Raw genomic sequence first — 54,748 nt, 5'->3', positions numbered from 1 at the left:
ACTGGTCCACCCCGACCACCTTGTCGACCAGGTCGAGCCCGGAGATGCGGGTGTGCCGGCCGGGCACCAGCCGCGCGCCGTTGACCGTGTTGGCCAGCACCGCGTGCAGGATGTCGTTGACCAGCGTCGACTTGCCCGACCCGGAGACCCCGGTGACCGCCACCAGCTGCCCGAGCGGGAACGGCACGGTCAGGTTGTGCAGGTTGTGCTCGCGGGCGCCGACCACGACCAGCTCGCGGCCGGGCGTGCGGGGCCGGCGGATCTCCGGCGTCGGGATGCTCCGGCGGCCGGACAGATACGCCCCGGTGACCGACTCCTCGGTCGTGATCAGCGCGTCGTACGGCCCGCTGTGCACCACCCGTCCGCCGTGCTCGCCGGCGCCGGGGCCGATGTCGACGATCCAGTCGGCCGTGCGGATGGTGTCCTCGTCGTGCTCGACCACGATCAGCGTGTTGCCGAGGCTCTTGAGCCGCACGAGCGTCTCGATGAGCCGGTGGTTGTCGCGCTGGTGCAGGCCGATGCTCGGCTCGTCCAGCACGTAGAGCACCCCGACCAGGCCGGAGCCGATCTGGGTGGCCAGCCGGATGCGCTGCGCCTCGCCGCCGGACAGCGTGCCGGCCGCCCGGTCCAGGGACAGGTAGTCCAGGCCGACGTCAACCAGGAAGCGCAGCCGGGCGTTGATCTCCTTGAGCACCCGCTCGGCGATGAGCTTCTGCCGGTCGGTGAGCGTCATCGCGCCGAGCAGCTCGGCGCACTCCCCCACCGACAGGTTGCACACGTCGGCGATGCTCTTGCCGGCGATGGTGACCGCCAGGATCTCGGGCTTGAGCCGGGTGCCGCCGCAGGTGCCGCAGGGCACGTCGCGCATGTACCCCTCGTACTTGTCCCGCGACCAGTCGCTCTCGGTGTCGGAGTGGCGGCGCTCGATCCACTGCACCACGCCCTCGAAGCCGGTGTAGTAGGAGCGCTCGCGGCCGTACTTGTTGCGGTACCGCACGTGCACCTGGTCCTCGGACCCGTGCAGGATCGCCTTCTGCCCGCGGGAGGAGATCGCCCGCCACGGGGTGTCGAGGTCGAACCCTTCCTCGTCGCCGAGCGCGTCGAGCAGGCGCAGGAAGTATTCCAGCGTGTGCCCGGTCGCCCACGGCGCGACCGCCCCCTCGCGCAGCGTGCGCTCCGGGTCGGGGACGATGAGCTCGGGGTCGACCTCCTTCTTGGTGCCGATGCCGGTGCAGTCCGGGCAGGCGCCATAGGGCGCGTTGAACGAGAACGAGCGCGGCTCGAGGTCCTCGACGGACAGCGGGTGCTCGTTGGGGCAGGCGAGGTGCTCGGAGAAGAGCCGCTCGCGGTGCTCGTCGTCCTCGGGCAGGTCGACGAACTCGAGGATCACGATGCCGGCAGCGAGCTTCAGCGCGGTCTCGACCGAGTCGGTGAGCCGCTGCTTGGCCGAGGTCTTCACCGCGAGCCGGTCGACGACCACCTCGATGGTGTGCTTCTCCTGCTTCTTGAGCTTCGGCGGCTCGGTCAGCGGGTGGACGACGCCGTCGACCCGGGCCCGCGCGTAGCCCTTGGACTGCAGCTCGGCGAACAGGTCGACGTACTCCCCCTTGCGCCCCCGCACCACCGGCGCGAGCACCTGGAAGCGGGTGCCCTCGTCCATGGCCAGCACCCGGTCGACGATCTGCTGGGGCGTCTGCTTGGTGATCGCCTCGCCGCAGACCGGGCAGTGCGGCTCGCCGATGCGCGCGTACAGCAGCCGCAGGTAGTCGTAGACCTCGGTGATCGTGCCGACCGTCGAGCGCGGGTTGCGCGAGGTCGACTTCTGGTCGATCGACACGGCCGGGGACAGGCCCTCGATGAAGTCGACGTCGGGCTTGTCCATCTGGCCGAGGAACTGGCGCGCGTAGGAGGAGAGCGACTCGACATATCGCCGCTGTCCCTCGGCGAAGATCGTGTCGAACGCCAGGCTCGACTTGCCCGAGCCGGACAGCCCGGTGAACACGATCATCGCGTCGCGCGGCAGGTCGAGACTGACGTCGCGAAGGTTGTGCTCGCGCGCGCCACGGATGATCAACCGGTCCGACATGCTTCCCCTCGGCAATGAGAACTGAACACCAGTACGGATGCCAGGGGCAACTCTAGCCAGGGGGTATGACATTTTTTGCTCCCCACCGGCCCGAGGGCTCCTCGAACGGGGGACACCCACCAGCTAGGGCCGCGCCGGCCGTCTGCGTTCGCGGCTCTCCCGGCGCACCCGCCGTACCGATGCAAGCATCTGCTCTTTCTGCAGTTTCTGCCAGCTCGCATAGCGCCGTGGGCTCAGCTCGCCGTCCTCGACCGCCGCCCGGACCGCGCAGTCCGGCTCGTCGGCGTGCCGGCAGTCCTGGAACCGGCAGTCCTGCGCGAGCAGCGTCACATCCTCGAAGGCCCGGTCCAGGCCGGCCACGGTGTCGAACATGCCGACCAGGCGGACGCCGGGGGTGTCCAGCACGGCGCCGCCGCCCGGCATCGGGATCAATGCCCGGTACGTGGTGGTATGCCGGCCCCGCCCGTCGGCCCGCAGCGCGCGGGTGTGCATCACCGTGGCCCCCGCGAGCGCGTTGACCAGGCTGGACTTGCCCGCCCCGGACTGCCCGAGCAGCCCGAGCGTGCGGCCGTGCGCGACCAGCGGGCGCAGGGCGTCCAGGCCCAGCCCGGTGCGGGTGCTGACGGCGTGCACGCTCACGCCGGAGGCGCGCCCCGGCATCTGCGCCGCCAGCGCCTCGGGGTCGGCGGCAAGATCGGCTTTCGTCAGTACGAGATAGGGTTTGGCCCCCGACTCCCAGGCCAGCGCCAGCAGGCGCTCGATGCGCCCGAGGTCGGGCGAGGGGTCGACCGGCTCGACCACCGCGACGGCGTCGATGTTGGCCGCCAGCACCTGGCCGAAGGACTCCTCACCGGCCACCGCTCGGACGATCGCCGTGCGCCGGGGCAGCACCGCCTCGGCCGTCAGCCGGCCGTCCGGCCAGGTGCGCACGACCAGCCAGTCCCCCGCGCAGGGCAGGGCGCCGGGGTCGCGCGCGGCCAGGGCCAGCAGCCCGCCGGCCAGGCTCGCCCGGATCGGCCCGTCCGCCGTGAGCGCGGTACAGACACCCCGGTCGACGCGGCTCACCCGCGCCGGCCGCTGCCCCGGCAGGGCGAACCCGCGCCCGAACTCCGCGGCGAAGGCGTCGTCCCACCCGAGGGCGGACAGATCGATGTTCATGTGATCCTTCCGTACCCGTGTTCGACAAAACCACGGTAGGCAGCGCGTCCTGGCCGCGAAACCGAATATCGGGGCTATGGTCAGGGACGTGCTCCCCTCGCATGTGCTGGCCGGCGCCGTCGGGCTCCGCCTCGAGCGGGCCGACGTGCAGTGGCACGTCTCCGCCGGGCAGGACGACTCGCTGATGCGCTTCTGGCTGACGTTCAGCGGCATGTCGTACGGCTTCCACGTCGGCGCCGAGGACGAGACCCTCGACGTGATCGTCGAGGAGCGCGGCATCGACGCCGACATGGGCGTCTACGGCCGCCTCGAGGTAAGAACCGCCGCCGGCCGTGACCCCGCGGCCTTCGCGGTCGGCCAGCGCCTCGTCGTGGTCCATGACCTGTTCGCGGGGTACCTCGGAAAGCCCATCGGCGCCCGGCTGACCTTCGAAAGCGTGGACATCAGCGTCGCCGACTGGGAGGACGAGCTGCACTGGGCCGTCGGCGACCTGCCACCCGCGGTGGGTGTCCGCCAGCGCTAAGGTTGTCCGGTGACGGCCGACCCGCTGGTGCTGCACCCCGAACTGCGACGCGCCACCGCACGACTGCTCGACACGGTCGACGGCCTCGACGACGCGGCGCTGGCCGCCCCGTCGATGTGCCCCGGCTGGACCCGCGGCCACGTGGTGACCCACCTGGCCCGCAACGCCGACGCGTACGTCAACCTGCTCGCCTGGGCCCGCACCGGCGTGCGCACCCCCGCCTACGCCAGCCCCGCGGCCCGCGACGCCGACATCGAGGCCGGCTCCGGCAGGCCCGCCGCCGAGCAGCGCGCCGACCTCGCCGCCGCCGCGGACCGCCTGGCCGCCGCAATCGACGCCACCCCGGCGGAGGCCTGGTCGGCCACGGTCGCGCTCCCGTCGGGCACCGAGATCCCGGCCGCCCGCCTGGTGTGGTCGCGCATCTGCGAGGTCGAGCTGCACCACGTCGACCTGGCCACCGCCTACGCCCCGGCCGACTGGCCCGAGGCCTTCTCGCTGCGCCTGCTGCACGACCCGGCGACCCCGCGCGCCGCCACCCTGCACGCCCCGGACGGCGCCGTCCTGCTCGACGTCCCCTCCGCCCCGACCGTCACCGGCCCGCCGCACCTGCTCGCCGCCTGGCTCACGGGCCGCGCGGACGGCACCGGCCTGACCGGCGACCTGCCCGACCTGGAGGCCTGGAAATGACCACCGGACTCGAGATCACCAAGCTCTCCGTCGGACCGATGGACAACAACGCGTACCTCCTGCGGTGCCGCACCACCGGTTCGGGCGTCCTCATCGACGCCGCCAACGAGGCCCACCGCCTGCTCGACCTGGTCTCCCCCGGCGGCATCCAGACGGTCGTCACCACCCACCGGCACGCCGACCACTGGATGGCGCTGGAAGAGGTGGTCGCCGCGACGGGCGCCTCGTCCCTGGCCCACCCGGCCGACGCCCCCGAGATCCCGGTCGTCACCGGCACCTTGGACGAGGGCGACACCCTGCGGGTCGGCGACTGCGCCCTCGCGGTCATCCACCTGGTCGGCCACACGCCGGGCTCGATCGCCCTGTACTACGCCGAGGAGGGCGGCCACCTCTTCACCGGCGACTCCCTCTTCCCCGGGGGCGTGGGCAACACCCACGGCAACAAGGCCGACTTCGACTCCCTGTTCCACGACGTGACCACGAAGCTCTTCGACCGCCTGCCGGACGACGTCACCTTCTATCCCGGCCACGGCAAGAACTCCACGCTCGGTGCCGAGCGCCCGTCGTTGCGGCAGTGGCGCGAACGCGGCTGGTAGCTCGCCGGCCTCGACCGGACCGGACGATAGATTGCGGGCCATGCCCGTCTACCTCCTGGACTTCCTGCCCGAGGACTGGCGCGACGCGGTCAGCCCATACGTCGACCCCGACGTCGTCGCGCGGCTGTCCTCGTTCGTCGTCGAGCAGTACCGGTCGGCCACGGTGTATCCGCGCAAGCAGGACATCTATGCCGCCTACCGGTTGTGCCCGCTCGCGGCCACCCGGGTCCTCATCCTCGGCCAGGACCCGTACATCCGGCCGGGACAGGCCCACGGGCTGAGCTTCAGCGTGCCGCCGGGCGTCCCGGTCCCGCCGTCCCTGCGCAACGTGTACCAGGAGATGCGCGACGATCTGGCGGTGGAACCGCCCCCGTCCGGCGACCTGACCGCGTGGTGCCGGCAGGGAGTGATGCTGCTGAACTCCGTGCTGACCGTCCGCGCCGGCACCCCGAACTCGCACAAGGGCCACGGCTGGGAGAACATCACCGACGCCACGATCCGGGCGCTGAACGAGAAGGCGGACCGGGTCGTGTTCGTACTCTGGGGCGCGGCGGCGAAGGCCAAGGCGCCTCTGGTGACGAACGACCGGCATGTCGTACTGCGGGCCGGGCACCCCAGCCCGATGAACCCGGCCGGGTTTCTCGGCAGCCGCCCGTTCAGCCGGATCAACGCGGCGCTCGTGGCGGCCGGGACGCCACCGGTGCGCTGGTCACCGGCGATGCCGCGGCAGTGACCCGAGCCGCGGGGAAACGACCATGCCCGGGACTGCTTGGAGGAACTGATGACCACCACGAGCCACCGGTACCGGAGCGACTTCGCCCGCAGATACCTCAGCGAGGGTGAGGCCAGTGGCGAGGCCGTTTCCCCCCTTTCGAACGGGGCAGAGTCCACGGCGCAGTGGATGTCGCCTCTTGCCGGGGAGGGCCGGAATGACGGTGCGGCTCAGCCTGCTCAACGCGGGCCAGACGGAACTCACCGACCCGGAACTGGATGAGCTGCGGGCGATGTTCCACGGCCCGCTCATCACCCCCGAGGATCCCGGTTACGACGAAAGTCGTGTCATGCACAACGGCATGTTCGACCGTCGTCCCGGGCTCATCGTCCGCTGTGCCGGCCCGGCGGACGTGATGGGCGCTGTACGCGTCGCCCGGGAACGTGACCTGCTGGTCGCCGTGCGGGGTGGCGGCCATGGGATCGCGGGCCACAGCGTCTGCGACAACGGGCTGATGATCGACCTGTCCGCGATGCGTGGGGTCTGGACGAATCCCGCCGAGCGCATCGTCCGCGTCCAAGGCGGGGCGCTCTGGGCAGATGTCGACCGCGAGGCCCAGACCTTCGGGCTCGCCGTGCCGGGCGGCGTGGTGTCGACGACCGGCGTCGCCGGCCTGACCCTGGGCGGCGGGCTCGGATGGCTCCATCGCAAGTATGGCCTCACCTGCGACAACCTGATCGCGGCCGAGGTCGTCACCGCGGATGGAAGGCTGGTCCGGGCCAGTAGCACCGAGCACGAGGAGCTCTTCTGGGCGCTGCGGGGCGGTGGCGGCAACTTCGGCGTCGTGACCGCGTTCGAGTTCCAGGCCCACCCGGTGGGACCCGCCGTCATGTTCGGTTGCGCGATGTACGCCGCCGAAGACGCGGAGGAAGTCCTGCCGGCCTGGCGCGACTGGACAGCCGGCCTGCCCGACGAGGTCACCAGCCGGATCCTGTTCTGGACGATGCCCGCGACACCGCTGCTGCCGCCGGAGGTACACGACCGGGATGTGCTGATCGTGGCGGCCGTGCACGCGGGTTCGCCGGACGAAGGCGCGCCCGCGCTGCGGCCGATCGGCCGGTTCGGCACGCCACTGGCCGACTTGAGCGGTCCCGCGCCCTTCCGGGAGGTCCAGCGAAATCTGGACTTCATGTTCCCCAAGGGACAACTGCGCAGTTACTGGAAGTCGGTGACCGTGAACGAGCTCGGCGACGATGTGCTCGACGTGCTGTTGCGCCGGGGGCTGAACCGGCCTCATCCCCGCACGCTGGTCCATGCGCCGCAGATGGGCGGCGCCGTGCGGCGGGCGGGTCCGGCCGACACCGCCCACGGCGACCGGAGCGCCGCCTTCATCGTGAGCATCGACGGCAACTGGACCGACGCCGACGACGACGCCGCGACCATGCAGTGGGTACGGGATGGCTTCGATGAGATACAGGCGCTGCCGTCCACGGCCGGCACATATCTCAACTTCAGCGGCGACCGGGACCTCGACAACGCCGCCAAGCAGGCGGCATTCGGCCGGAACCTCGATCGGCTCGCGGGGATCAAGCGGGACTTCGACCCCGAGAACCGCTTCCGCCTCAACAACAACATCCAGCCGGCGATGGCCCGCTGAGGCGCCGAGGTCAGGCGGCGCAGATGTGGGCGGCGATCTCGTCGATGGCGGTGGCCAGGCCGGCCCCGTCCATGCCGAACTCGGTGACCTTGGCGGTGGCGGCGCGGACCGCGGCCGTCAGCGCCGGCAGCGGGTCCTCCCCCGCCAGGCGCAGGGCCAGGAAGACGCCGGCCAGGACCTCGCCCGCGCCCGTCGTGTCGACCGGGTCGGCGGCCGTGGTGGGCACCAGGGTGCCGCAGTAGGAGGCGCCGAGCGGGCCGTGCTTCACGACGGCCGGGGCGGATGGGAGGGGGCCGTCGCCGTACAGGATGTGGCGCTCCTCGTCGTTCATGAAGAGCAGGTCGGCCGCGGCGCAGAGCGAGCGGCACAGCGCCGGGTCGGACGAGGCGAAGTGCTCGAACATGTCCACCGACACCGCGGGGCGGGCGGGCAGGGTGCGCAGGAAGGTCAGCCAGGCCCACTGCTGCTGCGGCGGGGCGGTGGCCAGGTGCACGTGGCGGGCGCGGCGGTAGGGGGCGGGCAGCTCGTCGGGTGCGATGGTGTTGCCGGTGCCCATGTCGGCGGTGAACTCGCGGCTGTTGTCGGCGTGCTGGCGCATGTAGAAGCGCGGCGACCGTCCCTCGTGGACGGTCACGCCCTCGGCGTCGACGCCCATGGACAGCACGGCGTTGCGGTCGAAGTCGGGGCCCACCCGGGCGACCAGGCCGACCCGGCCGGGGCCGAGCAGGCGGGCGCCCTTGGCGACCGCGTAGCCGGCGCCGCCGGGTGAGACGGCGCGGCCGAACGGGGTCACGTCGTCGTTCAGGCCCAGGTGGCCCACGATGACCAGGTCCATGGTGCATCCACGGTAGCGGTTACCGCGGGCGGTGGGCATAGCGGCGGTCGTACTTCGGCCAGGACACGACGGCCTCGGCGAACGCGGCGGCGGCGCCGGCCTGCAGGATCGGGGCCGAGTAGCGGTAACCGGTGGCGGCCGAGGGGTCGCGCCAGAAGAAGCGGCCGAGCGGGTCGACCATGAGGTAGGAGCCGGTCATCTCCTCGTTGTCCTCGGGGACCATGAGCCCGGCCAGGGCCGCGTGGCGGGCGAGGAAGGCGTGGAACTGCTCGGGGGTGATCGTGCCCTGCTCGCCGTACACCGGGAGGGTTTGGAAGATCTTCCAGACGTGCGGGGCGAGCGCCGTGATGGTCGGGGACAGGTCCTCCTGCCAGTTGTCGGCGCTCACCACGGTGTTGACCTTCAGCGTCGGGCCGCCCGCGAGCTTCCTGAAGCTGTCGGCCAGGAAGGCGAGGTCCAGCACCGAGCCGTCGCGGGTCGCGCGGCCGATCCGGCGGTTGGTGTCGGTGAGCGCGGAGTCGACGCTGATGCCCACCATGTCGACGTTGGCGCGGACCCACGCGACGCCGAGCCGGCGCAGCACCAGGCCGTTGCTCACGAACGAGACGCGGGCGCCGAGGGAGCGGCAGAAGGTCATCAGGTCGGGCAGGGAGGGCAGCAGGCCGGGCTCGCCGCCGGCGAAGGTGAAGCGGACGCCCGGGAACTGGCCCGAGACCGCGTCGAAGACCGCCTGGATCACCGCGCGGCCCTGGGTGCGGAACACCTCCGCGTCCGAGGCCGCGCCGTCCCACTTGCCGAAGCAGAAGGTGCACGAGTAGTTGCAACGCTCCGTGACGTGGAGGTTGACCACCAGCTCGCTCATGGCCGGCTCGGGTGCAGGAAGTCGCCGTGGGCGATGTGGTCCATGAAGCTGGTGGCGTCCTCGATGCGGTTCTTGAAGTGCTCGTTGACGACGCCGCGCAGCTCGAAGTGCCGCCCGTCCCCGTCCACGGCCAGCACCGCGCCCGGGTCGGCGATGACCTCGCCGATGCGGAAGAGCGGCGCGCCGGCCGCGGCGGCCAGGCGGGCCAGCTCGTCGGCGCCGTCCTTGGGCACGCTGTAGACAATGTTCCAGTCGCCGCCGGCGAAGAGCAGCTGGGTCAGCGGCACGGGCGTGCGCCGCGCGCACTCGACAGCGAAGGGGTGGTAGGGCATCGCGGCGAGATCCAGGCGTACCCCGGCCCCGCCCGACGCGAGCGACCGCAGCACGTCGAGCAGGCCGTCGCTGGCGTCCATCCCGCAGCGGGCCAGCCGGTGCCGGTTGACCAGGCGGGCGGCGTCCCACTGCGCGACGGGGTGGCTGAGGTAGCGCACCCAGTCGGGGCCGGCATGTTCGTGCTGCAGCAGGAAGAACGCGCCGCCGAAGCCGCCGAAGCGGCCGGCGCAGAAGAGCACGTCGCCCGGCTCGGCGGTGTCGCGGGGCAGGAAGGCGCCGCGCTCGATGATCCCGGCGGCGGTGCCGACCACGTGCGGGTCGCGGGCCTCCTTCGTGTCGCCGCCGGCGAAGACCACGCCGTTGCGGCGGCACTCCTCGGCGGCGCCGGCCACGATATCGGCCGCGTTGGCGGCGAGCTCGTCGCCGGGCAGCATCACGGCGATCATGCACGACACCGGGGTGCCGCCGGAGGCGAGGATGTCGCTGCAGTTCGCGGTGATCGCCATGCGACCCCAGGATCGGTACCCCGACCAGCCGTTCTTGAGCGACACGGGGTACGACGCCCGGTCGATCTTCTGGATGAGGTCGAACGGCGCGCCGTCGAGCTCGATCACCGACGCGTCGTGGCCGAAGCCGCTGACCAGGCGCGGGTCGCGGTACAGGCCGGGCAGCAGGGCGCCGATGAAGCCCTTCTCCCCGAGCGAGAAGAGGGTCGGCTCAGGCGTGCTGTTCATCGGCACCTCGGCTGCGGATGAGCAGCCCGGAACGCTTGAGCTGCTTGAGGGCGTCGTCATCGATCTGGTACTTCGCGCGCAGCTGGACGCCGATCTGGGCCAGCCCCTCGCGGGCGTCGCCGTCGAGCCGCTCGAACAGGCAGACGCAGTGCTCCACGTTCAGCCCGTACGCGCGCAGCGAGCGCACGCAGCGGGTCAGGAACGACGCCACCTCCCGGCGCGTGCACGCGGCACTACGTCGCGTTCGGCGCACGCTGACACTCGGTGACGCGGAACACAGGCGCCTTTCCGTCAGTGCTTGCCGACCAGATGGCGATCGATCTTTGCCCGCAGCTGGCCGGCCGCCGGGCTGGCGAGATCCTCGAAGATGCGCAGCGCCGCCCGCCACGCGGCGTGGGCGGCCGGGCCGTCGCCGGCGTCGGCCAGGACGTCGCCGAGCCGCTCGCCGATGGCCGCCTCGTTCGGGGGGTCGCCCAGGTCGCGGGTGAGGGCGACGGACCGGCGGTAGGAGGCGACCGCCTCGCCGAAGTCGCCCATCCGGTGCTGGGCGTAGCCCAGGGTGTCCAGCGTCGCCGCCTGGCCGTGCCGGTCGTCGAGCTTCTGCTGCAGGGCCAGGGCCTGGCGGCAGTACTCGACGGCCTCGGCCGGGCGGCCGAGCTCGACGGTGTACCAGGCGGCGGCGTTGAGCGCGTAGGCCACGCCCGGCTCGCGGCCCAGCGCGTGGTTGAGCTCCAGCGCCTGCTCGGTGTGCCGCAGCGCCGCCTCGTTGTGGCCCTGGCCCTCGTGCGTCTCGGCGAGGTTGAGGTGGGTGGCGGCCTGCCCGTTGCGGTCCCCGATGGCCTCGAAGATCTCCAGGGCGGCGGTGAACGCGGCGTGCGCGTCGTCGTGGTGGCGCAGCATGACGTGCGCGCGGCCCAGGGTGCGGTGCAGGTGCGCCTCGCCGGCCCGGTCGCCGACCCGGTGCGCGGCGGCCAGCGCGACCCGCTGGGTGGTGACCCAGTCGTGGTTGCGGCCCTGCCGGTTGAAGAAGTTGGTCAGGGTCCAGGCCAGCTGCCAGGCGATGGTCTCGAACCCGTTCGCGGCGGCCGCGTGCACGGCGGCGATGAGCACCGGGTACTCCGCCGCCATCCACGCCCCCGCGGCGGCCTGGTCGGCCAGCGCGGTCGGCGCGACCCCCGGCGACGGGGGCGCCGGGTCGGGCATGCGCACCTGGTAGGGGTGCAGCAGGGTGGTCGCCGCGTCGGCCGTGTGCAGGTAGTACTCCAGCAGCCGGCGCAGCGCCGCGGCCCGCTCGGCCGCCGGGTCCTGCTCGGCGGCGAGCTCGGCGGCGTAGCGGCGCAGCAGGTCGTGCCCGGCGAAGCGGTCCAGCGCCGGCTCGGTCAGCAGGTGGGCCCGGACCAGCTCGACGAGCAGCGCGCGGGCCTGCCGGGGCGCCTCGCCGAGCAGGCTCGCGACCGCGGCGACGCCGAAGTCCGGGCCCGGGTGCAGGCCGATGAGCCGGAAGAGGCGGGCCGCGGCCGGGCTGAGGATGCGGTACGACGAGGAGAACACGGCCCGCACGTCGCCGCGGGTGTCGCCGACGTCGAACAGGTCGAGGCCCTCGCGCAGCTCGGCGGCGAGCTCGGCGAGCGGCTGGTGCGGGCGCAGCGCGGCCCGGGCGGCCACGATGGCCAGCGCCAGGGGCAGCCCGGCGCAGGCGGTGACGATCTCGTCGACCGCGGTCGGCTCGGCGTCCAGGCGCGGGCGGCCGAGCCGGCGGGCCAGCAGCTGGGTCGCTTCCTCACGATGCAGGAGATCCAGCGGTACCGGATGAGCTCCCTCGACCGCCACCAGCCCCGCGAGGTGCGTCCGGCTCGTCACCAGCACCAGGCAGCCGGCGCCGCCCGGCAGCAGGGGGCGGACGTGGTCGGCGTCGCGGGCGTTGTCCAGCACGATGAGCATGCGCCGGCCGGACATGAGGCTGCGGAAGAGCGCGGTCTGCGCGGCCAGGTCGGCCGGCACCCGCCGCGGCGGCACGTCGAGGGCGTCGAGGAAGCCGCGCACCGCCTGGGCCGGGGTGATCACCGCGTCGGCGCCGTCGAAGCCGTGCAGGTCGGTGTAGAGCTGCCCGTCGGGGAACCGATCGGCGACCCGGTGCGCCCAGTGCACGGCGAGGCTGGTCTTGCCGACGCCCGCGGTGCCGACGATGGCGGCGATGACCACCGCCCGCGGCTGCCCCCCGGCGGGGCCGAGGAGGGCGTCGAGCCGGTCGAGCTCGCCCGTGCGGCCGGCGAAGCTGTTGAGGTCGAGCGGCAGCTGCGCGGCGGCCGGGCGGCCTGGAGGCTCCACCGGAACGGGCGGCGGGGACTGCTGCTGCAGCAGCCGCATGTGCAGGTCGCGCAGCTCGGCGCCGGGCTCGGTGCCGAGCTCGTCGAGCAGGCGCCGGCGGATGCGGGCGTAGCGGTCCAGGGCCTCGGCCGGGTGCCCGGCCTCGTGCAGCGCCCGGATGAGCACGGTGGCCAGCGGCTCGGCGAACGGGTGCTCGGCGGCGAGCTCGGACAGCGGGCCGATCAGCGGCTCGGCCGGGCCGAGGCGCAGCGCCGCCTGGGCCCAGGCGACGGCCGCGTCGAGGCGCTGCTGGCGCCAGCCGTCGCGCTGGTGCTCGGCCCACCGGCCGGAGATGTCGGCGAGCGGGACACCCTGCCAGAGGTCCAGCGCCTCGCGCAGCGCGGCGACCCGCTGCCCGTCGTCGATGTGCGGGTCGCGCGAGCGCTCCACGAGGTCGCGGAAGCGGTGCAGGTCGACCGTGCGCGGGTCGACGTCGAGCACGTACCCGCCGGAGCGGCGCACCAGCGGCGAGGCCTCCTCGCCGTCGCGCAGGACGGCCCGCAGCCGGGCGACGTAGACGTAGAGGGCGTGCTTGACCCGGTCCGGCGGCTCGTCGGCCCAGACCCGGTCGACGAGGGTCTCCATCGGCACCAGCCGGCCGGCGTCGACGGCGAGCGCGGCCAGGACCGTGCGCTGCCGCGGCGCCCCGACGTCCAGGCGGCCGGTGGAGGACCAGGCCTCGACCGGACCGAGCAGCCGGAACTCCATCGCCACCCCCGTCACGATGTATCGACGTTGCCGAGCCCGCGTATCGACGCATCCTACGACAGTCGCCGACCGGGTGTATCCGCGTTGGCGAGCGGACGTATCGGCGGCGAATAGCTTGGCTGTCGGCGGTCGTCGATGGCCGCCGGACCCGAACATGGAAGGTGGAACACCATGCGTGGAGCCTTTGCCAGGTTCAGCGACGCGGTGCTGAACACGGTCGTGCCGCGGAAGACCGCGGCCGCGAAGTTCTGCCTCGGCGGCTGCGAGACTTACGATCCGTGCCCGGCGCCCTTCGGTCAGACGGGCGCCTTTCGTTTCAAGAAGTGCCTGACTGCCCAGGGCTGGGCCGAGCTCGGCTGCGTGGCGCTGAACTACTGCCCGTGACCTGAGCCGCGAGACGGGCCGTGGGGATGCCTTCCCACGGCCCGTTTCACATGCGGCGAAGGACCACCCCGGCGACGCCCGCGGCGGAGAAGAGCCCGACCGAGCGCGAGTCCACGCCCGCGGCCGGGTTGTCGCTGAGCACGACCAGCTTGCCGGCCGGGACGAGGGCGGGGGCGCCGGTGACGTATGCCGGGACCGCGTCGCCGGGCACCGCGGTGACCCGCTTGAGCAGCAGGCCGAGCGGCTCCGCCCGCGGCAGCCGCGGCCCCTCCAGGACGACGACCTGGCCGGGGCGCACCTTGTCGCCGCGCACCCGGCGCACCAGCACCCGGTCACCGTCGAGGTACGTGGGCGTCATGCTCGGCCCCGTGACGTCCACGACGAGGTACCGGCGGCGCAGCACGACGACGGCCAGGGCCGCCGCGGCGGCGGGGATGACGGCGGTGGCGATGGCGATCAGCACGTCGCGGCTCCGTAGGCGCGGGCCTGCAGGTGGAACAGGCGGGCGTACTCGCCGTCGAGGGCCAGCAACGCCTCGTGCGGGCCGTCCTCGCAGACCCGGCCCCCGGCGAGCAGGACGATCCGGTCGGCGTCGCGGACCGCGCCGAGCCGGTGGGAGATCAGGATGCTGGTACGCCCGGTGCGGTACTCCCGCAGCCGCTGGTGGATCTCGTGCTCAGCGTCGGGGTCCAGCCCGGACGAGGGTTCGTCGAGGATGAGCAGGTCCCGCCCCTCGCGCAGGAACCCCCGGGCCAGCGCTACCCGCTGCCACTGCCCGCCGGAGAGGTTGACGCCGTCCTCGGCATCGCCGTCGTCCTGGGCGAACACGCGCGAGAGCATCGTGTCGTAGCCGCGGGGCAGGGCGGCCAGCTTTTCGTGCGCCCCGGCGCGCCCCGCCGCGGCGGTGATCCCCGGCCGGTCGGCCAGCCGGGCCGGGTCGGCGATGCCGATGTTGTCGGCCGCGGTGAAGTCGTAGCACATGAAGTCCTGAAAGGTGGCGGTCAGCCGGGCCCGCAGCGCCTCGACCGGCACGTCGCGCAGGTCGACGCCGTCCCAGCGGATGGCCCCGCGGGTCGGGTCGTAGAACCGGCACAGCAGCTTCACCAGCGTGCTCTTGCCGGCGCCGTTCGGCCCGACCAGCGCGATCGTGTGGCCGGCCGGGATGAACAGGTCGACGCCGGCGAGGGTCCACGGCTGGTCCTCGGCGTAGCGGAACCACACGTCGCGCAGTTCGATGCCGTGCCGCAGCGCCGGCAGCTCACCGGCCAGGGCCGGCGCGGCGGCCAGGTCGGGCGGAGTGGCCAGCACGGCACGATAGTGGCCCCACAGGAGCAGCTGGTGGTGGACCATGGCGGCGGACAGCGCCACCCCGGTGAGCGCGCCCTGCACCCCGGCCAGGGCGGCGAGGACCAGCGAGACGTCGCCGACGGAGATCGTCCCGGCCCCGGCCAGGCCGATCGCGATCACCACGCCCACCGCGCTGACCACGGTGCCCAGCAGCGTCAGCCCGCTGTGGGTGGCCAGAACGCGCCGGTCCAGGCGGCGGTTCGCGGCGTCGGCGCGGGCCCGCGAGCCGAGCATGCGGCGGCGCACCTCGTCGCCGGCGCCGAAGAGGCGGACCTCCTTGGCCGCGCGGACCTCGGCGAGGAGGCCGCCGTAGAAGTACTCCCGCCGTTCGTGCGGGCCGAGGTCCCAGATCATCGCCGCCCGACGCCGGGACAGCCCGAGCTCCGCGCCGAGGGCCGGCAGCGCGGCGAACGCCACCAGCAGGGCCAGCCGCCAGTCCAGCGCGGCGGTGGCGGCGAGGAACCCGGCCGCGGCGACCAGCCCGCGCAGCGTGTCCAGGCCGGTGCAGACGACGCTGCCGGGGGCGACGCGGGCCGCGTTGTGGCCGATCTGCAGCCGGTTGAGGAAGGCAGGATCCTCGAAGTGGGCCAACCCGGCCAGACCGTTGACCGCGACGAACAGATCGTCGATGGCCCGGCGGCCGGTGCGCCGCTGCAGCTCGGCGATGACGTAGCTGTTCAGCAGGGGCAGGAACGCGGTGACCGCGCCCGCACCGGCCAGCCCCAGGGCCAGCAGGACCAGCGTCGCCGGCCGGTGGCCCCCGCCGACCAGGGTGTCGAGGACCGCCTTGAGCAGCCGGGCGGCGGCGACCGGGGCCAGCCCGCCGGCGAGCGCCAGGCCCGCCACCGCCACCAGGTGGGCGGGGGCCGCGCGCCACACGAGGCGCAGCGCGGCCGTCAGCCCCCGGAAGCTCGCGCCCGGTCTGGGCTCGTCCTCGCGCAGCGCCACCGAGCCGGGCCGGGCGTCGCTGGTCGCACGGGTGAGCCGCGGCCAGCGCACGGTCATGAGGCGAGCGCCGGCTCGGCCGCGTCCAGGGAGGCCATCTCGTAGCCCGCGCTCGCCACCTTCGCCCCGGGTCCGACCAGCACCAGCGTCGGGAAGGCGGTCACCGCGAAGGCCTTGACCACGCCGGAGTCGCGCTCGGCGAGCACGACCTGGGCCACCGGCGCCAGCCGGGCGATCTCCCCGGCCAGTTCCCGCGGGTCGCCGGCCAGCACGGCCAGGAACCGCTCCGGGTCACCGGCCGCCTCCGCGCGCGCGGCGAACTGCGGCATGCGCTCCTGGCACGGCGCGCAGCCGGTGCGGAAGAAGCCCACCTGCAGGCCGTCGGCCAGGTCCGCGGTGCGCAGGTCCCGCCCCGCGGTCGTGGTCGCCGCGAACGCGCCGATCTCCTTGCCGGGGGCCGGCCAGGGCGCCTCGGCCGCGCCGCCGGACAGCAGCTCGGTGTGCTCGCGCAGGCGGCGGATGACGCCGTACGTCAGGGCAAGGTTGAGCAGGGCGAGCGCGCCGATCAGCACCAGCACCGCGATCACGTAGGGCATTTCGGGGTTCCCTTCCGGTTACTCGAAGAGCTCGACCAGGTCGTCGAAGGTGATCATCAGCAGCCCGCCGATCAGCCCGGCCGCGAGCGCGATCCCGGCCCCGGCGAGGTGCACCGGGCCGCCGCCCGCGGTGAGCAGGCCGGCCAGCGCGACCGCCGCGAGGATGCCGTTGCGCACCACGTGCCGGGGTCCGACGGGGCTGCCCGAGCCGAAGCAGGCGCACGGCACGCGCTTCTCGCGGGTGTACGCCGAGACGATCGCGATCGTGAAGGCCCCCAGCAGCCCGAGGGCCAGCGCGAAGCCCACGCGGACGAGCGGGCCCACGGCCAGGGCCGCCACGATCGCGCCCTCGGCGGCGACGACCGCGACGGCGAGCGGGCCTACGGCCGCCGGCGGCGCCGGGGCGAGGACGGCCACCGACGCCGCGAACCGGCGCCAGGCCCCGCGGCCGCGCAGCTTGCTCAGCGCCGAGACCGCGAAGACGAGCGCCAGAACTGCCCGGCAGGCCGTCTCGGCGTAGCTCACCGGCGCACCGTATCCAGCGCCGGTACATCGATCGGCTGATCCGCATACATCGAGGCGGCGTAGAGGTGCACGAGCGGCCCGGCGTGGTGGCCGCCGGCGCCGTCCCCGGTGACCAGCTGCGCGTCGAGCAGCTCGTCGAGCGCGTCGCGGGCGCGGGCGACGCCGAGCGCGCAGGCGGCGGCCAGCTGCGGCACCGTCACCGGCCCCGGCAGCCGCACCAGGGTCCGCAGGGCCCCCATCGCGGTCGTACTGACCGTGGCGCAGCGCACGGCGAGGCTCTCCCGGATCGACAGGTCGTGCGCGCGCAGCTCGTCGAGGCGCCCGCGGGGCTCGCGCAGCCGCTCCGCGCACGCGCCGGCCGAGCGGTCCGGGCGCCCCTGCAGCCGGGCGACGACGATGCGCAAGGCCAGCGGGAGGCCTTCGCAGCGGTCGGCCAGCTCATGCAGTACCGCCGCGTCGTCCTCTGTTTCCGGCTCCTGACCCAGCGCCCGGCGCAGCAGCTCGACCGCGTCGCGCGGGGGCAGGGGCGGCAGCGGCACCAGGGCCGCCCCGTCCAGCGTCGGCAGCGGCCGGCTCGCCGCGATCACCGCGAGGCATCCGGGCCCGGCCGGCAGCAGCGGCCGCACCTGCGCCACGTCGTCGACCCCGTCGGCGAGCAGCAGCACCCGGCGGCTGGCGAACGCGGTGCGCAGCCGGGCGGTGCGGGCGGCCACCCCCCGAGGCACCGCCTCGTCGGCCACCCCGAGCGAGTGCAGCAGGTGCGCCGCCGCGGCCCCCGTGTCCGTGGCCGGCCCGAGCTGGACGAACAGCTGCCCGTCCGGGTACCGCGGGGCGAGCAGATGCGCGGCGTGCGCGGCGAACGCCGAGGTGCCCGCGCCCGGCGGCCCGTAGACGCACACGATCCGGGCCCCGGCGTCCACCGCGGCGAGCACGCCGCCCGCCGCCTGGTCGCGCCCGACCAGCACGGCCGGCCCGGGCGGCAGCTGCCGCGGCGGCTCGGGCCGGGGCCGGTGCATGACCAGCGGAGGGGCCGGCGCGGCGTCGGCCGCCACGACCGGCGAGGTCTCGTTGAGGGCGGGGTCGCGGGCCAGCATCGCCGCGTGCAGGCGCAGCAGTTCCGGCCCCGGCTCGACGCCCATCTCCCGGCGCAGCGCCGCCCGCGCCTCCAGGAAGCTGTGCAGGCCGCCGGCGACGTCGCCGGCGCGGTACAGGGCGAGCATGAGCTGCCCCCAGGAGCGCTCGCGCAGCGGATGCTCGGCGACCGTGCGGCGCAGCTCCCCGATGAGCACGTCGTGGTGGTTCAGCGCGAGCCGGGCGTCGACGAGGTCCTCGGCGGTGCGCAGCCGCTCGTCGTCGAGCGCGGCGAGGCGCTGCCCGAGCGCCCCGGCCCGGACCAGCCCCACCCCCGCGTGGTCGTCGCGCCAGCAGGCCAGCGCGGCGATGAGCCGCTCCATGGCCCGGGCCGCGTCCCCGGCCCGCAGCGAGGCCCGCCCCTGGGCCGCCAGCTCGGTGAACTCGGCCAGGTCGAGCTCGCCCGGCTGCACCGCGATGCGGTACGCCCGCTCCCGCCCGAGCAGCCGCGACCCGGCCGCGCTCTCGGGGTCCGCGAGCAGCCTGCGCACCCGCACCGCGTACGTCCTGACATTGGCCACCGCCGAGCGCGGCGGCGCCTCGTCCCACAGCGCGTCGACGAGGCTCTCGACCGGCACCAGCCGGTTGGCGTTGAGCAACAGGGTCGCGAGCAGTGACTGCGGCTTGCCGACGGGCAGCTCGACGGCCACCGCGCCGTACCGCACGCCGATCTGCCCCAGCAACTGGAACGCGAACGACATCGGCGCCCCCAACGCTCGCAACGCGCGCCGGCCTCGGACAAGGCCGGCGCGCGTTCCCCCGAAACCCACTGTGGCCAGTGGTCATCGCAGATACTGCTGCCGGGGACCTGCCGGAACCTTGCGAAAATCTCAATGCCCTCGCGCGGGGGCCGCATCGACGTCAATTGTTGCTCAAGGTTCACCGGTGATGCGACGATCGCGAAAAGATCCACCACTAGTCTCCATGGACATGTGGAAATCTTTCAATGCAGGCCGGGCGCTGGTCGTCGCGGCGGCGGTCGTGGCCGGGGCCGTGGCCGTGCCCGGGACCTCGCTGGCGGCCGCCGCCTCCGCCACCGGCACCGTGAAGACGGCCGGCGCTGCGCTCACCGTGCGGTCCGGCCCCGGGACCGGGTACACCGGCTGGCGGACGATCGCCAACGGGGCCTCCGTGACGCTGCTGTGCCAGACCTCCGGGGAGTCGGTGACCGGGACGTACGGCACGACCAAGCTCTGGGACCTGCTGTCCAACGGCGGCATGGTGTCCGACGCGTACATCTACACCGGCTCGGACGGGCAGGTCGTCAACAGCTGCGCCTACGTCGGCGCCGAGCCGTCGTCGAAGACCAACCCGCGCGCCGCCGAGGGCGCGATCAACTGGGAGTTCCAGCACTACGGCTCGAGCGCCTACGAGAACCTCTGCCTGGCGTTCGCGGCGCAGGCGTACGGATGGGGCGGCTCCGGCTGGAACACCGCCGAGATCGGGGGCGACTGGGAGAGCAGCCACGGGTACCTGAACACCACCGGCATCCCGCCGCGCGGGGCGCTCGTCTGGTACCACAACTCCACCGGCGACGGCCACGTCGCGATCAGCCTCGGCGAGGGCAAGGTCATCGGCACCTCGGTCGCCGGTCACGTCGGGGTCGCCGGCTACCTCGACCACGGCATGTACCGCGGCTGGTCCGTCGCCTACCTCCCGGCGGCCTGGTAGCGCGCGTTCAGGGCCGCAGCAGGTCCCAGGCGCGGCAGGTGGCCAGGGTCTCCTCGCGCAGCCCCGCGATGAGCTCCAGCGCCCGCGGGTCGGCGCGCTCCGGCAGTCCCAGCGCGTCCAGCGCCTCCTGGATGCCGCCGGTCAGCGTCCGCACCGCGGCGGACAGGTCCGCGCCCGCGGCGGGGAGGGTGTTGGCGACCAGCCAGGCCTCCAGGCCGTCCCCGCCGAACTCGCGGTTGATCTGGCGGTCGGCCAGATAGGAGTTGTACCGCGACCCGCGCACCGCGCACCGCAGCGCCACCAGGATCGAGCGCAGCCGGTCCAGGCGGGACAGGAACGGGAACACGTCGCGGCGGCGGGCAAACTTGGCCAGCAGGTCCAGCTCGATGAGGTACTCGCCGACCGCCCCGTCGGCACCCGGGTCGGCAGGGGCGGCGGCGATCAGCTCGGTGTAGCGGCCGGTCTTGTCGAACACGATCCGGTTGAGGGCGAGCAGCGGGGTGCGGGTGAGGGTGGCCTCGCAGTTGAGGAAGAGGTCGAGGAAGACCGGGCCCGGGTGGACCGTCGAGTACTGGTAGCCGATGTCGAGCAGGTAGCCGCGGTACCGGTGGGCGATCGTGTCCGCCTTGCCGGCGAAGCGCGGGCCGAAGGCGGCCACGGCGTCGAGGAAGCCCTCGTCGTCGAGGAAGAGGAACAGGTCGACGTCGGACCGGTCGTCGGCGAGGCCCTGGGCGTGGGAGCCGCCGAGCGCGCAGGCCTGCACCTCGTCGAAGGCCTCGAGGATCTCGACGTACCGCCGCGTGTCGTCGTGCTGCTGCACGACCCATGGTCCCATGCCGCCGGTGCGCCCCCGGCGGCAACGGGGCCGGGGGATCAGCGGCCGAAGATCCGGGCGAAGAAGCCGCGCTTGTGCGGGGCCCGCTGGCGGGGCACCTCCGCCTTGTCCACGGTGTGGCGGCGCTCGACGTGCTCCTCCACCGTGTGATGGCCCGAGACGACCTTGACCTTGGTCTTCTCGTCGGAGATCTTGTCCACCTCGACCTCGCCGTCCTTGGCCGGGTGGGTCTTGACCCTGGTCTTGCGGGTGGTCTTGACGATCGTCTCGGTGTCCTCGACCTCGTCGGCCGGGACGAACTCGGCGGCCGGCTTCACCTCGGCCGCCCGGTAGCGCAGCGGTTCCCACAGCGGGCCGGGGATCACGTGTACGCCGAAATGCGTCCGATGGTGCACCGCGCACAACGGCTCGAGGTTGCCCGGCGACTCGATCCACTCCTGGAAGTCGCCGTCGTCGTCGAGGTGCAGGCCGAGCTGCTGGTTGATCTTCTCCAGGTCGACCCCGCCGGCCTGGGAGAACTCGATGTGCGAGTGGTGCAGCTCGACGTTGCCGCCGCAGTAGTTGTCGCTGATCGCGCAACGCCACAGGCCCTGGCGCTTCATGCGGGCCTTGACCTGCTCGAACAGGTGGTAGTGCGGATCTTCCTCGCGCGGCTCGTGGGCCGGCACGTGGGTGATCAGGTGCAGGGTGAGCCCCTGGTCGTGCGCCTCCGTCATGGCGTTGCATTCCACCGCTCCCGCGACCGGTGGGGAAATCGCCACGCCGTGAGAATTTGACGACTTTGCGACAACCGGGGGCTCAACCCCGCTTCGGCTAGTCGGTGCCGGCCTCCATGGCGGCCAGGTCGAGCAGCTCGTCGTCGTCCTGCCCGTTGCCGCGGGAGGCGATGGCCGCGGCCCCGCCGGCCGGCATGGCGCCCAGCAGGTCGGCCGAGGGCGTCTGGTTCGCCCCGATGAGCATCGGGTGCGGGCTGCCGATGACGTTCAGGGAGACGTACTGCTCCAGCTTCGCCCGCGAGTCGGCGATGTCGAGGTTGCGCATGGTGAGCTGCCCGATGCGGTCGACCGGCCCGAAGGCGGCGTCCTCGGTGCGCTCCATCGACAGCTTGTCCGGGTGGTAGGACAGCGCCGGGCCCGTGGTGTCGAGGATCGAGTAGTCCTCGCCCCGGCGCAGCCGCAGCGTGACCTCGCCGGTGACGGCGCTGCCGACCCAGCGCTGCAGCGCCTCGCGCAGCATGAGGGCCTGCGGGTCGAGCCAGCGCCCCTCGTACAGCAGCCGGCCGAGCTTGCGCCCCTCGTTGTGGTACGCCGCGACGGTGTCCTCGTTGTGGATCGCGTTGACCAGGCGCTCGTAGGCGGCGTGCAGCAGCGCCATGCCCGGCGCCTCGTAGATGCCGCGGCTCTTGGCCTCGATGATCCGGTTCTCGATCTGGTCGGACATGCCCAGCCCGTGCCGGCCGCCGATCGCGTTGGCCTCCAGCACCAGGTCGACGGCGCTGCCGAACTGCTTGCCGTTGATGCTCACCGGCCGCCCCTGGGCGAAGCCGACGGTCACGTCCTCGGCCGGGATGTCGACGCCCTGGTCCCAGAACCGCACGCCCATGATCGGGTCGACGATCTCGATGCCGGTGTCGAGGTGCTCCAGCAGCTTGGCCTCGTGCGTGGCGCCCCAGATGTTGGCGTCGGTCGAGTACGCCTTCTCGGTGCTGTCGCGGTACGGCAGCCCGTGCGCCAGCAGCCACTCCGACATCTCCTTGCGCCCGCCGAGCTCGCCGACGAAGTCGGCGTCGAGCCACGGCTTGTAGATGCGCAGCGAGGGGTTGGCCAGCAGCCCGTAGCGGTAGAACCGCTCGATGTCGTTGCCCTTGAACGTCGAGCCGTCGCCCCAGATCTGCACGTCGTCCTCGAGCATGGCCCGCACCAGCAGGGTGCCGGCCACGGCCCGCCCGAGCGGCGTGGTGTTGAAGTAGGCCCGCCCGCCGGAGCGGATGTGGAACGCGCCGCAGGCCAGGGCCGCGAGCCCCTCCTCGACGAGGCTGGCGCGGCAGTCGACCAGCCGCGCGATCTCGGCGCCGTAGGCGGTCGCCCGCCCGGGCACGGACGCGATGTCGGGCTCGTCGTACTGGCCGAGGTCGGCGGTGTAGGTGCACGGGGTGGCGCCCTTGGCGCGCATCCACGCGACGGCCACCGAGGTGTCGAGACCACCGGAGAAGGCAATCCCGACGCGTTCACCGACAGGCAGGGAGTTCAGCACCTTGGACACGGTTGAAGCATATACGACGCAATGCATAACCATGCAAGCAGGTGGTGGAGGACACCTTCTACAGCGTCGGACCACAGACCGAACACTTTCCAACAAGTTCTATCAAAGACCACCGCGAATGCGCATACTGAGACACCGACGCGTCGCTCCTGGCCCGCCGCCAATCGGGCCGGATGCGGTACCGCGGCAACCCCCCGATCGAAAGAGGTCCTTCCGTGGTCAGTCGATCACGACCGGGACGCCGGCGCCGGATGTTGCTCTCCGCCGCCGCGAGCCTGGCCCTCACCGCCGCCGCACTGGTGGGGTTCAACAGCCCCGCCCAGGCCGCCGGTCCGCTGCCCTGTGACATCTACGCCTCCAACGGCACCGCGTGCGTCGCCGCGCACAGCACCACGCGGGCGCTGTTCGCGGCGTACAACGGGCCGCTGTACCAGGTGCAGCGCGCCTCCGACGGCGCCCTGCACAACGTGGGCCTGCTGGCCGCCGGCGGCTACGCCAACGCGGGCGACCAGGACGCCTTCTGCAACGGCAGCACCTGCCGGATCGTCAAGATCTACGACCAGACGAGCAACCACAGCGACCTGGGCATCGCGCCCGACGGCGGCGCCGGCTCCGGCGACCGTGGCGCCGACGCCGCCGAGATCGCGGTGACCGCGGGCGGCCACAAGGTGTACGGCGTGTGGGTCTCCCCGGGCGTCGGCTACCGGTTCAACGGCCGGGCGCCGGGCGTCGCCGTCAACGGCCAGCCCGAGGGCGTCTACATGGTCGCCAGCGGCACCCACGTCGGCTCGGACTGCTGCTTCGACTACGGCAACGCCGAGTCGACGCCGTACGACACCGGCAACGGCCACATGGACGCCATCAGCATCGCCACCACGTGCTTCTTCCCGCCCTGCCAGGGCTCCGGCCCGTGGATCGAGGCGGACATGGAGAACGGCATGTTCCAGGGCGGCAACGGCTCCAACCCCAACCCGGGGAACAACTCGACGTACGTCACCGCCGTCCTGAAGAACAACGGCCAGACGACGTACGCGCTCAAGGGCGGCAACTCGCAGTCCGGCGGGCTCACCACCTGGTGGAACGGCGCGCTGCCGACCGACAAGTCGGGCTACCGGCCGATGCACCAGGAGGGCGGCATCATCCTCGGCATCGGCGGCGACAACAGCAACCGCAACCGGGGCACCTGGTTCGAGGGCGCGATGGTGGCCGGCTACCCGACCGACGCGGCCGAGAACGCCATCCAGGCCAACATCGTGAGCGTCGGCTACAGCGGCCAGACCAACATCCCCAACGGCCCGCAGGACACCGTCACCGGGCCCGGCGGCAAGTGCGTGGACGTGGCCGCGGACGACACCGGCGCCAACGGCACCGGCGTGCAGCTGTGGGACTGCCAGACCTACGCCGAGGACCAGCACTGGTCGCACTTCGCGGACAACTCGCTGCGCACGCTGAACCGCTGCCTGGACATCAACGGCAACGGTACGGCCAACGGCACCCAGGTCGAGCTGTGGGACTGCAACGGCGTCGGCGGCCAGAAGTGGGTGCAGCAGGCCGACGGCTCGCTGCGCAACCCGCAGTCCGGCCGCTGCCTGGACTCCCCCAGCGGCGCCACCGGCAACGGCACCCGCCTGCAGATCTGGGACTGCAACGGCTCCGCGGCCCAGAAGTTCGCGGTCAACGGCGGCGGCACGAACATCGGCCCGGGCGGCAAGTGCGTGGACGTGGCCGCGGACGACAGCGGCACCAACGGCACCGCCGTCCAGCTGTGGGACTGCCAGTCCTACGCCGTGGACCAGCACTGGTTCCACCAGTCCAACAGCGCGCTGCGCACCCTGGGCCGCTGCCTGGACATCATCGGCAACGGCACCGCCAACGGCACCCAGGTCCAGCTGTGGGACTGCAACGGCGCCGGCGGCCAGGTCTGGCAGCAGCAGGCCGACGGCTCCCTGCGCAACCCGCAGTCGGGCCGCTGCCTGGACTCCCCCAACGGCGCCACCGGCAACGGCACCCGCCTGCAGATCTGGGACTGCAACGGCTCCGCGGCCCAGAAGTTCGCGCTGAGCTGACGCATTCACCCCAGGAGGAGGAGGGGCGCGGGCACCATGCCCGCGCCCCTTCGCAGTAGCGTCGGGCCATGGACGCCGAGGGATTCCTCCAGCTGCACCGCGGCGGTTGCGTCCTGCTGCCCAACGCCTGGGACGCGGGCAGCGCGCGGGTGCTGCGCGCGGCCGGGTTCGAGGCGATCGCGACCACCAGCGCCGGGGTGGCGTTCTCGCTCGGGCGGCCCGATCACGCGGCCGCGGGGCGGGTGCCGCAGGACGAGCCGAACGAGCTGTTCGGCCAGGGTCAGCGGTAGGTCAGAGGTAGGCGGGCAGCCCCGCGCGCAGGCAGGCCAGCATCGCCGCGCCCTCGGCAGGGGCCATGGGCGCGGCGGCGCGGCGGACCGCGGCCAGCACCTCGCCGAGCGGGATGGAGGCGTCGGCGCCGGTGGCGTGGTAGCGCAGCTGGGCCACCAGGTCGGCCACGTAGGTCACCACGTCGTCGGGGCCGGAGGCGTCCTCCCACAGCCAGGCGAGCACCCGGCCGAGCGCCTCGCCGGCGTGCAGCGTCGAGCCGCGGGCCCGCTGGGCCAGCATCGCCGCCGCGGACTCGCTGATCAGCGCGCCGATCAGCTTCTCGAAGATGTGGTCAGGCACCTGGCGCTTGCGCACATCCGACTCCCACCGATCGATGTGACGACCGGTGATGCTACCGCTTCGAAGTGTCATCTTCGAGGCGTCACCCGAAGTTCATCAACAGTTTTGCCACACCGATCCGCGGCGGGAAATTCGGCGGCGTTCCGCCCGGGGTCGACCTCCTCCTACGGTCGGTGCCATCCCCTGAGGAGGTCACCCCATGAGAAGACAACCCAGAATCGCCGTCGCCGTCGCCGTCACCGCGGCGCCGGCGACCGTCCTCGTCGCCTCGCCGGCCTTCGCCTAGCCGGTGGACGACGCTCCGGCAGGCGCAGGGTTGACGGGGGTACTACGTCCTGCGATGCTACGCCCGACGTAGCAACTTGGAGGAACGTGTTGACCGGACTGTCGCAGCTCGGCAGGTTCTCCGAGCCGGCGTTGCTGATCCTGATCAGCCTGGCCGAGAGCGCCAAGCACGGCTATGCGATGCAGGAGGACATCGCCGCGCTGACCGGCGAGCGACCCGGCCCGGGCACGCTCTACGGCGCCATCCGGCGCCTGGAGGAGCAGCGGTTGATCGAGCAACTGCCGGAGGAAGACCGCCGCAAGCCGTACCGCCTGACCGATCTGGGCGCGCAGGCGTTGCAGGCCGAACTCGTGCGCATCCGCGCGATGGCCAGCACCGGCCTGCGCCGACTGGCCACGGCCTGATGCGCGCGACGTTGATCCGCCTCGCCATGGCGATCTACCCGGCGCCGGTCCGCGACCGCTACGGCGCCGAGATCACCGACCTGCTCACGCACTCGACCCGGCCGTGGCGCGACATCGCCGACGTCGGCCGGTCCGCGCTGGCCGAGCAGGCGGCGACGTGGACGTGGACCCGCACCCGCCCGCAGCTTCGCCGGATGGTCTGGCTCGCCGCCGCACCGCTGGGATTCGGCCTCACCGCGGGGCTCCTGGCGGTCTGTGGGCTCATGCTCGCCACAACGTACGTGAAGGACGCCGGCTACGACGTCAGTCCCGCGCTCCTGGGCGTGCCGATCGCGCTGAGCGTGCTGGCGGTGTGCGGGGCGATCGTCGCGGTGGCGCTGCCGATGCCCCGGCAGCACCACCTCGTGGCACCGTTTCTTACCGTGCCGGCGTCGTTGACCGCGGGAGTACTGGCCATCGCGAGCCTGCCCGTCGCCGGCGACGTGCTCGGCGGGCCGCGGCCGGCCACGCTCCTGTCCGCGCTGTGCTGGTGCGCGGCGATGCTCACGCTGGGTGTCGGGATCACCGTGCTCATCCGGCGGGGACGCACCGGCATCGCCGTGGCGGTCCTCGTGGCCGGTGGCCTCGCCACACTCGAACTGACGTCTGTGCTCTACGCGATCGCCGGTCGGCCGATCGGCGCGGACTGGGTCTCGGTGTTCAGCATGTGGCCCCTCAGCGGCGGCGGGGTCGTGGATCCGCCCTGGTTCTCCGCCGGCGCGCTCAAGCTCCTGCCGGCCATGCTCGCGATGTGCACGACGTTCTCGCTCACGCTCGTCACGGCCGGCGCCGTACATCAGCGCAAGGCGGGCGCCGGCGCCGTACATCAGCGCAAGGCGGGCAGGCCCGCCTGACTACTCCCACTCCCAGCGCATCCCCACGATCCCCGGGGGCACGTCCGACGTCGGCGAGATCGCGGCCAACCGGCTCCATGCCGGACGAGTATCGTCCCTCTATGCGTAGATGACCACGCCCGCGGGCGGGACGGTCAGCTGCACGGCCTTGCCGTTGCGGGCCGAGACCGAGACCCGGCCGCCGGCGAAGGCGGGCTCGCTGGAGTACGCGCAGGTCAGCATGTCCCCCTCGGCGTGCAGGCCGGCGTCGACGGTGACCCAGGTGGTGCGCGCCCGGTCGGGGTCGGTGTTGACGGCGACGACGACCTCCCGGTCGGCGAAGATGCGCGACCAGGCCACCGCCCCGGGGTGCCCGGGCGGCGCGAACACGACCCCGTCGGGCGAGACCGGGCGCAGGTACTGCCGGCCGCGGCGCAGCGCCGGGAGCCGCCGGCGCACCGCGAGGAGCCCCGCGAGCTGCCGGTAGGTCTCGTGCTCCTCGTCGAAGGCGTGCCCGCCGCGGCTGCGGAACGGGCCGAACTCGCCGCCGAACATGGCCTCGCGGATGTACCGGTCGTGCCCGCCCTCGCCGTCGAACCCCTGCTCGCTGCCGTAGTAGACACACGGGATGCCCAGCGTGGTGGCGTTCATGGCCAGGGCCACCAGGGCCAGGCGCCGCCCGGGCTCGCCGGCCGCGAAGCGCGCCTTCCACGGCCCCTTGCGGACCTGGTCGTGGTCGTCGTAGGAGGTGACCACCTTGTCGCGGAACCAGGTGTGCGACTCCCGGCCGACCTGCAGCGAGTTGCGGAAGAGGGCGAAGTAGCCGGCCGGGTCCTCCGCACCCTTGGCCACCCCCTCCAGCCGGGCCTGCACGTCGGCCAGGCCGAGCGCGGCGTCCATGCCGACCTCGTCCAGCGTGCGGTACGCGAACTCCCGGTCGCCGGTGATCTCGGCGACGAGGCAGAAGCGCTCCTTGCCGATGGACTGGGCGAACTCGTGGATCGCGGAGGCGAAGAACCGGGCCGCGCCGGGGTCGAGGTGCTTGACCGTGTCGACCCGCAGCCCGTCGAGGTCGGCGAAGGCGATCCAGTACTGGTACGCCCGCACGAGGGCGAGCAGCGCCGCGGACGGGGTGTAGTCGTCGGCGGGCCCCTCCCCCAGCGCGATGTCCTTGAGGCCTTCGAAGTCGCCCTCGAGGTACTCCGGGAAGCGGTCCCAGTCGACGATGCGCCCCTTGCCGGTGAAGGTGGCCGTGCCCTGCAGCTCCTCCGGCCAGACGCCGCCGTCGGGATAGACGCCGGGGACCGGCCCGACCGGCAGCACCGGGGCGCCGGCGGCGTCGCGCAGCCCCTTCACCGGATAGCGCCGCCCGGTCCAGACCGGCTGGGCGTCCCCCTCGTAGCCGAAGACGTCCCCGGCGTGGTTGATCACCACGTCGAGGATGACCCGCAGCCCCTGGGCGTGGGCGTCGGCGACCAGGCCACGCAGGTCCTCCGCCGTGCCGAAGTGCGGGTCCACGGCGAGGAAGTCCTGCGTGGCGTACCCGTGGTAGGTGGGCTGCCCGGCGCACTGCTTGAGCACCGGGCTCACCCAGATGGCGGTGACCCCCAGCCGCCGCAGGTAGCCGAGCTTGCCGCGCAGCCCGGCGAGGGTGCCGCTGGCCCAGTCGAGGCCGGCGGCCCGCCAGCGGGCGGCGTCGGCCTCGGTGCGCACCGCGAGCCCGTGGCCGGCCTCGGTGAGCGGCGGGGTGGTCCCGGTGGTGACGAGCACGCCGTCGTTGTCGCGGTAGCCGCGCTCGCCGCCGTCGGAGAACCGGTCCACGAGCAGGAAGTACAGGACCTCGTCGGCCCAGTCGTCCGGGGACGGGTGGAACGGGCCCCGGGTCAGCTCACTGAAGTCGATGTCGGCGATCCGGCGGTAGGCCACTTCCCGATCCTGCCACGGTTCGTGCTCAGGCGGTCGCCATGCGTCGCCCGGCCAGCACCCGCGCCGCGATCGCGGGGCGCAGCAGGCCTGCCACGGTTCGTGCTCAGGCGGTCGCCATGCGTCGCCCGGCCAGCACCCGCGCCGCGATCCCGGGGCGCAGCAGGGCGGCGGGCGGGTCGAGCAGGTTCGTCACCCGGCTGAACGCGAGGGAGACCACCTCGTCGCGGGCGGCGACGGCGTAGAGGCGCTCGAGGTACCGGTTGACCATGCGCGTGGGCAGGTCGCGCGGCCCGTTGACGCCGGGCAGCGCCGCGTCGCCGCCGGTGGCGATCTGCCACGGGATGTCGATCACGGGGCGTACCGAGCGGAAGAACCGCAGGGCGTCGAAGCGCGCGACGCCGTCCAGGGCGAGCTGGTCGCGCAGCCGCAGCGCCTCCACGCCGGCGACCGACATGCCCTGGCCGTACATCGGGTTGAAGGAGCACATCGCGTCGCCGAGCACCGCGAAGCCCTTCGGGAACCGCCGCAGCCGGTCGTAGCGGTGCCGGGTGCTGCCCGGGTACCGGAACTTCACCGCGTCGTCGAGCGGCACCGAGGCGTCGATGACGTCGGCGACGTACGGCAACGGCAGCCGCCGCGCGTAGGCCCGCCACCCGGCGTCGTCCAGCGGCGCGTGGTCGCCGAGGATGCCGAACAGCGTGATCACCGCCCGCCCGGCCTCCTGCAGCATGACCGCGCCCCCGCGCGGCGCGGCCGCCGACGGCCCGATGATGATCGCGATGTCCCCGTCCAGCAGCGCCGGGTCGACCTTGAAGTGCCGGGACACGTAGGCGAGGTCGACGTGCAGCTCCTCCTCCCGGGGCCGCTCGTAGCCGAGCTCCGCCAGCCAGCGCGGGGCCCGCGAGCCGCGGCCGGTGGCGTCGACCACCAGGTCGGCCGGCAGCACCTCGGCCCGCCCGGCGCCGCGGCCCTGCACGATCGCCCCGATCACCCGCGCCCGGCCCGCGTCGGCCTCGACCCCGACGACGTCGGTGCCGCCGCGCACCCGCACCCCGGGCAGTGCGAACACCTTCGCGCGGAGGTAGTTCTCGAGGTACGGCCGGCTGAACGACAGCGCGGTCATACCGATCGGCACCTGCCGCAGCCGGTGCCCGCTGGCGCAGAAGCGCACGTTGCCCAGCACGTCGCCGCTGGGCACGCCGGCCCCGGCCAGCTCCTCGGCCGCGCCCGGGAACAGCTCCTCGACGACGTTGAGCCCGGCGGCCAGCAGGCCGTGGGCGTGACGGCCCTGGGGCACGCCACGGCGGACCTCGCGCTCGCGCGGGTCAGCCTCCGGGTCGCCGGCCCACTCGCCGGTGAGCTCGTCGCGCTCGACGATCGTGACCCGCGAGAAGTGCTCCGTCAGCACCCGCGCGGTGAGCAGGCCGGCCATGCTGCCGCCGAGGACGACGGCGTGCCCGCCCGAGATTTCATGCCTCATGCCCCTCGAGGCGTTCCAAGCCGTGCCACGGCCGGGAACCGTCGGCTTGCTGACAGACTGCAGGGTATGACCACGCTGGGTACCGTGTTCCTGCCGCAGCTGCCGCCGGAGCGGCTGCGCGACGTCGTGCGGGCCGCCGACGCAGCCGGGCTCGAGGAGCTGTGGCTCTGGGAGGACTGCTTCCTCGAGGGCGGCCTGACCACCGCCGCGGCGGCTCTGGCCTACACCGAGCGGCTGCGCGTCGGGGTCGGGCTGCTGCCGGTCCCGCTGCGCAACGTGGCGCTGAGCGCGATGGAGATCGCGACGCTGGTCCGGCTCTTCCCGGGCCGGGCCGTGATCGCCGCCGGGCACGGCGTGCAGGACTGGATGGGGCAGGTCGGGGCGCGGGTCGCCTCGCCGCTGACGCTGCTGCGGGAGTACACCACGGCGCTGCGGGCGCTGCTGCGCGGCGAGCGGGTCTCCACCGAGGGCCGCTACGTGCGCCTCGACGGCGTCGCACTGGACTGGCCGCCGCCCGCGCCGGTGCCGATCCTGCTGGGCGCGACCGGCGACCGGACGCTGCGGCTGTCCGGCGAGGTCGGCGACGGCACGGTGCTCACCGGGGGCACCGATCCGGCGGCGGTACGGCGGGCGCTGACGCTCGTCGGCGAGGGCCGCACGGCCGCGGGCCGCACCGGGCCGCACGAGGTCGTGGTGTACCTGCACGCGGCGACCGGCCCGACGGCGGCCGAGCGGATCGCGGCGGAGCGCGCCCGGTGGGGCTACGCGGACCCGTCGAAGGACGTGTCGGTGGCCGGCGACGAGCACGCCGTCGCCGACGCCGTGCACCGCTGGGCCGAGGCCGGCGCCACGAGCGTGGTCCTGCAGCCCACCGCCGACGACCCCGACCCGGAGGGTTTCGTGCGGTTCGTGGCCGAGCGCGTACGACCCCTGGTGGGCTGACATGTCCGGCAATCCGGCGATCGCGGCGATCTCGGCCAGTGGCGTCCCCTTCCGCGTGGTCGAGCACGGCCCGGTGCGCAGCCTGGCCGAGGCGGCGCAGGCCCGCGGCGTGGCCGTCCCCGACGTGGTGAAGACGCTGGTGGTCCGCCTCGCCGACGACGACTTCCGCTTCGTGCTCGTCCCGGGCGACCGGGTGATCTCCTGGCCGAAGCTGCGGGCCCTGCTCGGCGTGGCCCGCATGTCGATGCCGGACGCGGCCACGGCCAAGGCGGCGACCGGCTTCGAGCGCGGCACGATCACCCCGTTCGGCTCGAGCACGGCCTGGCCCGTCGTCGCCGACGAGCGCGTCCGCGGCCGCGAGATCACGCTGGGCGGCGGCCGCCACGGGGTCGCCCTGGCCGCGCCCGCCGACGCCGTCCTGGCCTTCCTGGAAGCCACCGTCGCCGACGTATCCGACCCCGAACCACCGGCGTCGAAGGGCTGATCGACGCGCGCATTCCCGCATCGGCAGGACGGCAGCGACAGTCGTCGATTTCTGGCAATTTGTGCAAATTGCCCGACTTGGCGGGACGGCCGCATTACTTTGGCTCTCGGCAACGATCATCTTGCCCGGGTCCCCGGGGCCGGCCGCTCCACTTGGCCGGCGTCGCCGCGTGCCGCCGCCGGCGGTGCGCGGCGGACGGGGAGCGCAGGTGTGCCCCGGGCCGAACGGGGAGCCCAGACTGTCGACCTACGCCTTACGCCGCACCCGGTTCCGGCAGCACCTGACCACGGCCGCGACCGCCTGCACCATCCTCTGCACCGTCCTCGGCGGGGCCCTGATCAGCGGCCACACGAGGGCCGCGGAACCGGCCCCGGCCCCTCGCGCCGCGGCCCCGGCGCCCGCGCTCACGCTCGCCCTCCCCGACCGCCTGGCCGAGCTGACCGGGGTCGAGCGGGCCATTCCCGCACCACCGGCCCCTCCGGCCGCCCCGGCACCGCCGGTGACGGAGTCCGCCGTCACGTCGGGCCGCGACGGTGGGGTCGCGCGGGCATCGCGCTCGGCGACCCGCGGCGAGCGGGCCGCCCGGCCGCCGAAGGCCCCGAGCACGAAGCGCCGCCCGCCGGTCACCCGCCAGCGCCGGCCCGCCGCCCAGGCTCCCCTCGCGGCGGCGTACGCCGACGGTGACGTCGTCGGCTTCGCGCTCACCCAGGTCGGCAAGGACTACTCGTTCGGCTCGTCGGGGCCGGACGCGTACGACTGCTCGGGCCTGGTCTCCGCGGCCTACCACCTGATGGGCATCTCGCTGCCCCACTCGACCGGCGGCCTGGCCCACCTGGGGCGCCCGGTCGGCCGGGACGAGCTGCGGCCGGGCGACCTGATCTTCCCTACCTCGGGCCACGTGGGCATCTACATCGGCAACGGCCGGATGGTCCACGCCTCCACGGAACGCGGCGGCGTGAAGATCTCGGGCATCTACGCCTTCAGCTTCGCCCGGCGAATCATCGGGTGACGGCATCCCTTTCAAGGGGATGAATCCGGCATTCCGTTTATATGAGCATTGTTCGGATCAGTGGGCGGTGCCGGTCGCCAATCGGAAGTCGGCGAAGTCGAAGCCGGGGGCCACGACGCAGCTGACCAGCACCGGCTCGTCGCCGGCGGGGAACGCCGACTGCCACACGCCCCCGGGGACCAGGACCTGGGGGCGCTGGCCGGCGGCGACGTCGGCGCCGAGCACCGCCTCCGGGCCTGGGCCGGGGCGGTCGCCGGAGCCGCCCAGGCGCAGGGTCAGCGGGCCGCCCGAGTGCCAGAACCACAGCTCGTCGGAGCGCACCACGTGCCAGGCGGACGACTCGCCGGGGCAGAGCAGGAAGTAGATCGCGGTGGCGGCGCTGCGCGGGCCGTCGTAGCCGTCCGGGGTGAAGGCGGCCGGCGAGCGCCAGGTCTCGCGGTACCAGCCCCCCTCGGGGTGCGGCCGCATGTCGAGCTGCTCGGCGAGGTGGGGTCTCATGGTCGTACCGTATCCGCCCTAACGCCCCATGCCGGGGTGACCTGGGGTTTGCGATGCTGGGGTGGTGAGACTGCTATCGCGCACGGGGGCCTTCGTCGAGCTTCGGATCGTCGAGCCCACGGGGCCCGCCGTCACGGTCGAGGGCGTCGTGGACGCGCTGGACGGGCGGGGCTGGACGTTCCGCGCCCGGTGCCTGAGCGCGGACGAGGCGCGGCTGCTCGGCGACTGGCTGCTGCGGGCGGCCAAGGGGCGGGTGGAGCTGCTGGAGCGCCTCACGTTCCCGGCGCTGTCGTTCACGCTGGACGAGCACGAGTACGGCCAGCCCCGCCTCGTCGTGGGCTTCTCCCAGGACACGGCGCCGTCCTGGCTCGGCGACGAGCGGGCGATGACCTTCGACTACCCGGTGACGCTGGACCTGTCGCCCGAGTCGCTGGAGGCCGCGGCGGTGAACTGGGAACGTGAGCTGAACCCTGGCCGCGGCATCACCTGAACCGGGGCTACCATCGCCCGATGCGACGACGGTTCGGGATTGTGCTGATCACGGCGGCACTCGCCCTCGCGGCCTGCGAGGCGGAGCCCGTGCCGGTCGACCCGAACTATCACGTCCCGGAGGCGAGCACCACGGTGAAGGCCTCCGACGCCGACGACGTCTCGGACGGCCTCGGCGCGGCCGCGTCGGGCACCGGCGCGCCGGTGAAGACCCAGTCGTTCACCAACGGCAACCCGGAGGGCCACGCCACCGTCCCGGCCGACGCCGGGCCCGTCGACTCGTCGAAGCCGACCTGGGTGGTCGGGGACGGCACGGCGGCCAGCTGCACGTCGGAGAAGTTCGTGTCGGCGGTCGCGGCCGGCGGGATCGTGACGTTCAACTGCGGCCCGGACCCGGTGACCATCGTGGTCAAGGAGACGGCCAAGGTCCGCAACCGCTCACCCCGGGTCGTCATCGACGGCGGCGGCAAGGTGACGCTCAGTGGCGAGGGGAAGCGCCGCATCCTGTACCAGAACACCTGCGACAAGGCGCTGGAGTGGACCACCGACCACTGCCAGGACCAGGAGACCCCGGCCCTGACGGTGCAGAACATCGTCTTCGCCGACGGCAACTCGACCGGCGACACGACCGAGGGCGGTGGCGGCGGCGCGATCTTCGTGCGCGGCGGCCGCTTCAAGGCGGTCAACTCCCGCTTCGTGCGCAACCGCTGCGACGAGTCCGGCCCGGACCTCGGCGGCGCCGCCGTGCGGGTCCTCAGCCAGTACCGCAACCAGCCCGTCTACATCGTGGCCAGCACCTTCGGCGGCGCGGCCGGCCAGGGCGGCGTCTGCTCCAACGGCGGCGCGCTGAGCAGCATCGGCGTGTCCTGGGTGGTGCTCAACAGCGTCCTGTCGTACAACTCGGCCGTCGGCCACGGCGCCAACCCGGCCAAGGCGGGCACCGCGGGCGGCGGCAGCGGCGGCGCCATCTACTGCGACGGCAACAACTTCACCGTCCGCCTGGCCGGCACCCTGATCGAGCAGAACAAGGCCAACGAGGGCGGCGGCGCCGTCTTCTTCGTCAGCAACGACCGCAGCGGCACCATGTCGATCGAGGGCTCGACGCTGCGCAGGAACCCGAGCGCCGGCTTCGAGACCAGCGGCTTGCCCGGCATCTTCTTCCTGGGCGCCCGCCCGCCGGCCGTCTCGTCCTCCACCCTGACAAAGTAGGGGCCGCGGCAGCGGGCCCGTCGTGGTGGTCGAGGACGCGCACTGGGCCGACGAGGCGCGCCCTGGGCAACATCGCCGGCGAGCTGGCGCGCTACGCCGACGCGGCGGCGCCAAGGTGCCGCGCGGCCCGTGCCGGGCGACCGCGCAGCACGCCGCCGGGCTGACCCCACGCCAGGCCGACGTCCTGGAGCTGCTCGTCGAGGGCCTGTCCAACGCGGAGATCGCCGCCCGGCTCACGCTCTCGGCGAAGACGGTCGACCAGCACATCTCGGCGTCGCCAGCCGCGCCCAGGCCGTCGCGGCCGCACAACGCCGCAACCTGGGTGGTGCCGGGGAGCCAAGTTAGGGGAAACGCCCGGTCCGGCGAACGCCCGGCGCATCTACCGTCGATGCCATGAACGCACTGCACGACGTCGTCATCGTGGGCGGCCGGGCGGCGGGGGCGGCCACGGCGCTGCTCCTGGCCCGGCTGGGCCACGACGTGGTCGTCGTCGACCGGGCGACCTTCCCGTCCGACACCGTCTCGACGCACCAGCTGGCCCGGGCCGGCGTCGTCCAGCTGGACCGCTGGGGTCTGCTCGGCGCGGTACTGGCCAGCGGCGCCCCCGCCGTCCGGCAGGTCACCCTCAGCGCCGCCGGCACGTCCGTCACGCGCACCGTCAAGCACACGGCCGGCGTCGACCTCCTCGTCGCGCCGCGCCGGACCGTGCTGGACGCGATCGTCCTCGACGCCGCCGTCCGGGCCGGTGCCCGCGACGTCACCGGCGTCGCGGTCGACGGCGTCCGGTTCGACGGCGCCGGGCGCGTCTGCGGCGTCGCCGGGCACCGCGCGTCGGGCGCGCCGGTGTCGATCGCCGCGCGCTACGTCGTCGGCGCCGACGGGCTGCGCTCCGTCGTCGCCCGGTCCGTCACCGCCGAGGTGCTCGAGGACCACGGCGACCGGGGCGCGGCGCAGTACGCCTACTACGGCGGGCTGCCCTGGCACGGCATCGAGCTCTTCGCGGCCGAACGGGCCTTCGCCGGCGTGTTCCCGACCAACGGCGGCGAGGCCTGCGTCTGGGTGACGACGCCGACCGAGGACGCCCGGGCGCAGCGCCGCGCCGCCCCGTCGCGGGCCGCGGCCTTCGAGTCGCTCCTGCGGCGGGCGGCGCCCGAGCTCGCCGACCGCCTGGCCCGCGGCCGGCGGACCTCGCCGGTCGCCGGCACACTGCGCAACCCCAACATCGTGCGCCGCGCGCACGGCCCGGGCTGGGCGCTCGTCGGCGACGCCGGCTACCACCGCGACCCGCTCACCGGCCACGGGCTCAGCGACGCCTACCGCGACGCGGAACTGCTCGCCGGCGCCCTCGACCGGGCGCTACGCGGCGGCGGCGACGCGGCGCTCGCCGAGTACCAGCGGCGGCGCGACCGCGCCCTGCGCGACGTCTTCGACCTGACGTGTGCCCTGGCGGCCTACCCGCCGGTCGCCGACTTCGTCGAACTGCAGCAGCAGCTCGCCCGCGCCCTCGACGCGGAGGCGCAGGAGCTGGTGTCCCCACCACTTGTGAGGAGCCCCCGATGACCTACCTGCATCCTCCGCAGGAGACGCGGGCGGGCGAGGACGTCGCCCGCCAGTTCGCCGCCGACCGCGCGCCCGGAAGGAGCGCCCGCATGAGGGCCCGGCGCTGGGCCGGCCCGTATCGCCGCTGAGGGACACGGGCCGGCCCGTGCGGGGAGAGGTCAGGAGCGCAGGCAGGCACAGAACGGGTGCCCGGCCGGGTCGAGCAGTACCGTGTACCGCTCCCCGCCCGGCTGGAACTCCGGCTTCGACGCCCCGAGCTTCAGCGCCCGCTCCTCGGCGCCGGCCAGGTCGTCGACGTAGAAGTCGAGGTGGAACTGCTTCGGCGTCGGCCCCTCGGGCCAGGTCGGCGCCGCGTAGCCGGGCAGCTGGCCGAAGCCGATGGACGTGGTGCCGTCGCTGATCATCGCGTACTCGGCCTGGCTGTGGGTCACGTCCCAGCCCAGGACCTCGGCGTAGAAGTTCGCCAGCACGGGCGGCTCGGCGCAGTCGATGTTCACCATGATGAGGCTCGCGAATCCGGTCATGCGCACCATCCTCCAAGGCATTCCTGCCATCTCGTGTCAGGAATTTCCGGGTGTACCTCAGGAAGCGGTCGGAGCGGACCAGTTCCTGCGCAGCGCCACCATGCGCAGGACGAACGTGAGGGTCGCGGCCAGCCCGATGCTCAACGGCCGCTGCAGGTGCGCGGCGTCCAGCCCGGCCACCGACGCGCAGCCGACGAGCCCGGCCACGGCGTAGATCTCGCGCCGCAGCACCGTCGGGATCTCGCCGGTGAGCAGGTCGCGGACCAGCCCGCCGCCGATCCCGGTGATCATGCCGATGATGCAGGAGCCGATCGGCGGTACCCCGGCATCCAGCGCCTTCAGGGTGCCCGTGACCACGAAGAGCCCGAGGCCGGCGGCGTCGAGCACGAGCACCGTCCACCGCAGCCGGTTGACCGCGGGGTGCAGCCAGAACGTGGCGGCCGCGGTGACGACGGCGACGGTGGAGTACCGCCAGTCCACGAACGCGAACGGCTGCACGTTGATGAAGACGTCGCGCATGATCCCGCCGCCCAGCGCGGCCGTGAAGCCGACGAAGATCACGCCGAAGAGATCCAGGCGCTTGGCCACCCCGGCGGTGGCCCCGGACGCGGCGAAGACCGCGATGCCGACCAGGTCGGCGACGAGCAGTGGGCTGAGCGATGTCATCGGGATCATGTATACCGGCCGCCCGGCGCCGCGAACGCGAACGCCGGGCGGCACGTTTGACCGGTCAGATGTTGTTGATCACGGCCATCGACGCCTCGTGCTGCATCTCCATCATGTCGGAGACCGCGGCGGCGTCGTAGTACCCACCGGAGGGCGCGGACTCGCTCGCCGACACGTCGCCGTCGAGGTTGCCGCCCGACCCGTCGTAGTCGGCGCTGTCGGAAGGACCGTCGTTGCTGTAGTCCGGCTCGTAGCTGGTGCTGCCGTCGGTGAGGTCGGTGGTGATGCCGGTGGCCGGGTCGTACGCCTGCTCGTACACGCCGTCGCCGTCGCTGTCGAGGGCGACGATGTCGACCTGGCCGTCGTGGTCCATGTCGCCGACCAGGACGTTGCTGCCGTCGTCGAGGGTGTAGATCGCGGCCGGGTCGTCGGTCCCGTCGCCGTCGAGGTCGGCGCTGAAGGAGGTGTAGTCGTCGCTCATATCGGTGAAGCTCCAATTCGCTGAGTCATAGGTGGTACGGAGAAGAACCGTATGGCCCGGGGCGGCGCGCGCACTCCCCCTTTGCTGCCAAGCCGACAGCCGAAGCGACGCGCGTCACGCGCCCTTGTTTGCCGCGGGCCGGGCCGGGGGTATCCATCTGTCGATCCGAGAATGGAGGCAGAAGTGGGCAGAGGGTCCGGAATCGGCGGCGTCATCATCGCCGTCTGGCTCATCATCGGCGTCATCGCGGCGGGCCAGCGCGGCTACTTCAACAGCGACGAGGCCAATTGCGCCAAGGCGGGCACGATCATCGTCACGATCATCGCGGGCCCGCTGAACTACGTCGGGGTCAACCCCAAGATCAACTGCACGATCCCCCAACCGTCGAAGTAGACCCCGCACCGGGAAGGAGGGGTGCGGCCGCCACCCACGCCCCTCCTTCCCGGCGTACAGCCTGCTCACAGCCGCGAGCGGTAACGTTTCGGGATGGACGAGTTCGAGGCGCGCAGGGTCGTCGACGCGCTGCGTGAGCGTGGCGTGCCGGCGCACCTGGAAATGGCCAAGGCCGGGCTGTCGCAGTTCGGCGTGCGAGTCGCACTCTTCGACGGCCGGATGGCGGTCTGGGACACCGACGGCACCGCCGGCCTTGAGGCCCAGGTCATGCGCGACGGCATCCTGGTCGGCTTCGTCCCGATGATCGAGGGCTCCGAGCACTTCACCGAGGCCCAGGTCGTGGACGCGATCGCGCGGACCGACTACGACCGCCCGGTCGCCCGCCAGCGCGCGACCGCCCCGCCGCCGGCCCCGCCCCTGCCCCAGGAGGGCGGTTTCTTCCGCCGCTTCCGCAACGGCTTCCGCTGAACCCGGGGCCCGGCCGCCGGCAGGAATCGACGCCGGTGCGCTGTAGGGTCCGGGCATGGCCTTGTCACCCTCCGAGCAGGTTGCCGCCGCGCTGCGGGAGTTCGCCGGGCGCATCGACGTGTTCGACCCCCTGCCCGGCGCGCACGTGGCCGAGGTGCAGGCCGGCGGCCAGACGGTGCCGCTGCGGGCGCCGGTGGTGCGGGCGCTGGCGGAGGCGCTGCGGGCGTACCAGGACCCGCGCGACCGCGGCACCTGCGACCACTGCGGCGGCCCCCGGCTCGACGACAACTTCGTCTGCGCCGACTGCGGCCGCCCCAGCGGCGTGTTCGGCCGGCTGCTGCAGGAGCGCGCGTCCCGGTTCGACCCGCCCGCCGAGCTGCCCGACTGACCCGGGCGAGCGCCGCCCCGCGCAGCCGGCCGGACTCCGCGCCCAGCCCGCGCGGCCTACGATCCTCCGATGGAGGTCATCGCCCACAACCCCGCCGACGGTGTGTATCCGGCCACCGACGACTACGTGCACGCCGTCGAGGTGCGCGGCGCCGAGCGGCTGCTCTTCGTGGCCGGGACGATGGGGCTCGACGCGCAGGGCAGACCCGGCGCCACCCTCACCGAACAGCTCGACCTGATCTGGTCGAACATCCGGGCCATCCTGGCCTCGGCGGGCATGACGGTGAACAACATCGTGCGGCTGACGAGCTACCTCCGCGACCCGTCCTACGCCGAGGCGAACGCGGCGGCGCGCGGGGCAGCCCTCGGCGGCCGGGCCGTGCCGACCACCGCGATCGTCGCCCAGACCCTCGTCAGCGACTGGCTGGTCGAGATCGAAGTCATCGCCGCAGGCTGATCACCGCAGCGCCGCCGCCCGCAGCTTCGCGAACTCCCCCGCCAGGGCGTCGAGGGTGTAGTGCGCGTTCAGGCCGGACGGGTTGGGCAGGATCCACAGCCGCGTGGCGCCCAGCGAGGCGTCCTCCTGCGGGCCGACCTTGGCGTGCTGGGTGCCGAAGGCGGTACGGAAGGCCGTCACCCCCAGCACGGCCAGCCACCGCGGGGCGAGGCCGGCCACCTTGGCATGCAGGATCGCGCCACCCTCGGCCAGCTCGTCGCGGGTGAGCTCGTCGGCCCGCGCCGTCGCTCGAGCGGCGAGGTTGGTGATGCCCAGGCCGTACCCCGGCAGCAGCTCCTGCTCGTCCGGGCGCAGCTCGCGCGGGGTGAAGCCGCTCAGGTGCAGGGCGGGCCAGAAGCGGTTGCCGGGGCGGGCGAAGTGGTGACCCGTCGCCGCGGACCACAGGCCCGGGTTGATGCCGCACAGCAGCACGTCCAGGCCGGGCGCGACGACGTCGGGCAGCAGGCGGCCGGCGGCGGCGAGGAGGTCCTCCCGGGTCGGTCGCACGCGCGGCGCCCCGGGCCGGTTCACTGTCGACGCCATGCGGACAAGCATGCCAGCGCGGGCCGGACCTGCCGCGCCGGCTCGGGGGGCCGCCGTCTAGCGTCTGAGCCATGGGCGACCGGCGGCTGATTTCGAGTGGGTCGACGTTCGAGCGGGAGATCGGGTACTCCCGCGCGGTGGTCGACGGCGACTGGGTGCACGTGTCGGGCACGACGGGGTTCGACTACGCCGCGATGACGATCTCCGACGACGTGGTCGAGCAGGCGGAGCAGTGCTGGCGCAACATCGACGCGGCGCTGCGGGAGGCGGGCGCCTCGGTCGCGGACGTGGTCCGGGTGCGCTACCTGCTGCCCGACGGCGACGACTTCGAGTCCTGCTGGCCGGTGCTGCGCCGGTGGCTCGAGGACGTCCGCCCGGCGGCGACGATGCAGGTGTGCGGCCTGTCCGACCCGAGGATGAAGATCGAGATCGAGGTCACGGCCCGCCGCTCGGGCAGCCGGGTGGCCCCGGGCCTCGGCTGGCCCCGCTGAGCCCGTAGCGGCCTCAGTCCTCCAGGACGATCCCCAGCGCCGCCGCCAGGACCTCCGCCAGGGCGGCCGGGTCCGCGGAGACGACGGTCGCCCCCGACAGGCCGGTGACGCCGGCGATGCCGTCCAGCGAGCACTCCGAGAACCGCGACCCGGTGGCCGAGGCGCCGTCGAAGCGGGCGCCGGTCAGGTCGCAGCCGGTGAAGGTGACCCCCGCCAGGTCGGCGTCGGTGAAGTCGGCGCCGGCCAGGGACGTGCGCGTGAAGGCCACGTTCTGCAGCCGCGCGGCCCGGAAGACACTTCCCGTCGCGTCGCAGTCTCGCACAGTGACGTCGTGCAGGGTGCCGTCCAGCCACAGCAGGCCGTCCAGCCGGGAGTCGCGGATGGTGACGCGGTGCAGCACGGACCGGTCGGCGCGCACGCCGGCCAGGGTCGAGTGCTCGATCAGGCAGTCGGTGAGGATCGCGCCGGCCAGGGCGGTGCCGGTCAGGTCGGCCCGCTTGAAGCGGCACTGGGCGAACTCGGCGGCCTTGGCGGTGCGCCCGGTGAGGGCGAGGTCGTAGAAGCCCAGCGCCCGGTACACGCCGTCGTCGCGCAGGTCGTCCTCGCCGGGGTCGGCGAACTGCAGGCTGCGGGGCGGCCGGGGTCGCGCGGGGGCGGTCGCGACGGGAGGAGCCGTGGCCATGGGGTGTGACGTTAGTGGCAGGAGTGGCGGTCCGATCAACCGCCCACCACCCCACTGGGAAAATCATCGGGCAATCGCGGCGACGCGTGCCTATCCTTGCGAGCGTTATGTCTGAGGTGTCCCCGCCGACCAGCCTGGGTGAGCTGCGTGCCCGCCTCGCCGGGCTGATGCCCCAGGATCAGCACCGGCTGCGCCGGCGGATCGACGGGGCGAAGCGGTCCCGCAACGTCCAGGCGATCGCCGAGGCGATCAAGGCGGACGTGGAGCGGGCCGAGCAGCGGGTGGCCGCCCGCCGCGCCGCCATGCCCAAGGTCACGTATCCCGAGCAGCTGCCGGTCAGCCAGCGCAAGGACGAGATCCTCGAGAAGATCCGCGACCACCAGGTGGTGATCGTCGCGGGCGAGACCGGGTCGGGCAAGACGACCCAGCTGCCCAAGATCTGCCTGGAGCTCGGCCGGGGCGTGACCGGCCAGATCGGGCACACGCAGCCGCGGCGCATCGCGGCCCGCACGGTCGCCGAGCGGGTCGCCGAGGAGCTCGGCGGCGAGCTGGGCGGGACGGTCGGGTTCAAGGTCCGCTTCACCGACCAGTCCAGCGACTCCACGATGGTCAAGGTGATGACGGACGGCATCCTGCTGGCCGAGATCCAGCAGGACCGGCTCCTGCGACGCTACGACACCCTGATCATCGACGAGGCGCACGAGCGCAGCCTCAACATCGACTTCATCCTGGGGTACCTCAAACAGCTCCTCCCCCGCCGCCCCGACCTCAAGATCATCATCACGTCGGCCACCATCGACCCCGAGCGGTTCTCCCGGCACTTCGGGGACGCGCCGATCGTGGAGGTGTCCGGGCGCACCTACCCGGTGGAGGTGCGCTACCGGCCCATCGAGGCGGCGGACGAGGGCGCCGATGAAGTGGACCAGTTCGACGCCATCTGCAGCGCGGTCATCGAGCTGCAGGCCGAAGGGCCGGGCGACGTGCTGGTGTTCCTCTCCGGCGAGCGGGAGATCCGCGACGCGGCCGACGCGCTGACCCGCCTCGACCTCAGGAACACCGAAATCCTGCCGCTGTTCGCCCGGCTGTCCTTCGCCGAGCAGCACCGCGTGTTCCAGCCGCACTCCGGGCGCCGGGTGGTGCTCGCCACCAACGTCGCCGAGACCTCGCTGACCGTGCCCGGCATCAAGTACGTGGTGGACCCCGGCACGGCCCGGATCTCGCGGTACAGCCACCGCCTGAAGGTCCAGCGCCTCCCGATCGAGCCCGTCTCGCAGGCGTCGGCCAACCAGCGCAAGGGCCGCTGCGGGCGCACCTCCGACGGCGTGTGCATCCGGCTGTACAGCGAGGACGACTTCAACGCCCGGCCGGAGTTCACCGACCCGGAGATCCTGCGCACGAACCTCGCGTCCGTGATCCTGCAGATGATCTCGCTCGGCCTCGGCGACCTGGGGGCGTTCCCGTTCATCGACCCGCCGGACCGGCGCAACGTGACGGCCGGCGTGCAGCTGCTCGAGGAGCTCGGCGCCCTGGAGACCGGGCCGCGCCTGACCGACCTCGGCCGCCGCCTGGCCCAGCTGCCGGTCGACCCGCGGCTGGCCCGGATGGTGCTCGAGGCCGAGCGCAACGGCTGCGTGCGCGAGGTGATGGTGATCACCGCGGCGCTGTCCATCCAGGACCCGCGGGAGCGGCCGGCCGACAAGCAGGCCCAGGCGCAGCAGCTGCACGCCCGCTTCGCCGACAAGGACTCCGACTTCACCGGCCTGCTCAACCTGTGGAACTACCTGCAGGAGAAGCAGCAGGAGCTGTCCAGCAACCAGTTCCGCAAGCTGTGCCGGGCCGAGTACCTCAACTACCTGCGCGTGCGCGAGTGGCAGGACATCTACAGCCAGCTGCGCCAGGTGCTCAAGACGATGGACGTGACGCCGAACGAGGAGCCGGCCGCGCCCTACCCGATCCACGTCTCCCTGCTGGCCGGCCTGCTGTCGCACATCGGCCTCAAGGACGTGGAGAAGCACGAGTACGTCGGCGCGCGCGGCGCCCGCTTCGCCGTCTTCCCGGGCTCGGCGCTGTTCCGCAGGACGCCGCGCTGGGTGATGGCGGCCGAGCTGGTCGAGACGTCCCGGCTGTGGGCCCGGATGGCGGCGAAGATCGAGCCCGAGTGGATCGAGCCCCTCGCGCAGCACCTGGTGAAGCGGCAGTACAGCGAGCCGCACTGGGAGCGCAAGCAGGCCTCGGTCATGGCGTCGGAGAAGGTGACGCTGTACGGCGTCCCGATCGTCACCAACCGCAAGGTCAGCTACGGCCGGATCGACCCGGTGCTCTCCCGCGAGCTGTTCATCCGCCACGCGCTGGTGGAGGGCGACTGGGAGACGCCGCACGCGTTCTTCGCCGAGAACCGCCGCCTGCTCGACGAGGTCGAGGAGCTGGAGGCCCGGGCCCGCCGGCGCGACCTGCTCGTCGACGACGAGACGCTGTTCGCCTTCTACGACGGCCGGCTGCCCGACGAGGTGGTGTCCGGCCGGCACTTCGACAGCTGGTGGAAGAAGACCCGCCGGGAGCAGCCCGACCTGCTCACCTTCGACCCGGCGATGCTCGTCAACGCCTCGGCCGACGCGGTACGGCAGGAGCAGTACCCCGACGCCTGGGAGCAGGACGGCCGGCGGTTCGCGCTGACGTACCAGTTCGAGCCCGGGACCGACGCCGACGGCGTGACCGTGCACATCGGCCTGCCGCTGCTGGGCCAGGTCCGCGAGGCCGACTTCGCGTGGCAGGTGCCCGGCCTGCGCGAGGACCTCGTCACCGCGCTGATCAAGTCGCTGCCCAAGGCGACCCGGCGCAACTTCGTGCCGGCCCCGGACACCGCCCGCGACGCCCTGGCCGAGATGGCCCCGCGCGACGGCGACCTGCTCGACGCGCTGGAGCTGCAGCTGCGCCGGATGACGGGCGTGTCGGTGCCCCGCGAGGAGTGGGACTGGTCGCGGGTCCCGGAGCACCTGAAGATGACGTTCCGGATCGTCGACGACGCCGGGGCGGTGCTCGGCGAGGGCAAGAGCCTGCCGCAGCTGCGCGAGAAGCTGGCCCCGAAGGTCCGCGCGACGGTCGCCGAGGCGGCCGTGGACGTGACCCGCAAGGGGGCGACCCGCTGGGAGTTCGGCACCCTGCCGCGCACGCTGTCGCGGACCGTCGCCGGGCACACGCTGACCGTCTACCCGGCACTGGTCGACGAGGGGGCCTCGGTGGCGGTGCAGGCCTTCGACCTGCCGGCCCGCCAGCAGCTGGAGATGTGGGCCGGCACCCGCCGCCTGCTGCTGCTCACGCTGCCGCCGGCGGCCCGGTTCGTGCAGGGCCGGCTGTCCAACGCCGACAAGCTGGCGCTGAGCCGCAACCCGCACCGCAACGCCGTGGACCTGCTCGACGACTGCGCGGCCTGCGCGGTCGACCAGCTCATGACCGACGCCGGCGGGCCGGCCTGGGACGAGGCCGGCTTCGCCGCGCTGCGCGACAAGGTCCGGGCCGACGTGGTCGACCTGACGCTGGACGTGGTGGCGAGCGTGCGCAAGATCCTGGCCGCCGCCTACGACGTCGAGCAGCGCCTGGCCCGGACCAAGAACCCGCTGCTGCTGCCGGCGCTGACGGACATGCGGGGACAGCTGAGCCGCCTGGTGTACCGCGGCTTCGTCACCGACACCGGATGGCAGCGCCTGCCCGACCTGGAGCGCTACCTGCGCGGCATCGAGCGGCGCCTGGAGAAGGTGCCGACCGACACGGGCCGCGACCGGGAGCGGATGCTCACGGTGCAGGAGGTGCAGCGGGAGTACGACCACCTGCTCTCGACCATGACGATGTCCCCGCAGCTGCGCGAGATCCGCTGGATGATCGAGGAGCTGCGGGTGGGCCTCTTCGCGCAGGCCCTCGGCACCGCCTACCCCGTGTCGGACGTGCGCATCTACCGGGCGATGGACGCGCTGCCCGCCTGATCCCGGTCGCGCGCCGCCGGGCGCGCGACCGGGTCCGTCAGAAGTCCTCGGGCCGCCGGAACATCACGGTCTGGTCGCCGCCGCCGGCGGGCGGCATGCCACCCGCGTTGGGGTTGATGATCTGCGTCGGCCCGCCCGGCGCTGTCCCGAAGCCGGGGTCGACCACCTGGGTCGGCCCGCCGGCGGGGGGCGCCCCGTAGGTGGCCGGGGTCCCGTAGGTGGTGGGCGCCGGGGGCGGCGGCCGGTAGCCGGGGAAGCCGTCCGGGGCGGGCACCACGGGGTGCATGCCGGTGTCGGGCTCGAGCTTGTCGCGGCGCCGGAAGTAGAAGAGGCTGCCGACCAGCCCGAGCGCGGCCACCACCGCGCCGATGCCGATCCAGAAGCCGGCCGAGAGCCCGCCGGAGTTGCCGCTGCTCTTGCTCGGCACCGGCTCGTCGCTCTGCACGACCACCCCGTTGCCGGCCTGCGGCGGCGCGAGGGTCTCGTCGGTCAGCGAGGGCTCCTGGCTGACGTCGGCGGACTTGGTCGGCGTCGGCTTCTTGCCACTGGCGCTCGGGGTCGGCCCGGTGGCGCGGATCTGGAAGTCGGCGTTGTCCTGGTGGGTGGCGTCGCGGGCGCTCACCCGGCCGCCCCCGTTTCCGGCCGACTTGATGGTGATCGTCACCTGACCCTTGGCCGTCTTGTGCGGCCCGAGGTCCCCCTTCTCGGTGCACACCACGGTGCGACCGCCGCCGCGCAGCTCGCAGGAGTCGGGGGCCTGCTCGATGACCGCGTTGCCCGGGGCCTGGACGGTGATCATGATGGCCTGCACCGTGACCTTGTCGGACACGTTGGTCACCCCGAACTCGAGGTTGACCTTGTCGCCGACCTTGCCCTGCAGGACCGGGCTGCCGATCGTGACCTTCAGCCCCTCGGCGGCCCACGCGGGCGAGGCGAGGAGCGCGGCCCCGGCGACCGCGCCGACGCCGACGGCCGCGGCGGTTGCCACCGCCGCGCTCAAGCGCCTCATGCTCCGGACGTCTCCCATGCTGCGGCGGACACTAGCAGCATTCGTCAACGATCGCCGCCTGCGGCCGGGCCGGACGAATCACGCACCGGCGCCTGAAACAGGCGGAAAAGCCACCACAGCGACGGTGCCAGAATCGCGACACCGGCCAGAACGGCCCACAGGGTGGCGCGCATCACGGCCGGGGTGGCCGCCGTCGCGTCGACCGTCGTGACCGGCGGGAGCAGATAGGGGTACTGCGCGGCGGCCCACCCCCACAGCACCGCGGCGGCCGCGAGCCCGCCGGTGACCCGCACGGCCACGTACTGCCCGGCGGCCAGCAGCCCGATCGAGGCGAGCCCGGCCAGGGCGGAGACGGCGATGAGCGCGGCCGGCACCGGCTGCCAGAGCCGGTCGGCGAGCCACCCGGCGTCCATTCGCACCACGAACAGCCCCACCACGGCCAGCGCCCCCGTGCCGGCCCCGGCCCACAGGGCCAGGCGGCGCATCTGCGGTACGAGTGCCGGGTCTTCCCGTTTCGCGTCGAACGTCAGGAACACCGCGGCCAGGTAGGCGCACACCGCCACGGCCAGCGCACCGGTCGCTACCGAGGTCGGGTTCCACCACGACGTGAGCAGGTCCCCGCGGCCCGCCGTCCACGGTGGCACCCGCCCGGAGGCGATGCCGCCGGCCACCGCGCCGAAGCAGAACGGGGTGACCAGCGAGGAGAACGCGAACAGGGCGCCGAAGATCCGCTGCCGGGCCAGCGTGTCGCTGGTCTTGCGGAAGGCGAACCCGGCGCCGCGGCCGATGATGCCCAGCGCCGCGAGGGTGAGCGGGATGTACATGGTGGCCGCGACCCCGGCGAACACGGCCGGGAAGCCGGTCCACAGCAGCACGACGGCGAAGATGAGCCAGACGTGGTTGGCCTCCCACACCGGGCCGATCGCGTGCTCGATGAGCTTGCGGCGGCGCAGGCCGGTGCGGGCGCCGCCGGCGAAGAGGTCCCAGAACCCGGCGCCGAAGTCGGCGCCGCCGAAGAGGGCGTAGGCGGTGACGGTGGCGAAGAGCACGCCAAGCAGTACGTCGGCGGCGCTCATCACGGCACCGGGAAGGTCTCGACGTCGGTCTCCTGCGGCGCGACCGGCACCGGCTTGTCGCGGGCCAGCCGGCGCAGGACGAAGACGGTGGCCACGGTGAGCAGGGCGTAGACGACGGTGAGCACGACCAGGCCGGTCCGCAGCCCGGGCGCGGTGTTCACCGCGTCGTGGGTGCGCAGGATGCCGTAGACGACCCACGGCTGGCGGCCGGTCTCGGTGGTGGTCCAGCCGGCCTCCAGGGCGAGCACGGCGGCCGGGCCGCACAGCGCGGCGGCGCGAAGGAACCACTTGTTCGTCAGCCACTCGCGCCGCCGCCACCACAGCGCGCCGAACGCGGCGGCCACGCCGAGCATCGCGAGGCCGGACACGACCATGATCTGGAACGACCAGTGCGCGACGTTGACCGGCGGCCGCTGGTCCTCCGGCACCGCGTCCAGGCCCTGGATCTCGGCGTTCGGGTCCCAGTGGGCCAGCAGCGACAGGCCGTTGGGGATCTCGATGGCGTAGCGCAGCTCGCCGTCGATCGCGACCCCGCCGATGTGCAGCGGCGCCCCGCGCTCGGTCGGGTACAGCCCCTCCATCGCGGCCAGCTTGACGGGCTGGTGGTCGGCGACGTGGTGGGCGGCCCAGTCGCCGACGCCGGCCTGCACCGGGGTCATGATCGCGGCGACGGTGAACGGCACGAGGAACCCGATGCGGTGGTAGCGGTCGGTGCGCCCGCGCAGCATGCCGACGGCGTAGACCGAGGCCATGCAGAAGCCGGTGACCATGAACGCGGCGACCAGCATGTGCACCGACTCGGGGCCGGTGGCCGGGTTGAACATGGCGCCGAGCGGGTCGACCCCGGTGATCTTGCCGTCGACGAGGTCGAAGCCCTTCGGCTGGTTCATCCAGGCGTTGGCGCTGACCACGCAGAAGGTGCCGACGAGCCCGGCGAGCAGGATCGGCACGGCCGACCACAGGTGAACCCGGGCCGGCAGGCGGTCCCAGCCGTAGAGGTAGATGCCGAGGAAGATCGCCTCGATGAAGAAGGCGAACCCCTCGAGGGTGAACGGCAGGCCGATCACCTGGCCGTAGGTGCCCATGAGGCCGGGCCACAGCAGGCCCATCTCGAAGCTGAGGATGGTGCCGGAGACCGCGCCGACGGCGAAGAGGACGCCCATGGCGCGGGCCCAGCGGCGGGCCAGCAGCCGGTACGCGACGTCGCCGGTGCGATGCCCGCGCCACTCCATGTAGAGGGTGATGGCCGGCATGGCGACGCCGAAGCTGGCGATGATGATGTGCCAGCCGAGCGACAGCGCCATCTGGGTGCGGGCGGCGGCGAAATCGCCGGGCGTGGCCGCCTCCGCTAGGTACGACAGTGTCGTTTCCACACACCGTTTCTAACCCCGGCGGACCCCGGCACGGCCGCCGCCCGGTGCGAAAGCGGTGTTGAACACGTTCGGGAACTTTTCCGGCATTCCACGAGTAGCATGGCTACACGTGGCGTGCCTACATCTCGGGCGCGGGCGAGGCGAACTGGGCCAGCGCGAACAGCAGCGCGAGGGCCACGAGGCCGGCGAAGACGAGCCGTCGCCGGCGGATGTTCTCGTAGGCGTGCCACCACGCGATCGCGGCCTCCGCCATCGGGCCGGCCACGAACCGGGACCGGGGCCGGCGCGGCACCACCATCGGCGCCAGGCGCACCGCGGTGCTGACGTAGATCCGCCGGGCCGGTGGCTCCTGCTCGCGCTCCGGCGTCACGGTGATCTGCAGGCTGTCGTCGGCGCTGTCGTCGTGCGGCCGCTCCTCGAGCCAGAAGCGCTCCGAGCGCCGCCGGAACACCCGGCCGAGGAAGTCCTCGGCCGCGCTCGCCTGGCCGAGCCGCGTCCGCCGCAGCTCCAGCCAGGGCCAGCGGGTGGCGACGTCGGTGAGGACGTCGACGTAGAGATGGTCGGCGTCGTCCTCGCCGCCGACCACCCGCGTCGCGTCCTGGCGCAGCGGCTCGAGGTGGCGGGTGACGAAGGCGACGTAATCGGGCGGCGGCTCCGACGTCATACGCATCACACCAACGCGCATCTTCCCATCGTCGCTGCCCGCGCCGCCCGGCGCCAGGTTTGCGCCAGCCGGGAAGTTGCAAACGGATGGCATGATCGGCCCCGTGGGCTCCGCGTTACCCGTCGGCCGGGAGATCCTCATCCCCGGCGAGCTGTCGGTCGCCATCGACGAGGGTGGCATCCGCACGGCCGGCGGGATGCTGCCCGCGCTGCTGTACACCACCGACGGCCTCGAGCGGCACGGCCAGCGCGAGATGGTCTTCGCCGTGGCCCGCACCGGCGCGCCCGCGCCCGGCTACCCGCTCACCATGGCCCGCACCGTGCACCGCTTCGCCGCCGAGGGCCGCCTGGTCGACGCCGGCGACGTGAGCGTCTTCGGCCGCCCCGGCGTCGACCTCGACGAGCGGGTCACCGGCTTCGTCTACGCCGACCCGCCGGCCGCCCTGCCATCCACAGTGGACCTCCCCCGCCCGCCGCTCATCGCCCTGCCGCTGCTGGGCGGCGAGACGGCGGTGGTGCAGCGCTTCGGCCACGCCCGGGTGCTCGCGCTGCTCGGCGCGCAGGAGCGCTACTACCCGCACCCGTGGTGGTTCCGGCCCGGCCGCGCCGCGGTGCTCGACGACGCCGAGTTCCGCGCGGCCACCATGCTGTCCCGGGCGCCCGCCTACAACCTGCCGTTCCTGCGCGTGGTGCACGACGGCGACCGGCTGGAGCTGTCGTGCGCGGCCGAGGACCTGCCCTCGCTGGCGGATGCCATGCGGGAGGCGCCCGAGGTGTGCGCGTACCTCCCTGGCCTCGCCGGCACCCCGAAGACCTACGTGTGGGCGCCCGGCCAGTCCGGCCCCGCCGCGATCGTGGCGCCCGGCGGCGAGCGGGCCACCCGGCTCGCCTGCAACTTCCTGCTCATCGTCCGCGGCGCGCCCGGCGCGCCCGGCTCCGGCGACGGCCAGGCGCCGACCTCGCGCCAGGTCGAGGACGGCTTCGCGGTCCTGCTCACCGGGGCCATGCACGCGCGGCTGCTGCAGGCGGTGGAGGCCGGCCGGCCGGTGGAGATCGGCCTGCCCGGCGGCGCCGTGCGCGCGGTCGCCTTCCGGGTCGCCTCGACCGACCCGCCCGCCGCCGCCCAGCAGGCGGGCCCGGACGCGGTCAACGCGCTGCCGCCGGACCTGCTCAACGGCGTCCCGGCGGCCACCACCATGGCCGGCGGCGACCTGCGGGGCCAGGTCCGCCCGTCCGCCGACGCTCCGCGCGACCCGGGCCGGATCGTGCTGCTCACCAGCGAGGAGCGGCTGCGCCAGGCGACCACCCCGGCGGAGCTGGCCGACTTCCTGGACCGGGTCCGGCGGGTGGTCGACCGGCTCTTCGCCGGCGTGCGCCACCACACCGAGGAGCTGATGGTGGAGTTCCGGCTGGGCCCCGGCCGCCCGGTGGAGGTGCGCATCATGGCCCGCCCCGAGGCGCCGCCCCGCGAGCTGCAGGTCGTGCTGGAGCGCCAACTGCAGGCGCTGACGCCCCCCACGATCCGCTACAGCGAGGTGGCCTTCCAGCTCCACCTGCCGATCGCTACGCCACGCCGGTGAGCCGCACCACCATCTTGCCGAGGTTGGCCCCCTGCAGCATGCCCAGGAACGCGTCCACCGCGTGGTCGATGCCGTCGACGAACGTCTCCGCCACCTTCACCCGGTCCGCGCGCAGCCAGGCGGCCATCTCCTCGGCGAACGCCTCCCGCCGCGACCAGTGGTCGAGCACCAGGAAGCCCTGCAGGGTCAGCCGCTTGCTGATGAGCAGGCTCAGGTTGCGGATGCCCTTGGCGTCCGGGGTGTTGTACTGCGAGATCGCCCCGCACACCGCGACCCGCCCGTGCACGTTCATCCGGAACAGCGCCGCCTCCAGCTGCTCGCCGCCGACGTTGTCGAAGTACACGTCGATGCCGTCCGGGGCGAGGCGCTTGAGCTGGCCCCGGATGTCGCCGTCGCGGTAGTTGAAGGCGGCGTCGAAGCCGAGCTCCTCGGTGAGGTAGCGGACCTTCTCCGCCGAGCCGGCCGAGCCGATCACCAGCCGCGCGCCGCGCAGCCGGGCGATCTGGCCGGCCAGGGAGCCGACCGCGCCGGCCGCCCCGGAGACGAACACCGTCTCCTCCGGGCGCATCCGGGCCACGTCGAGCAGCCCGGCGTAGGCGGTGAGGCCCGGCATGCCGAGCACGCCGAGATAGGCCGACGACGGGGCGGCCGCCGTGTCCACCACGCGGGTGTGCCCGGCGTCGAGCACCGCGTACTCCCGCCAGCCGAGGCCGTGCAGCACGCTGTCGCCGACCTTGACCGCGTCGCTCTGCGACGCCACCACGGTGCCGACCGCGCCGCCGTCCAGCGGGGCGCCGAGCTGGAACGGGGCCACGTAGGAGGGCACGTCGTTCATCCGGCCGCGCATCGCCGGGTCGACGGACATGACGTCGTTGCGGACCACGACCTGGCCGGGGCCCGGTTGCGGTACCGCCTCCTCGCGCAGCTCGAAGTCCGCGGCCGACGGGAACCCGGTCGGGCGGGCGGCGAGATACCAGACCCGGTTCACGTCGCTCATTTCGCGACCTCGATGTGCACGTCGATGTTGCCGCGGGTGGCGTTGGAGTAGGGACACACCTGATGCGCGGCGTCGGCGAGCTGCTGCGCCGCGCCGGGCTCCAGCGCCGGCAGGCTGACCGTGAGCCAGACCTCCAGGCCGTAGCCGCCGGAGCCGTTCGGCCCGATGCCGACCCGGGCGTCGACCCGGGAGCCCTCGACCGAGACGCCGGCCCGGCGGGCCACGAGGCGCAGGGCGCTGTGGTAGCAGGCGGCGAAGCCGGCCGCGAAGAGCTGCTCCGGGTTGGTGGCGCCGCCCACGCCACCCATTTCCTTGGGCGTCGCCACGTCGAAGTCGAGGATCCCGTCGGAGCTGGCGACGTGGCCGTTGCGCCCGTCGCCGGTCGCGGAGACCTCAGCCGTGTAGAGCACCTGCATCGATTTCTCCCTGTCGCTGGAGTGCGGCGGTGAGCCGCACGAGGGTGTCGCGGAGCTCCGCCAGCCCGACGGGGTCGAGCCCGCCGTCGCAGACCAGGCGGGCCGGGACCTCGGCCGCCCGCTCGCGCAGCGCCTCGCCCCGTGCCGTGAGCCGGATCGCCACGGAGCGCTCGTCGTCGGCCCGCCGCTCCCGCGCCACGAGGCCGGCCGCCTCGAGGCGCTTCAGCAGCGGCGAGAGCGTGCTGGAGTCCAGCCGCAGCGCCGCGCCGAGGTCCTTGACGGTCCGCTCGTCGCGCTCCCAGAGCGCGAGTAGCACGAGGTACTGCGGGTAGGTGAGGCCGAGTGCGTCGAGCAGCGGCCGGTACCGCGCGGTGACCGCCCGGGTGGCGGTGTAGAGCGCGAAGCAGACCTGCCGGTCGAGCGGAAGAACGTCCACCCGCCCACCGTAGCGCGCGATTCAATCGTGCGCGACCTAGTCTTGCCGCCACACGCCGGGACCGGCCCCCGTCAATGCCCTATGTTCGTCGGGTGACCACCACCTGGCGCCACCTGCCACCCGCCGCCCGCGCGATCGCCGTCGCCGCCACCGACGCCGTGGCCGCCGCGACGGCCCGGGACGCGGAGGCGTTCCCGCCCGCGGCCGAGCGCCTGGCCGCCCTCGACCCGGAGCAGACCGGCCGGGTGCTGGGCGCCGTGGTGCGCACCCTGCTGGAGGAGCGCCACCCGGACGGCCTGGACGGCGACGACGTGCGGGCCGCGCTGGAGCACGCCGTGCGCGAGGCCGCGGCCTGGCAGGAGGTCGACCCGCAGGTGATGGTGACGCTGCTGGTCGGGGCGCTGGGCATCCAGACGGACGAGGAGTCGCCGCTGACGCCGGTCGCGCTGGCCCGCAACGCCCCGCTGCTCATCGCGGACCTGTTGCAGCAGCGGCCCTTCGCCCGCTACCTGGAGCTGGCCTTCACCGAGATCGCCCGCGCCGAGACGCACGACGTCTAGGCCTCAGGGCAGCAGCAGGTTCACGTCGCCGAACTCGTGCCACAGGTAGCCGTGGCGCAGCGCCTCGGCGTAGCACTCGCGCAGCGTCGACGGCTCGGCGACCGCGGCCAGCAGGTCGAGGTGCGACGCCCGCGGCTCGTGGAAGCCGGTCAGCAGGCCGTCGACGACGCGTACGCCCCGGGATGGGGTGATCACCAGGTCGGTGAAGCCCTCGCGGGCCGTGACGGTCCCGTCCGTGACGGCGCTCTCCAGGGCCCGCACCGCCGTCGTGCCCACCGCGACGATCCGGCCGCCGGCCGCCCGGGCGTCGTTGACCACGCGCGCGGTCGCAGCCGGGACCGAGAACCACTCCGGGTACGGCCGCTCGTGCGCCTCCGGCGAGGCCACCCCGGTGTGCAGCAGCAGCGGGGCGAACTGCACGCCGGCCGCGACGAGCCGGGTGACCACCCGCTCGCTGAACGGGCGGGCCGCGCTGGGCATCTCGGCGCTGCCGGGCACGGTCGCGAACACCGTCTGGTACGCCGACAGCGGCCACTCGCGGCGCACGTACGGGTAGCGGATGGGGTGGCCGTAGCGCCGCAGATAGTCGGGGACGGGCAGCGGCGCGCGCACGGTGGCCGTCCACAGCCGCCCACGCGTGTAGGGCTCCTCCAGCGTCACGCTCGCCCCGCCGGGCAGCCGCAGCACCCCGGCCCGCCCCGGTAGCGGCCGCAGGTCCCGG

At 73.4% G+C, this 54,748-nt stretch carries 58 protein-coding genes and 1 pseudogene (2 of these 59 running past the window's edge); 27 read left to right on the top strand and 32 right to left on the bottom strand.

Annotated features, from left to right (window positions below):
- A pseudogene (gene uvrA / locus ABD352_RS22405) lies at positions 1-2,086 on the bottom strand (excinuclease ABC subunit UvrA); its annotated part reaches 818 nt to the left of the window's first position; the annotation flags it as partial.
- A gap of 123 nt (positions 2,087-2,209) precedes the next feature.
- Positions 2,210-3,244 carry a ribosome small subunit-dependent GTPase A gene (gene rsgA, locus ABD352_RS22400; protein ID WP_344614402.1) on the bottom strand — a complete coding sequence of 345 codons (1,035 nt, stop codon included), beginning with the start codon at positions 3,242-3,244 and terminating at the stop codon, positions 2,210-2,212.
- A gap of 88 nt (positions 3,245-3,332) precedes the next feature.
- On the opposite strand from rsgA, the gene ABD352_RS22395 reads away from it, so the two are divergent.
- The 5 genes from ABD352_RS22395 (at position 3,333) to ABD352_RS22375 (ending at position 7,419) form a co-directional block, all read left to right on the top strand.
- A complete protein-coding gene (locus ABD352_RS22395) occupies positions 3,333-3,767 on the top strand; it encodes a hypothetical protein (RefSeq protein ID WP_344614401.1) in 435 nt (144 codons plus the stop codon).
- A 9-nt stretch (positions 3,768-3,776) separates the two neighbouring features.
- On the top strand, positions 3,777-4,454 hold the full coding sequence (locus ABD352_RS22390) for a maleylpyruvate isomerase family mycothiol-dependent enzyme (protein ID WP_344614400.1): 678 nt from the start codon (positions 3,777-3,779) through the stop codon (positions 4,452-4,454).
- Entirely contained in the window at positions 4,451-5,050 is a 600-nt protein-coding gene (locus ABD352_RS22385) for an MBL fold metallo-hydrolase (RefSeq protein ID WP_344614399.1), read from the top strand. The genes ABD352_RS22390 and ABD352_RS22385 overlap by 4 nt, the downstream gene beginning before the upstream one ends.
- A gap of 40 nt (positions 5,051-5,090) precedes the next feature.
- Positions 5,091-5,783, top strand: a complete 693-nt coding sequence (locus ABD352_RS22380; RefSeq protein ID WP_344614398.1) for a uracil-DNA glycosylase — start codon at positions 5,091-5,093, stop codon at positions 5,781-5,783.
- 196 nt (positions 5,784-5,979) lie between these two features.
- Complete coding sequence (locus tag ABD352_RS22375) at positions 5,980-7,419, top strand: FAD-binding oxidoreductase (RefSeq protein ID WP_344614397.1); 1,440 nt, start codon at positions 5,980-5,982, stop codon at positions 7,417-7,419.
- Positions 7,420-7,429: 10 nt separating this feature from the next.
- On the opposite strand, the gene ABD352_RS22370 is transcribed toward ABD352_RS22375, so the two are convergent.
- From ABD352_RS22370 to ABD352_RS22350, 5 genes are all read right to left on the bottom strand, one after another.
- A complete protein-coding gene (locus ABD352_RS22370; RefSeq protein ID WP_344614396.1) occupies positions 7,430-8,254 on the bottom strand; it encodes a carbohydrate kinase family protein in 825 nt (274 codons plus the stop codon).
- Positions 8,255-8,273: 19 nt separating this feature from the next.
- Entirely contained in the window at positions 8,274-9,116 is an 843-nt protein-coding gene (locus ABD352_RS22365) for a viperin family antiviral radical SAM protein (protein WP_344614395.1), read from the bottom strand.
- Positions 9,113-10,183 carry a thiamine-phosphate kinase gene (locus ABD352_RS22360; protein WP_344614394.1) on the bottom strand — a complete coding sequence of 357 codons (1,071 nt, stop codon included), beginning with the start codon at positions 10,181-10,183 and terminating at the stop codon, positions 9,113-9,115. Before ABD352_RS22360 ends, ABD352_RS22365 begins: the two co-directional genes overlap by 4 nt.
- Entirely contained in the window at positions 10,167-10,394 is a 228-nt protein-coding gene (locus tag ABD352_RS22355) for a hypothetical protein (RefSeq protein WP_344614393.1), read from the bottom strand. Before ABD352_RS22355 ends, ABD352_RS22360 begins: the two co-directional genes overlap by 17 nt.
- 80 nt (positions 10,395-10,474) lie before the next feature.
- A complete protein-coding gene (locus ABD352_RS22350; protein ID WP_344614605.1) occupies positions 10,475-13,258 on the bottom strand; it encodes an AfsR/SARP family transcriptional regulator in 2,784 nt (927 codons plus the stop codon).
- 204 nt (positions 13,259-13,462) lie between these two features.
- Here ABD352_RS22350 and ABD352_RS22345 point away from each other — a divergent pair, with 204 nt between their 5' ends.
- Complete coding sequence (locus ABD352_RS22345; protein WP_344614392.1) at positions 13,463-13,642, top strand: hypothetical protein; 180 nt, start codon at positions 13,463-13,465, stop codon at positions 13,640-13,642.
- Between the two features lie 46 nt (positions 13,643-13,688).
- Here the strand turns inward: ABD352_RS22345 and ABD352_RS22340 are convergent, their stop codons facing one another.
- Genes ABD352_RS22340 through ABD352_RS22320 form a run of 5 tightly spaced genes read right to left on the bottom strand, consistent with a single transcriptional unit; the run spans position 13,689 to position 18,887 of the window.
- On the bottom strand, positions 13,689-14,105 hold the full coding sequence (locus tag ABD352_RS22340) for a S26 family signal peptidase (protein WP_344614391.1): 417 nt from the start codon (positions 14,103-14,105) through the stop codon (positions 13,689-13,691).
- On the bottom strand, positions 14,099-15,994 hold the full coding sequence (locus tag ABD352_RS22335) for an ABC transporter ATP-binding protein (protein ID WP_344614390.1): 1,896 nt from the start codon (positions 15,992-15,994) through the stop codon (positions 14,099-14,101). The genes ABD352_RS22340 and ABD352_RS22335 overlap by 7 nt, the downstream gene beginning before the upstream one ends.
- Positions 15,991-16,530, bottom strand: a complete 540-nt coding sequence (locus tag ABD352_RS22330) for a TlpA family protein disulfide reductase (protein WP_344614389.1) — start codon at positions 16,528-16,530, stop codon at positions 15,991-15,993. The genes ABD352_RS22335 and ABD352_RS22330 overlap by 4 nt, the downstream gene beginning before the upstream one ends.
- 18 nt (positions 16,531-16,548) lie before the next feature.
- Positions 16,549-17,055, bottom strand: coding sequence for a MauE/DoxX family redox-associated membrane protein (locus tag ABD352_RS22325; RefSeq protein WP_344614388.1), 507 nt, complete (start codon positions 17,053-17,055; stop codon positions 16,549-16,551).
- Positions 17,052-18,887, bottom strand: a complete 1,836-nt coding sequence (locus tag ABD352_RS22320; protein WP_344614387.1) for an AfsR/SARP family transcriptional regulator — start codon at positions 18,885-18,887, stop codon at positions 17,052-17,054. Before ABD352_RS22320 ends, ABD352_RS22325 begins: the two co-directional genes overlap by 4 nt.
- A 229-nt stretch (positions 18,888-19,116) precedes the next feature.
- On the opposite strand from ABD352_RS22320, the gene ABD352_RS22315 reads away from it, so the two are divergent.
- Positions 19,117-19,857, top strand: a complete 741-nt coding sequence (locus ABD352_RS22315; protein WP_344614386.1) for a hypothetical protein — start codon at positions 19,117-19,119, stop codon at positions 19,855-19,857.
- A 7-nt stretch (positions 19,858-19,864) separates the two neighbouring features.
- Here the strand turns inward: ABD352_RS22315 and ABD352_RS22310 are convergent, their stop codons facing one another.
- From ABD352_RS22310 to argG, 3 genes are all read right to left on the bottom strand, one after another.
- Entirely contained in the window at positions 19,865-20,692 is an 828-nt protein-coding gene (locus ABD352_RS22310) for a nucleotidyltransferase domain-containing protein (RefSeq protein ID WP_344614385.1), read from the bottom strand.
- 38 nt (positions 20,693-20,730) lie between these two features.
- Positions 20,731-21,408 (bottom strand): hypothetical protein, encoded by a 678-nt coding sequence (locus ABD352_RS22305; protein ID WP_344614384.1) that lies wholly within the window; start codon positions 21,406-21,408, stop codon positions 20,731-20,733.
- Positions 21,409-21,505: 97 nt separating this feature from the next.
- Positions 21,506-22,954, bottom strand: a complete 1,449-nt coding sequence (gene argG, locus ABD352_RS22300; protein ID WP_344614383.1) for an argininosuccinate synthase — start codon at positions 22,952-22,954, stop codon at positions 21,506-21,508.
- Between the two features lie 251 nt (positions 22,955-23,205).
- Between argG and ABD352_RS22295 the strand changes: the two genes are divergently transcribed.
- Both ABD352_RS22295 and ABD352_RS22290 read left to right on the top strand, forming a co-directional pair.
- The gene (locus tag ABD352_RS22295; protein ID WP_344614382.1) at positions 23,206-25,020 is read left to right on the top strand and encodes an arabinofuranosidase catalytic domain-containing protein; all 1,815 of its coding nucleotides are present in this window, start codon (positions 23,206-23,208) and stop codon (positions 25,018-25,020) included.
- Between the two features lie 68 nt (positions 25,021-25,088).
- Complete coding sequence (locus ABD352_RS22290) at positions 25,089-25,310, top strand: isocitrate lyase/phosphoenolpyruvate mutase family protein (protein WP_344614381.1); 222 nt, start codon at positions 25,089-25,091, stop codon at positions 25,308-25,310.
- Between the two features lies 1 nt (position 25,311).
- Here ABD352_RS22290 and ABD352_RS22285 read toward each other — a convergent pair whose 3' ends face one another.
- Positions 25,312-25,665, bottom strand: a complete 354-nt coding sequence (locus tag ABD352_RS22285) for a hypothetical protein (RefSeq protein WP_344614380.1) — start codon at positions 25,663-25,665, stop codon at positions 25,312-25,314.
- Positions 25,666-26,022: 357 nt separating this feature from the next.
- Here ABD352_RS22285 and ABD352_RS22280 point away from each other — a divergent pair, with 357 nt between their 5' ends.
- Together ABD352_RS22280 and ABD352_RS22275 are read left to right on the top strand one after the other, a co-directional pair.
- Positions 26,023-26,340, top strand: coding sequence for a PadR family transcriptional regulator (locus tag ABD352_RS22280; protein WP_344614379.1), 318 nt, complete (start codon positions 26,023-26,025; stop codon positions 26,338-26,340).
- Positions 26,340-27,233 (top strand): hypothetical protein, encoded by an 894-nt coding sequence (locus ABD352_RS22275; RefSeq protein ID WP_344614378.1) that lies wholly within the window; start codon positions 26,340-26,342, stop codon positions 27,231-27,233. Before ABD352_RS22280 ends, ABD352_RS22275 begins: the two co-directional genes overlap by 1 nt.
- Before the next feature lie 99 nt (positions 27,234-27,332).
- Here the strand turns inward: ABD352_RS22275 and ABD352_RS22270 are convergent, their stop codons facing one another.
- Both ABD352_RS22270 and ABD352_RS22265 read right to left on the bottom strand, forming a co-directional pair.
- Positions 27,333-29,138, bottom strand: coding sequence for an alpha-amylase family glycosyl hydrolase (locus tag ABD352_RS22270; RefSeq protein ID WP_344614377.1), 1,806 nt, complete (start codon positions 29,136-29,138; stop codon positions 27,333-27,335).
- A 103-nt stretch (positions 29,139-29,241) separates the two neighbouring features.
- Positions 29,242-30,618, bottom strand: coding sequence for an FAD-dependent oxidoreductase (locus ABD352_RS22265; RefSeq protein ID WP_344614376.1), 1,377 nt, complete (start codon positions 30,616-30,618; stop codon positions 29,242-29,244).
- Positions 30,619-30,684: 66 nt separating this feature from the next.
- On the opposite strand from ABD352_RS22265, the gene ABD352_RS22260 reads away from it, so the two are divergent.
- From ABD352_RS22260 to ABD352_RS22250, 3 genes are all read left to right on the top strand, one after another.
- Positions 30,685-31,560 carry an LLM class flavin-dependent oxidoreductase gene (locus tag ABD352_RS22260; protein ID WP_344614375.1) on the top strand — a complete coding sequence of 292 codons (876 nt, stop codon included), beginning with the start codon at positions 30,685-30,687 and terminating at the stop codon, positions 31,558-31,560.
- Position 31,561: 1 nt separating this feature from the next.
- A complete protein-coding gene (locus ABD352_RS22255; protein WP_344614374.1) occupies positions 31,562-32,044 on the top strand; it encodes an aminoacyl-tRNA deacylase in 483 nt (160 codons plus the stop codon).
- 208 nt (positions 32,045-32,252) lie between these two features.
- Complete coding sequence (locus tag ABD352_RS22250; RefSeq protein ID WP_344614373.1) at positions 32,253-33,053, top strand: C40 family peptidase; 801 nt, start codon at positions 32,253-32,255, stop codon at positions 33,051-33,053.
- A 57-nt stretch (positions 33,054-33,110) separates the two neighbouring features.
- On the opposite strand, the gene ABD352_RS22245 is transcribed toward ABD352_RS22250, so the two are convergent.
- Positions 33,111-33,551: a cupin domain-containing protein gene (locus tag ABD352_RS22245; protein ID WP_344614372.1), complete on the bottom strand. Its 441-nt coding sequence runs from the start codon at positions 33,549-33,551 to the stop codon at positions 33,111-33,113.
- A gap of 64 nt (positions 33,552-33,615) precedes the next feature.
- Here ABD352_RS22245 and ABD352_RS22240 point away from each other — a divergent pair, with 64 nt between their 5' ends.
- The 5 genes from ABD352_RS22240 to ABD352_RS22220 are packed head-to-tail and all read left to right on the top strand — an operon-like array spanning position 33,616 to position 36,937.
- On the top strand, positions 33,616-34,041 hold the full coding sequence (locus tag ABD352_RS22240; RefSeq protein WP_344614371.1) for a WapI family immunity protein: 426 nt from the start codon (positions 33,616-33,618) through the stop codon (positions 34,039-34,041).
- A 20-nt stretch (positions 34,042-34,061) separates the two neighbouring features.
- Entirely contained in the window at positions 34,062-35,249 is a 1,188-nt protein-coding gene (locus ABD352_RS22235; protein WP_344614370.1) for a hypothetical protein, read from the top strand.
- A gap of 22 nt (positions 35,250-35,271) precedes the next feature.
- Positions 35,272-35,646 (top strand): LuxR C-terminal-related transcriptional regulator, encoded by a 375-nt coding sequence (locus ABD352_RS22230; RefSeq protein WP_344614369.1) that lies wholly within the window; start codon positions 35,272-35,274, stop codon positions 35,644-35,646.
- Complete coding sequence (locus ABD352_RS22225; protein ID WP_344614368.1) at positions 35,643-36,809, top strand: NAD(P)/FAD-dependent oxidoreductase; 1,167 nt, start codon at positions 35,643-35,645, stop codon at positions 36,807-36,809. The genes ABD352_RS22230 and ABD352_RS22225 overlap by 4 nt, the downstream gene beginning before the upstream one ends.
- Positions 36,806-36,937 carry a hypothetical protein gene (locus ABD352_RS22220; protein WP_344614367.1) on the top strand — a complete coding sequence of 44 codons (132 nt, stop codon included), beginning with the start codon at positions 36,806-36,808 and terminating at the stop codon, positions 36,935-36,937. The genes ABD352_RS22225 and ABD352_RS22220 overlap by 4 nt, the downstream gene beginning before the upstream one ends.
- 30 nt (positions 36,938-36,967) lie before the next feature.
- Here the strand turns inward: ABD352_RS22220 and ABD352_RS22215 are convergent, their stop codons facing one another.
- The 3 genes from ABD352_RS22215 to ABD352_RS22205 form a co-directional block, all read right to left on the bottom strand.
- Positions 36,968-37,333, bottom strand: coding sequence for a VOC family protein (locus tag ABD352_RS22215; protein ID WP_344614366.1), 366 nt, complete (start codon positions 37,331-37,333; stop codon positions 36,968-36,970).
- Positions 37,334-37,390: 57 nt separating this feature from the next.
- Complete coding sequence (locus ABD352_RS22210; protein WP_344614365.1) at positions 37,391-37,999, bottom strand: trimeric intracellular cation channel family protein; 609 nt, start codon at positions 37,997-37,999, stop codon at positions 37,391-37,393.
- A gap of 64 nt (positions 38,000-38,063) precedes the next feature.
- Positions 38,064-38,480 carry a hypothetical protein gene (locus ABD352_RS22205; RefSeq protein WP_344614364.1) on the bottom strand — a complete coding sequence of 139 codons (417 nt, stop codon included), beginning with the start codon at positions 38,478-38,480 and terminating at the stop codon, positions 38,064-38,066.
- Positions 38,481-38,663: 183 nt separating this feature from the next.
- On the opposite strand from ABD352_RS22205, the gene ABD352_RS22200 reads away from it, so the two are divergent.
- The 4 genes from ABD352_RS22200 (at position 38,664) to ABD352_RS22185 (ending at position 40,185) form a co-directional block, all read left to right on the top strand.
- Positions 38,664-38,873, top strand: coding sequence for a hypothetical protein (locus ABD352_RS22200; RefSeq protein WP_344614363.1), 210 nt, complete (start codon positions 38,664-38,666; stop codon positions 38,871-38,873).
- 93 nt (positions 38,874-38,966) lie between these two features.
- On the top strand, positions 38,967-39,341 hold the full coding sequence (locus ABD352_RS22195) for a hypothetical protein (RefSeq protein WP_344614362.1): 375 nt from the start codon (positions 38,967-38,969) through the stop codon (positions 39,339-39,341).
- A gap of 55 nt (positions 39,342-39,396) precedes the next feature.
- Positions 39,397-39,729: a hypothetical protein gene (locus ABD352_RS22190; protein ID WP_344614361.1), complete on the top strand. Its 333-nt coding sequence runs from the start codon at positions 39,397-39,399 to the stop codon at positions 39,727-39,729.
- A gap of 69 nt (positions 39,730-39,798) precedes the next feature.
- Positions 39,799-40,185 carry a RidA family protein gene (locus tag ABD352_RS22185; protein ID WP_344614360.1) on the top strand — a complete coding sequence of 129 codons (387 nt, stop codon included), beginning with the start codon at positions 39,799-39,801 and terminating at the stop codon, positions 40,183-40,185.
- Here the strand turns inward: ABD352_RS22185 and mug are convergent, their stop codons facing one another.
- Complete coding sequence (mug, locus tag ABD352_RS22180) at positions 40,186-40,767, bottom strand: G/U mismatch-specific DNA glycosylase (protein WP_344614359.1); 582 nt, start codon at positions 40,765-40,767, stop codon at positions 40,186-40,188.
- A 71-nt stretch (positions 40,768-40,838) separates the two neighbouring features.
- Between mug and ABD352_RS22175 the strand changes: the two genes are divergently transcribed.
- Entirely contained in the window at positions 40,839-41,258 is a 420-nt protein-coding gene (locus tag ABD352_RS22175; RefSeq protein WP_344614358.1) for a RidA family protein, read from the top strand.
- A 13-nt stretch (positions 41,259-41,271) separates the two neighbouring features.
- Here ABD352_RS22175 and ABD352_RS22170 read toward each other — a convergent pair whose 3' ends face one another.
- Complete coding sequence (locus ABD352_RS22170) at positions 41,272-41,940, bottom strand: pentapeptide repeat-containing protein (protein WP_344614357.1); 669 nt, start codon at positions 41,938-41,940, stop codon at positions 41,272-41,274.
- Positions 41,941-42,047: 107 nt separating this feature from the next.
- Between ABD352_RS22170 and hrpA the strand changes: the two genes are divergently transcribed.
- Entirely contained in the window at positions 42,048-45,917 is a 3,870-nt protein-coding gene (hrpA, locus tag ABD352_RS22165) for an ATP-dependent RNA helicase HrpA (RefSeq protein WP_344614356.1), read from the top strand.
- A gap of 37 nt (positions 45,918-45,954) precedes the next feature.
- Here the strand turns inward: hrpA and ABD352_RS22160 are convergent, their stop codons facing one another.
- The 4 genes from ABD352_RS22160 to ABD352_RS22145 all read right to left on the bottom strand — a co-directional run bounded on the left by ABD352_RS22160 (position 45,955) and on the right by ABD352_RS22145 (position 50,060).
- Positions 45,955-46,926, bottom strand: coding sequence for a hypothetical protein (locus ABD352_RS22160; protein ID WP_344614355.1), 972 nt, complete (start codon positions 46,924-46,926; stop codon positions 45,955-45,957).
- 44 nt (positions 46,927-46,970) lie between these two features.
- On the bottom strand, positions 46,971-48,002 hold the full coding sequence (locus ABD352_RS22155; protein ID WP_344614354.1) for a cytochrome d ubiquinol oxidase subunit II: 1,032 nt from the start codon (positions 48,000-48,002) through the stop codon (positions 46,971-46,973).
- Positions 48,002-49,375 (bottom strand): cytochrome ubiquinol oxidase subunit I, encoded by a 1,374-nt coding sequence (locus ABD352_RS22150; RefSeq protein ID WP_344614353.1) that lies wholly within the window; start codon positions 49,373-49,375, stop codon positions 48,002-48,004. The genes ABD352_RS22155 and ABD352_RS22150 overlap by 1 nt, the downstream gene beginning before the upstream one ends.
- Positions 49,376-49,493: 118 nt before the next feature.
- The gene (locus ABD352_RS22145) at positions 49,494-50,060 is read right to left on the bottom strand and encodes a hypothetical protein (protein ID WP_344614352.1); all 567 of its coding nucleotides are present in this window, start codon (positions 50,058-50,060) and stop codon (positions 49,494-49,496) included.
- Positions 50,061-50,142: 82 nt separating this feature from the next.
- On the opposite strand from ABD352_RS22145, the gene ABD352_RS22140 reads away from it, so the two are divergent.
- Positions 50,143-51,618, top strand: a complete 1,476-nt coding sequence (locus tag ABD352_RS22140; RefSeq protein ID WP_344614351.1) for a hypothetical protein — start codon at positions 50,143-50,145, stop codon at positions 51,616-51,618.
- Here ABD352_RS22140 and ABD352_RS22135 read toward each other — a convergent pair.
- From ABD352_RS22135 to ABD352_RS22125, 3 genes are read right to left on the bottom strand one after another with little or no spacing between them, the layout of a single operon-like run.
- Positions 51,602-52,615, bottom strand: coding sequence for an NADP-dependent oxidoreductase (locus tag ABD352_RS22135; RefSeq protein ID WP_344614350.1), 1,014 nt, complete (start codon positions 52,613-52,615; stop codon positions 51,602-51,604). The two genes, ABD352_RS22140 and ABD352_RS22135, sit on opposite strands and share 17 nt — an antisense overlap.
- Positions 52,612-53,031: an organic hydroperoxide resistance protein gene (locus ABD352_RS22130; protein ID WP_344614349.1), complete on the bottom strand. Its 420-nt coding sequence runs from the start codon at positions 53,029-53,031 to the stop codon at positions 52,612-52,614. Before ABD352_RS22130 ends, ABD352_RS22135 begins: the two co-directional genes overlap by 4 nt.
- Positions 53,009-53,467 (bottom strand): MarR family winged helix-turn-helix transcriptional regulator, encoded by a 459-nt coding sequence (locus ABD352_RS22125; protein WP_344614348.1) that lies wholly within the window; start codon positions 53,465-53,467, stop codon positions 53,009-53,011. The genes ABD352_RS22130 and ABD352_RS22125 overlap by 23 nt, the downstream gene beginning before the upstream one ends.
- A 92-nt stretch (positions 53,468-53,559) precedes the next feature.
- On the opposite strand from ABD352_RS22125, the gene ABD352_RS22120 reads away from it, so the two are divergent.
- Entirely contained in the window at positions 53,560-54,027 is a 468-nt protein-coding gene (locus tag ABD352_RS22120) for a hypothetical protein (RefSeq protein WP_344614347.1), read from the top strand.
- Positions 54,028-54,030: 3 nt separating this feature from the next.
- Here the strand turns inward: ABD352_RS22120 and ABD352_RS22115 are convergent, their stop codons facing one another.
- Positions 54,031-54,748 carry the 3' portion of an S-adenosylmethionine:tRNA ribosyltransferase-isomerase gene (locus ABD352_RS22115; protein ID WP_344614346.1) on the bottom strand. It continues 284 nt past the right edge of the window, so only the last 718 of its 1,002 coding nucleotides appear in the window; the start codon falls outside the window, past its right edge; the stop codon is at positions 54,031-54,033.

The organism is Dactylosporangium salmoneum (genome assembly GCF_039532525.1).
Taxonomy (GTDB): Bacteria; Actinomycetota; Actinomycetes; order Mycobacteriales; family Micromonosporaceae; genus Dactylosporangium; species Dactylosporangium salmoneum.
The sequence above is the reverse complement of the archived record's forward strand: the minus strand, read 5'-3'. Positions and strand labels throughout refer to the sequence as shown.

Coding starts and splice junctions, on each gene's coding strand:
- ABD352_RS22315 (WP_344614386.1), top strand. CDS start 19,117: ATGTGGAAATCTTTCAATGCAGGCCGGGCGCTGGTCGTCGCGGCGGCG.
- ABD352_RS22265 (WP_344614376.1), bottom strand. CDS start 30,618: ATGAGGCATGAAATCTCGGGCGGGCACGCCGTCGTCCTCGGCGGCAGC.
- ABD352_RS22175 (WP_344614358.1), top strand. CDS start 40,839: ATGGGCGACCGGCGGCTGATTTCGAGTGGGTCGACGTTCGAGCGGGAG.
- ABD352_RS22220 (WP_344614367.1), top strand. CDS start 36,806: ATGACCTACCTGCATCCTCCGCAGGAGACGCGGGCGGGCGAGGACGTC.
- ABD352_RS22320 (WP_344614387.1), bottom strand. CDS start 18,887: ATGTCGTTCGCGTTCCAGTTGCTGGGGCAGATCGGCGTGCGGTACGGC.
- ABD352_RS22380 (WP_344614398.1), top strand. CDS start 5,091: ATGCCCGTCTACCTCCTGGACTTCCTGCCCGAGGACTGGCGCGACGCG.
- ABD352_RS22360 (WP_344614394.1), bottom strand. CDS start 10,183: ATGAACAGCACGCCTGAGCCGACCCTCTTCTCGCTCGGGGAGAAGGGC.
- ABD352_RS22365 (WP_344614395.1), bottom strand. CDS start 9,116: ATGAGCGAGCTGGTGGTCAACCTCCACGTCACGGAGCGTTGCAACTAC.
- ABD352_RS22335 (WP_344614390.1), bottom strand. CDS start 15,994: ATGACCGTGCGCTGGCCGCGGCTCACCCGTGCGACCAGCGACGCCCGG.
- mug (WP_344614359.1), bottom strand. CDS start 40,767: ATGGCGTCGACAGTGAACCGGCCCGGGGCGCCGCGCGTGCGACCGACC.
- ABD352_RS22170 (WP_344614357.1), bottom strand. CDS start 41,940: ATGGCCACGGCTCCTCCCGTCGCGACCGCCCCCGCGCGACCCCGGCCG.
- ABD352_RS22370 (WP_344614396.1), bottom strand. CDS start 8,254: ATGGACCTGGTCATCGTGGGCCACCTGGGCCTGAACGACGACGTGACC.
- ABD352_RS22275 (WP_344614378.1), top strand. CDS start 26,340: ATGCGCGCGACGTTGATCCGCCTCGCCATGGCGATCTACCCGGCGCCG.
- ABD352_RS22190 (WP_344614361.1), top strand. CDS start 39,397: ATGGCCTTGTCACCCTCCGAGCAGGTTGCCGCCGCGCTGCGGGAGTTC.
- ABD352_RS22235 (WP_344614370.1), top strand. CDS start 34,062: ATGCGACGACGGTTCGGGATTGTGCTGATCACGGCGGCACTCGCCCTC.
- ABD352_RS22185 (WP_344614360.1), top strand. CDS start 39,799: ATGGAGGTCATCGCCCACAACCCCGCCGACGGTGTGTATCCGGCCACC.
- ABD352_RS22305 (WP_344614384.1), bottom strand. CDS start 21,408: ATGACGGAGGCGCACGACCAGGGGCTCACCCTGCACCTGATCACCCAC.
- ABD352_RS22210 (WP_344614365.1), bottom strand. CDS start 37,999: ATGACATCGCTCAGCCCACTGCTCGTCGCCGACCTGGTCGGCATCGCG.
- ABD352_RS22155 (WP_344614354.1), bottom strand. CDS start 48,002: ATGAGCGCCGCCGACGTACTGCTTGGCGTGCTCTTCGCCACCGTCACC.
- ABD352_RS22350 (WP_344614605.1), bottom strand. CDS start 13,258: ATGGAGTTCCGGCTGCTCGGTCCGGTCGAGGCCTGGTCCTCCACCGGC.
- ABD352_RS22330 (WP_344614389.1), bottom strand. CDS start 16,530: ATGCCCTACGTGATCGCGGTGCTGGTGCTGATCGGCGCGCTCGCCCTG.
- ABD352_RS22385 (WP_344614399.1), top strand. CDS start 4,451: ATGACCACCGGACTCGAGATCACCAAGCTCTCCGTCGGACCGATGGAC.
- ABD352_RS22160 (WP_344614355.1), bottom strand. CDS start 46,926: ATGAGGCGCTTGAGCGCGGCGGTGGCAACCGCCGCGGCCGTCGGCGTC.
- ABD352_RS22245 (WP_344614372.1), bottom strand. CDS start 33,551: ATGAGACCCCACCTCGCCGAGCAGCTCGACATGCGGCCGCACCCCGAG.
- rsgA (WP_344614402.1), bottom strand. CDS start 3,244: ATGAACATCGATCTGTCCGCCCTCGGGTGGGACGACGCCTTCGCCGCG.
- ABD352_RS22295 (WP_344614382.1), top strand. CDS start 23,206: ATGTTGCTCTCCGCCGCCGCGAGCCTGGCCCTCACCGCCGCCGCACTG.
- ABD352_RS22255 (WP_344614374.1), top strand. CDS start 31,562: ATGTCCGGCAATCCGGCGATCGCGGCGATCTCGGCCAGTGGCGTCCCC.
- ABD352_RS22290 (WP_344614381.1), top strand. CDS start 25,089: ATGGACGCCGAGGGATTCCTCCAGCTGCACCGCGGCGGTTGCGTCCTG.
- ABD352_RS22145 (WP_344614352.1), bottom strand. CDS start 50,060: ATGCGCGTTGGTGTGATGCGTATGACGTCGGAGCCGCCGCCCGATTAC.
- ABD352_RS22195 (WP_344614362.1), top strand. CDS start 38,967: ATGGACGAGTTCGAGGCGCGCAGGGTCGTCGACGCGCTGCGTGAGCGT.
- ABD352_RS22130 (WP_344614349.1), bottom strand. CDS start 53,031: ATGCAGGTGCTCTACACGGCTGAGGTCTCCGCGACCGGCGACGGGCGC.
- ABD352_RS22205 (WP_344614364.1), bottom strand. CDS start 38,480: ATGAGCGACGACTACACCTCCTTCAGCGCCGACCTCGACGGCGACGGG.
- hrpA (WP_344614356.1), top strand. CDS start 42,048: ATGTCTGAGGTGTCCCCGCCGACCAGCCTGGGTGAGCTGCGTGCCCGC.
- ABD352_RS22375 (WP_344614397.1), top strand. CDS start 5,980: ATGACGGTGCGGCTCAGCCTGCTCAACGCGGGCCAGACGGAACTCACC.
- ABD352_RS22225 (WP_344614368.1), top strand. CDS start 35,643: ATGAACGCACTGCACGACGTCGTCATCGTGGGCGGCCGGGCGGCGGGG.
- ABD352_RS22260 (WP_344614375.1), top strand. CDS start 30,685: ATGACCACGCTGGGTACCGTGTTCCTGCCGCAGCTGCCGCCGGAGCGG.
- ABD352_RS22310 (WP_344614385.1), bottom strand. CDS start 20,692: ATGGGACCATGGGTCGTGCAGCAGCACGACGACACGCGGCGGTACGTC.
- ABD352_RS22215 (WP_344614366.1), bottom strand. CDS start 37,333: ATGACCGGATTCGCGAGCCTCATCATGGTGAACATCGACTGCGCCGAG.
- ABD352_RS22135 (WP_344614350.1), bottom strand. CDS start 52,615: ATGAGCGACGTGAACCGGGTCTGGTATCTCGCCGCCCGCCCGACCGGG.